At 62.3% G+C, this 56673-nt stretch carries 51 protein-coding genes and 6 pseudogenes (1 of these 57 only partly in view); 16 read left to right on the top strand and 41 right to left on the bottom strand.

What is annotated here, in order from left to right; all coding sequences use genetic code 11:
• The 7 genes from JKP78_RS18265 to JKP78_RS18235 form a co-directional block, all read right to left on the bottom strand.
• A protein-coding gene (locus JKP78_RS18265; RefSeq protein WP_186690030.1) for an acyl-CoA dehydrogenase crosses the window boundary here: on the bottom strand, positions 1 to 483 show its start. The gene continues 645 nt to the left of window position 1, outside the view; the window shows 483 of its 1128 coding nt (coding positions 1-483); its start codon is at positions 481 to 483; the stop codon falls past the left edge of the window.
• Positions 484 to 491: 8 nt separating this feature from the next.
• Positions 492 to 1685 carry an acetyl-CoA C-acyltransferase gene (locus JKP78_RS18260; protein ID WP_186690032.1) on the bottom strand — a complete coding sequence of 398 codons (1194 nt, stop codon included), beginning with the start codon at positions 1683 to 1685 and terminating at the stop codon, positions 492 to 494.
• An 11-nt stretch (positions 1686 to 1696) separates the two neighbouring features.
• Positions 1697 to 2464, bottom strand: a complete 768-nt coding sequence (locus JKP78_RS18255; RefSeq protein ID WP_200627138.1) for an SDR family NAD(P)-dependent oxidoreductase — start codon at positions 2462 to 2464, stop codon at positions 1697 to 1699.
• A gap of 13 nt (positions 2465 to 2477) precedes the next feature.
• Positions 2478 to 4124 (bottom strand): AMP-binding protein, encoded by a 1647-nt coding sequence (locus JKP78_RS18250; protein ID WP_186690036.1) that lies wholly within the window; start codon positions 4122 to 4124, stop codon positions 2478 to 2480.
• Between the two features lie 122 nt (positions 4125 to 4246).
• Entirely contained in the window at positions 4247 to 8674 is a 4428-nt protein-coding gene (locus tag JKP78_RS18245) for an NEL-type E3 ubiquitin ligase domain-containing protein (protein WP_200627137.1), read from the bottom strand.
• A 116-nt stretch (positions 8675 to 8790) separates the two neighbouring features.
• Entirely contained in the window at positions 8791 to 9813 is a 1023-nt protein-coding gene (locus tag JKP78_RS18240; protein ID WP_170029154.1) for an AraC family transcriptional regulator, read from the bottom strand.
• Positions 9814 to 9870: 57 nt separating this feature from the next.
• Positions 9871 to 10734, bottom strand: a complete 864-nt coding sequence (locus JKP78_RS18235; protein WP_186690040.1) for a LysR substrate-binding domain-containing protein — start codon at positions 10732 to 10734, stop codon at positions 9871 to 9873.
• Positions 10735 to 10846: 112 nt separating this feature from the next.
• Here JKP78_RS18235 and JKP78_RS18230 point away from each other — a divergent pair, with 112 nt between their 5' ends.
• Together JKP78_RS18230 and phnX are read left to right on the top strand one after the other, a co-directional pair.
• Complete coding sequence (locus JKP78_RS18230) at positions 10847 to 11953, top strand: 2-aminoethylphosphonate--pyruvate transaminase (RefSeq protein WP_186690042.1); 1107 nt, start codon at positions 10847 to 10849, stop codon at positions 11951 to 11953.
• 34 nt (positions 11954 to 11987) lie between these two features.
• Positions 11988 to 12815 (top strand): phosphonoacetaldehyde hydrolase, encoded by an 828-nt coding sequence (gene phnX, locus JKP78_RS18225; RefSeq protein ID WP_186690044.1) that lies wholly within the window; start codon positions 11988 to 11990, stop codon positions 12813 to 12815.
• 33 nt (positions 12816 to 12848) lie between these two features.
• Here phnX and JKP78_RS18220 read toward each other — a convergent pair whose 3' ends face one another.
• Complete coding sequence (locus JKP78_RS18220; RefSeq protein ID WP_186690046.1) at positions 12849 to 13913, bottom strand: AI-2E family transporter; 1065 nt, start codon at positions 13911 to 13913, stop codon at positions 12849 to 12851.
• Positions 13914 to 14046: 133 nt separating this feature from the next.
• On the opposite strand from JKP78_RS18220, the gene trhP reads away from it, so the two are divergent.
• The 3 genes from trhP to JKP78_RS18205 all read left to right on the top strand — a co-directional run bounded on the left by trhP (position 14047) and on the right by JKP78_RS18205 (position 17058).
• The gene (trhP, locus tag JKP78_RS18215) at positions 14047 to 15381 is read left to right on the top strand and encodes a prephenate-dependent tRNA uridine(34) hydroxylase TrhP (protein ID WP_200627136.1); all 1335 of its coding nucleotides are present in this window, start codon (positions 14047 to 14049) and stop codon (positions 15379 to 15381) included.
• 105 nt (positions 15382 to 15486) lie between these two features.
• Entirely contained in the window at positions 15487 to 15915 is a 429-nt protein-coding gene (locus tag JKP78_RS18210) for a DUF411 domain-containing protein (RefSeq protein WP_085625662.1), read from the top strand.
• A 144-nt stretch (positions 15916 to 16059) separates the two neighbouring features.
• Complete coding sequence (locus JKP78_RS18205) at positions 16060 to 17058, top strand: alpha/beta fold hydrolase (protein WP_200627135.1); 999 nt, start codon at positions 16060 to 16062, stop codon at positions 17056 to 17058.
• A gap of 54 nt (positions 17059 to 17112) precedes the next feature.
• On the opposite strand, the gene JKP78_RS18200 is transcribed toward JKP78_RS18205, so the two are convergent.
• The 6 genes and pseudogenes from JKP78_RS18200 to JKP78_RS18175 form a co-directional block, all read right to left on the bottom strand.
• Entirely contained in the window at positions 17113 to 17694 is a 582-nt protein-coding gene (locus tag JKP78_RS18200; RefSeq protein ID WP_186690052.1) for a DinB family protein, read from the bottom strand.
• Positions 17695 to 17708: 14 nt separating this feature from the next.
• Positions 17709 to 18815 carry a cell division protein ZapE gene (gene zapE / locus JKP78_RS18195; protein WP_200627134.1) on the bottom strand — a complete coding sequence of 369 codons (1107 nt, stop codon included), beginning with the start codon at positions 18813 to 18815 and terminating at the stop codon, positions 17709 to 17711.
• 189 nt (positions 18816 to 19004) lie between these two features.
• Complete coding sequence (locus JKP78_RS18190) at positions 19005 to 20153, bottom strand: PQQ-dependent sugar dehydrogenase (protein WP_200627133.1); 1149 nt, start codon at positions 20151 to 20153, stop codon at positions 19005 to 19007.
• Between the two features lie 24 nt (positions 20154 to 20177).
• Positions 20178 to 20495 (bottom strand): hypothetical protein, encoded by a 318-nt coding sequence (locus JKP78_RS18185; protein WP_200627132.1) that lies wholly within the window; start codon positions 20493 to 20495, stop codon positions 20178 to 20180.
• 189 nt (positions 20496 to 20684) lie between these two features.
• Positions 20685 to 21647, bottom strand: coding sequence for an agmatinase (gene speB / locus JKP78_RS18180; RefSeq protein ID WP_200627131.1), 963 nt, complete (start codon positions 21645 to 21647; stop codon positions 20685 to 20687).
• Positions 21648 to 21671: 24 nt separating this feature from the next.
• Positions 21672 to 22752 (bottom strand): annotated as a pseudogene (locus JKP78_RS18175) (polyamine ABC transporter substrate-binding protein).
• A gap of 102 nt (positions 22753 to 22854) precedes the next feature.
• Between JKP78_RS18175 and JKP78_RS18170 the strand changes: the two are divergent.
• A complete protein-coding gene (locus JKP78_RS18170; protein WP_200627130.1) occupies positions 22855 to 23745 on the top strand; it encodes a LysR family transcriptional regulator in 891 nt (296 codons plus the stop codon).
• Positions 23746 to 24056: 311 nt separating this feature from the next.
• Here the strand turns inward: JKP78_RS18170 and JKP78_RS18165 are convergent, their stop codons facing one another.
• Both JKP78_RS18165 and JKP78_RS18160 read right to left on the bottom strand, forming a co-directional pair.
• Complete coding sequence (locus JKP78_RS18165) at positions 24057 to 26483, bottom strand: TonB-dependent siderophore receptor (protein WP_200627142.1); 2427 nt, start codon at positions 26481 to 26483, stop codon at positions 24057 to 24059.
• Between the two features lie 233 nt (positions 26484 to 26716).
• Complete coding sequence (locus JKP78_RS18160; RefSeq protein ID WP_170029139.1) at positions 26717 to 27838, bottom strand: sigma-70 family RNA polymerase sigma factor; 1122 nt, start codon at positions 27836 to 27838, stop codon at positions 26717 to 26719.
• Between the two features lie 136 nt (positions 27839 to 27974).
• Here JKP78_RS18160 and JKP78_RS18155 point away from each other — a divergent pair, with 136 nt between their 5' ends.
• Positions 27975 to 28457, top strand: a complete 483-nt coding sequence (locus JKP78_RS18155) for an LEA type 2 family protein (protein ID WP_170029138.1) — start codon at positions 27975 to 27977, stop codon at positions 28455 to 28457.
• Between the two features lie 16 nt (positions 28458 to 28473).
• Here the strand turns inward: JKP78_RS18155 and JKP78_RS18150 are convergent, their stop codons facing one another.
• A complete protein-coding gene (locus tag JKP78_RS18150; RefSeq protein WP_025338356.1) occupies positions 28474 to 28737 on the bottom strand; it encodes a hypothetical protein in 264 nt (87 codons plus the stop codon).
• Positions 28738 to 28858: 121 nt separating this feature from the next.
• Here JKP78_RS18150 and JKP78_RS18145 point away from each other — a divergent pair, with 121 nt between their 5' ends.
• A complete protein-coding gene (locus tag JKP78_RS18145) occupies positions 28859 to 29179 on the top strand; it encodes a DUF883 family protein (RefSeq protein ID WP_170029137.1) in 321 nt (106 codons plus the stop codon).
• Positions 29180 to 29200: 21 nt separating this feature from the next.
• Here the strand turns inward: JKP78_RS18145 and JKP78_RS18140 are convergent, their stop codons facing one another.
• On the bottom strand, positions 29201 to 29818 hold the full coding sequence (locus JKP78_RS18140) for a tRNA-(ms[2]io[6]A)-hydroxylase (RefSeq protein ID WP_170029136.1): 618 nt from the start codon (positions 29816 to 29818) through the stop codon (positions 29201 to 29203).
• 153 nt (positions 29819 to 29971) lie between these two features.
• On the opposite strand from JKP78_RS18140, the gene JKP78_RS18135 reads away from it, so the two are divergent.
• A complete protein-coding gene (locus JKP78_RS18135; protein WP_186690062.1) occupies positions 29972 to 30835 on the top strand; it encodes a universal stress protein in 864 nt (287 codons plus the stop codon).
• Between the two features lie 125 nt (positions 30836 to 30960).
• Here JKP78_RS18135 and JKP78_RS18130 read toward each other — a convergent pair whose 3' ends face one another.
• The 6 genes from JKP78_RS18130 to JKP78_RS18105 all read right to left on the bottom strand — a co-directional run bounded on the left by JKP78_RS18130 (position 30961) and on the right by JKP78_RS18105 (position 37830).
• Positions 30961 to 31164 (bottom strand): formate dehydrogenase subunit delta, encoded by a 204-nt coding sequence (locus JKP78_RS18130; RefSeq protein WP_186690063.1) that lies wholly within the window; start codon positions 31162 to 31164, stop codon positions 30961 to 30963.
• On the bottom strand, positions 31161 to 34043 hold the full coding sequence (fdhF, locus tag JKP78_RS18125) for a formate dehydrogenase subunit alpha (RefSeq protein WP_186690065.1): 2883 nt from the start codon (positions 34041 to 34043) through the stop codon (positions 31161 to 31163). The genes JKP78_RS18130 and fdhF overlap by 4 nt, the downstream gene beginning before the upstream one ends.
• A complete protein-coding gene (locus JKP78_RS18120) occupies positions 34040 to 35599 on the bottom strand; it encodes a formate dehydrogenase beta subunit (protein ID WP_186690067.1) in 1560 nt (519 codons plus the stop codon). Before JKP78_RS18120 ends, fdhF begins: the two co-directional genes overlap by 4 nt.
• Positions 35593 to 36075 (bottom strand): formate dehydrogenase subunit gamma, encoded by a 483-nt coding sequence (locus tag JKP78_RS18115; RefSeq protein ID WP_186690069.1) that lies wholly within the window; start codon positions 36073 to 36075, stop codon positions 35593 to 35595. Before JKP78_RS18115 ends, JKP78_RS18120 begins: the two co-directional genes overlap by 7 nt.
• 392 nt (positions 36076 to 36467) lie before the next feature.
• Positions 36468 to 37043 (bottom strand): hypothetical protein, encoded by a 576-nt coding sequence (locus tag JKP78_RS18110; RefSeq protein ID WP_186690071.1) that lies wholly within the window; start codon positions 37041 to 37043, stop codon positions 36468 to 36470.
• A gap of 136 nt (positions 37044 to 37179) precedes the next feature.
• Entirely contained in the window at positions 37180 to 37830 is a 651-nt protein-coding gene (locus JKP78_RS18105; protein ID WP_186690073.1) for a DUF998 domain-containing protein, read from the bottom strand.
• 236 nt (positions 37831 to 38066) lie between these two features.
• Here JKP78_RS18105 and JKP78_RS18100 point away from each other — a divergent pair, with 236 nt between their 5' ends.
• Positions 38067 to 38693, top strand: a complete 627-nt coding sequence (locus JKP78_RS18100; protein ID WP_200627129.1) for a LysE family translocator — start codon at positions 38067 to 38069, stop codon at positions 38691 to 38693.
• Positions 38694 to 38726: 33 nt separating this feature from the next.
• On the opposite strand, the gene JKP78_RS18095 is transcribed toward JKP78_RS18100, so the two are convergent.
• From JKP78_RS18095 to JKP78_RS18065, 7 genes are all read right to left on the bottom strand, one after another.
• The gene (locus tag JKP78_RS18095; RefSeq protein ID WP_186690077.1) at positions 38727 to 39041 is read right to left on the bottom strand and encodes a chorismate mutase; all 315 of its coding nucleotides are present in this window, start codon (positions 39039 to 39041) and stop codon (positions 38727 to 38729) included.
• 2 nt (positions 39042 to 39043) lie between these two features.
• Positions 39044 to 39727, bottom strand: coding sequence for an HAD hydrolase-like protein (locus JKP78_RS18090; protein ID WP_186690079.1), 684 nt, complete (start codon positions 39725 to 39727; stop codon positions 39044 to 39046).
• Positions 39728 to 39834: 107 nt separating this feature from the next.
• Positions 39835 to 40389 (bottom strand): helix-turn-helix domain-containing protein, encoded by a 555-nt coding sequence (locus tag JKP78_RS18085; RefSeq protein WP_170029128.1) that lies wholly within the window; start codon positions 40387 to 40389, stop codon positions 39835 to 39837.
• 125 nt (positions 40390 to 40514) lie between these two features.
• Complete coding sequence (locus tag JKP78_RS18080; RefSeq protein WP_200627128.1) at positions 40515 to 41873, bottom strand: aspartate aminotransferase family protein; 1359 nt, start codon at positions 41871 to 41873, stop codon at positions 40515 to 40517.
• Between the two features lie 67 nt (positions 41874 to 41940).
• Positions 41941 to 42714 (bottom strand): gamma-glutamyl-gamma-aminobutyrate hydrolase family protein, encoded by a 774-nt coding sequence (locus JKP78_RS18075; RefSeq protein WP_200627127.1) that lies wholly within the window; start codon positions 42712 to 42714, stop codon positions 41941 to 41943.
• A 76-nt stretch (positions 42715 to 42790) separates the two neighbouring features.
• Entirely contained in the window at positions 42791 to 44137 is a 1347-nt protein-coding gene (locus JKP78_RS18070; protein WP_200627126.1) for a glutamine synthetase family protein, read from the bottom strand.
• 27 nt (positions 44138 to 44164) lie between these two features.
• Positions 44165 to 44719: a helix-turn-helix domain-containing protein gene (locus JKP78_RS18065; RefSeq protein ID WP_200627125.1), complete on the bottom strand. Its 555-nt coding sequence runs from the start codon at positions 44717 to 44719 to the stop codon at positions 44165 to 44167.
• 195 nt (positions 44720 to 44914) lie between these two features.
• Between JKP78_RS18065 and JKP78_RS18060 the strand changes: the two genes are divergently transcribed.
• From JKP78_RS18060 to JKP78_RS25165, 5 genes and pseudogenes are all read left to right on the top strand, one after another.
• Complete coding sequence (locus JKP78_RS18060; protein WP_200627124.1) at positions 44915 to 45262, top strand: metalloregulator ArsR/SmtB family transcription factor; 348 nt, start codon at positions 44915 to 44917, stop codon at positions 45260 to 45262.
• Between the two features lie 21 nt (positions 45263 to 45283).
• A complete protein-coding gene (locus JKP78_RS18055; protein WP_200627123.1) occupies positions 45284 to 46567 on the top strand; it encodes an arsenic transporter in 1284 nt (427 codons plus the stop codon).
• Positions 46568 to 46593: 26 nt separating this feature from the next.
• Positions 46594 to 47064, top strand: coding sequence for an arsenate reductase ArsC (locus JKP78_RS18050; protein ID WP_200627122.1), 471 nt, complete (start codon positions 46594 to 46596; stop codon positions 47062 to 47064).
• A gap of 98 nt (positions 47065 to 47162) precedes the next feature.
• Positions 47163 to 48032, top strand: coding sequence for an AraC family transcriptional regulator (locus JKP78_RS18045; protein ID WP_200627121.1), 870 nt, complete (start codon positions 47163 to 47165; stop codon positions 48030 to 48032).
• Positions 48033 to 48453: 421 nt separating this feature from the next.
• Positions 48454 to 48660: pseudogene (locus JKP78_RS25165) on the top strand (IS5/IS1182 family transposase); the annotation flags it as partial.
• Here JKP78_RS25165 and JKP78_RS18040 read toward each other — a convergent pair.
• The 4 genes and pseudogenes from JKP78_RS18040 to JKP78_RS18025 all read right to left on the bottom strand — a co-directional run bounded on the left by JKP78_RS18040 (position 48657) and on the right by JKP78_RS18025 (position 50657).
• On the bottom strand, positions 48657 to 49238 hold the full coding sequence (locus tag JKP78_RS18040; protein WP_200627120.1) for a hypothetical protein: 582 nt from the start codon (positions 49236 to 49238) through the stop codon (positions 48657 to 48659). The pseudogene JKP78_RS25165 and the gene JKP78_RS18040 overlap by 4 nt on opposite strands.
• Before the next feature lie 110 nt (positions 49239 to 49348).
• A pseudogene (locus JKP78_RS18035) lies at positions 49349 to 50017 on the bottom strand (IS3 family transposase); the annotation flags it as partial.
• A gap of 40 nt (positions 50018 to 50057) precedes the next feature.
• Positions 50058 to 50213: an RHS repeat-associated core domain-containing protein gene (locus JKP78_RS25505; RefSeq protein ID WP_186690094.1), complete on the bottom strand. Its 156-nt coding sequence runs from the start codon at positions 50211 to 50213 to the stop codon at positions 50058 to 50060.
• A gap of 36 nt (positions 50214 to 50249) precedes the next feature.
• On the bottom strand, positions 50250 to 50657 hold the full coding sequence (locus tag JKP78_RS18025) for a hypothetical protein (protein WP_186690096.1): 408 nt from the start codon (positions 50655 to 50657) through the stop codon (positions 50250 to 50252).
• Positions 50658 to 51099: 442 nt separating this feature from the next.
• On the opposite strand from JKP78_RS18025, the pseudogene JKP78_RS25295 reads away from it, so the two are divergent.
• Positions 51100 to 51264 (top strand): annotated as a pseudogene (locus JKP78_RS25295) (helicase-related protein); the annotation flags it as partial.
• Positions 51265 to 51667: 403 nt separating this feature from the next.
• Here JKP78_RS25295 and JKP78_RS18015 read toward each other — a convergent pair.
• From JKP78_RS18015 to JKP78_RS17990, 6 genes and pseudogenes are all read right to left on the bottom strand, one after another.
• The gene (locus tag JKP78_RS18015; RefSeq protein WP_186690098.1) at positions 51668 to 52000 is read right to left on the bottom strand and encodes a hypothetical protein; all 333 of its coding nucleotides are present in this window, start codon (positions 51998 to 52000) and stop codon (positions 51668 to 51670) included.
• A 365-nt stretch (positions 52001 to 52365) separates the two neighbouring features.
• Positions 52366 to 52743: a DUF2750 domain-containing protein gene (locus tag JKP78_RS18010; protein ID WP_200627118.1), complete on the bottom strand. Its 378-nt coding sequence runs from the start codon at positions 52741 to 52743 to the stop codon at positions 52366 to 52368.
• 372 nt (positions 52744 to 53115) lie between these two features.
• Entirely contained in the window at positions 53116 to 53520 is a 405-nt protein-coding gene (locus tag JKP78_RS18005; RefSeq protein ID WP_186690102.1) for a hypothetical protein, read from the bottom strand.
• Positions 53521 to 53706: 186 nt separating this feature from the next.
• Positions 53707 to 54159, bottom strand: a complete 453-nt coding sequence (gene comJ / locus JKP78_RS18000) for a competence protein ComJ (protein WP_186690104.1) — start codon at positions 54157 to 54159, stop codon at positions 53707 to 53709.
• A 10-nt stretch (positions 54160 to 54169) separates the two neighbouring features.
• A pseudogene (locus tag JKP78_RS25500) lies at positions 54170 to 54352 on the bottom strand (NucA/NucB deoxyribonuclease domain-containing protein); the annotation flags it as partial.
• A 156-nt stretch (positions 54353 to 54508) separates the two neighbouring features.
• Positions 54509 to 55755 (bottom strand): annotated as a pseudogene (locus JKP78_RS17990) (RHS repeat-associated core domain-containing protein); the annotation flags it as partial.
• Between the last annotated feature and the right edge of the window lie 918 nt (positions 55756 to 56673).

Genomic DNA, 56673 nt, shown 5'->3' with positions numbered 1-56673 from the left:
GGCGTTCTGGCCAGAGGTGATGAACTGCTTGCTGCCGTTGAGTACATAGTGATCGCCATCCAGGCGTGCACGGGTCTTCAGGCTGCTGGCATCGGAGCCAGCCTGCGGTTCGGTCAGGGCGAAGGCACCAAGCATCGCGCCGCTGGCCAGCGGGGCAAGGAACTGGACTTTCTGCTGCTCGCTGCCAAAGCGCAGGATCGGCACGCAGCCCACCGAGTTGTGCACGCTCATGATGGTCGAGCAGGCACCATCACCGGCGGCGATTTCTTCAAGGGCCATGGCATAGGCCACGTACCCGGTGTCGCTGCCCCCCCACTGCTCCGGCACCAGCATGCCGAACAGCCCCAGCTCGGCCATCTCCTCGATGGCCTCCTTGGGGAAGCGATGTTCCTTGTCCCACTGCTCGGCAAACGGCTTCAGGCGCTCCTGGGCAAAGGCGCGCACCGCGTCGGCGATCTGTTGTTGCTCGTCAGTTACCAGCATGGTTCACCTCAGTACAGGCATTCGACAGCCATGGCCGTGGCTTCGCCACCGCCGATGCAGATGGCCGCCACGCCACGGCGCAGGTTGTTCTGGCGCAGGGCCGACAGCAGGGTCACCAGGATGCGTGCGCCGGAAGCGCCGATCGGATGGCCGAGGGCGCAGGCACCGCCATGGATGTTGACCTTGTCATGTGGCAGGTCGAGGTGCTTCATGGCCGCCAGGGTGACCACGGCGAAGGCCTCGTTGATCTCGAACAGGTCGACATCGGCCAGGTTCCAGCCGGTGCGCTTCATCAGCTTGTCGATGGCGCCGATCGGGGCGGTCGGGAACAGCGCCGGGGTGTCGGCGAAGGCGGCGTGGCCGTGGATCACCGCCAGCGGCTTGAGGCCGCGCTTGTCGGCTTCGGAGCGGCGCATCAGCACCAGCGCCGCGGCACCGTCGGAAATCGAACTGGAGTTGGCGGCGGTCACCGTGCCACCTTCGCGGAACGCCGGCTTGAGCTGCGGGATCTTGTCCAGGCGCGCCTTGGGCGGCTGCTCGTCATCCTTGACAACGCGCTTTTCCTTGCCTTCGGTGACTTCCACCGGGACGATCTCGGCAGCGAAACGGCCGTTGCTGATCGCCGCCTGGGCACGGGTCAGCGAGGCAATGGCGAACTGGTCCTGGGCCTCTCGGCTGAAGGCATTGGCCTGGGCGCAGTCTTCAGCGAAGGTGCCCATCAGCCGGCCTTTGTCGTAGGCGTCTTCCAGGCCGTCCATGAACATATGGTCGATGATCCGGCCGTGGCCCATGCGATAGCCACCACGGGCCTTGTCCAGTAGGTAGGGGGCATTGGTCATGCTTTCCATGCCCCCGGCCACTACCACGTCGGCGGTGCCGGCCAGCAGCAGGTCATGGGCCATGATAGCCGCCTGCATGCCCGAGCCACACATCTTGTTCAGGGTGGTGCAGGTGGTGTGCTTGTCCAGCCCGGCCCCCAGCGCAGCCTGTCGGGCCGGCGCCTGGCCCTGGCCAGCCGGCAGCACGCAGCCGAACAGCACCTGCTCGACACTGGCGGCATCGATGCCGGCACGCTCGACAGCCGCACGAATGGCCGCGCTGCCCAGTTGTGGTGCCGTCAGGCTCTTGAGGTCGCCCTGCAGGCCGCCCATGGGCGTGCGCACGGCGCTGACAATTACGATCGGGTCGTTGGCGAGGGTCATGTTGGTTCTCCTTACTTGGCAGCCATGCGCAGTGCACCGTCGAGGCGGATCACCTCGCCGTTGAGCATGCTGTTCTCGATGATGTGGCGGGCAAGCGCGGCATATTCCTGCGGGCGGCCCAGGCGTGGCGGGAAGGGCACGCCGGCTGCCAGCGATGCCCGTACTTCCTCGCTCATGCCGGCCATCATCGGCGTTTCGAAGATGCCTGGGGCGATGGTCATCACCCGGATGCCGAAGCGCGCCAGTTCGCGGGCCGCCGGCAGGGTCAGGCTGGCGATGGCGCCCTTGGAGGCTGCGTAGGCGGCCTGGCCGATCTGCCCGTCGTAGGCGGCGATGGAAGCGGTGTTGATGATCACCCCGCGCTCGCCGCCCTCATCGGCAGCCCCTTCGGCCATGGCCGCCGCGGCCAGGCGCAGCAGGTTGAAGCTGCCGATGAGGTTGACGTTGACCACCTTGGCGAAGCTGGCCAGGCCGTGCGGGCCCTGCTTGCCGAGCACTTTTTCGGCGCCGACGATACCCGCGCAGTTGACCAGCCCGTGCAGGCTGCCGAAGGCACTGACAGCCGCGTCGACCGCCGCCTGCGCAGCCTGTTCGTCGCTGATGTCGGCCACTGCGAAGCGGGCGTTGCCGCCCAGTTCGCGGGCCTTGGCTTCGACAGCCTGGGCATTGAGGTCGACCAGCATGACCTTGGCGCCGGCCGCGACCAGCATCTGCGCGGTGGCAGCCCCCAGCCCGGAGGCGGCGCCGCTGACGATGAAGTGTTTGTTGGCTATTTGCATGATCGGTTTCCTTTCAGGCGCTGGCAGGGGTGGCCTGTTGCGCTTGTTGTTTGGCGACTTCCTGGTTACGCAGGATGAAGCGTTGCAGCTTGCCGCTCGGGGTCTTGGGCAGCTCGCTGACGAATTCGATTTCCCTGGGGTAGGCATGCGCATACAGGCGCAGGCGCACGTGCTGGCGCAGGGTTTCCTCCAGCTCGGCGCTGCCTGCGTGGCCGCTGGCCAGGACCACGAAGGCCTTGATCAGCTCGGTACGCTCGGGGTCCGGTTTGCCGATCACGGCGGCCTCGACCACTGCCGGGTGCTCGATCAGCGCGCTTTCCACATCGAACGGGCCAACCCGGTAGCCCGAGGTAGTGATCACGTCGTCGCTGCGGCCGACGAAGCTGATGCTGCCGTCCGGGTTCAGCTCGACGGTGTCGCCGCTGAGGTAATACTTGCCGACGAAGGCCTTGGTCGGCAGGCCGTGGTAGCCGCCAAACCAGCACAGCGGCGACTGCTCACGGTCGACCGCGAGAATTCCCGGCTGGCCGGCTGTCAGTTCCTGCCCCTGCTCGTCCACCACGACGATGCGATGGCCGGGGATGGCAAAGCCGGCCGAGCCCAGGTGCACCGGGTGCTGCAGGCCATGGTGGTTGCACAGCACCATGCCCAGTTCGGTCTGGCCATAGTGATCATGGATGGTCACGCCCAGCTCGTCGGCAAACCAGCGGATCACCTCCGGGTTGAGCGGTTCGCCGGCGCTGCTGACCACCCGCAGCCGGCCCTTGACCGGCTTGGCGAATGCGTCGCCGGCGGCTATCAGCAGGCGGTAAGCGGTGGGCGAGCCGGCCAGGTTGGTGATGCCCAGCGTGTCGATCACCTGGGCGCAGCTGTCGACGCTGAACGGGCCATCGTAGAAGGTGGTGGCATGGCCCAGCGACAGCGGGCCAGTGACGGCGTAATACAGGCCATAGGCCCAGCCCGGGTCGGCCAGGTTCCAGAAGTTGTCTTGCGGACGCAGGTCGATGGCATCGCGCATGTAACCCTGGAACGCGACGATCGCGCGCAGCGGCACCTCCAGCGGCTTGGCCGGGCCGGTGGTACCGGATGTGAACATCAGCAGGAACGGGTCATCGCCCGAACGCATCAGCGGTTCGCAGCGCTCCGTCGTGCTGGCCAGGCTCTGCTGGAAATCCAACTCGCCGCTGCGGGCGTTGACCGTGATGATGGTCGGGCAGCCGTGCACATCGTCCAGCTTGGCGCGGTTGTTGCTGTCGGTGACGACGACGCGGGCGTGGGATTGTTCCAGGCGGTGCTCGATGGCCTTGGGGCCGAAGGCGGTGAACAGTGGCTGGTACACAGCCCCCAGGCGCCAGGTGGCAAGAATCGTGATCAACAATTCGGGGGTACGTGGCATCAAGCCAGCGACGCGATCTCCCGCTTGCACCCCTTGGGCCTTGAGCACTGTGGCGAAACGGGCTGCCAGGTCGCTGAGCTGGTCGAAACTGTACCGCGCAATGTTGCCGTCGCGGTCCAGGCTGGTCAGTGCCAGCTTGCCGGCCCCGGCATGGCGGTCGCAGCATTCGACACAGGCGTTGAGGGCCGTGAGGTCGCCATGCAGTGCCGCCGCAGCAGCCTGGGCATGGTCGAAGGCACGAACGGCCTCGGCGTAATCACGCATCGTCGGACTCCTGGTTTGTTGTTTTTGGAGTTAACCATCGGTCCGACGATGTTCGCGCCGCTCAGGCACGGCGACAATGGCCAAAGCTGTCAATCTCGATGACCGGTTTGGCCGCCTCGGGCTCAGCCCTCGGCACGCTCGGTAGCACGCAGATAGGACTGCGTCAGCCCGCTGACCAGGCGCTCGATATCCGCGCCTTCCCGCTCTCGCAGCAGCTCCAGCTGTGCTTGGTATTCGGCCGGCGACAAGGCCGGCCTCTGCGCTTGAAGCCGGATTGCGCGCTGGCTGTAGTCCGCTGTGATGGCGTCGAACATCTGCTCATGCCGCTGGCGCAGATAACGGCGCCAGAATTCACGCTGGCTCAGGCTATCGGTGAGGGCGCTGAGCGTTTGCGCCTGGGTCACCCGCCGGAACGCATCCTCGACTTGGGTATCTGCGAGTTCCACCGCACCGGGGTAGCTCATGGCATGGGGCTGAGAGGGCAACGCCAGGCGAACACGCAGGCGCACTCGGTAGGCCAGTTGCAGGGCCAGCTCATCGGTATGCTCCCCAGCCGAAAGGCGCTGTCGACAATCCCGATAAGCGATCCCCTCCAACTGCTCCAGTCGGAACAGCTGACGGCCCAGCGCCAGCAAACTGCTTCTGCTCTCGGAGTTAAGCGCCTGGGTTGCCGCCTGGGCCTGCGTGACTTCCAACTGCAGTGCACTGAACTGGCTGGCGACCGCATCCGCGCAGGACAATGGCAGCTCGGCACGCGCGAAAACCCGTGTGCAGAGCACCGGGTCAGCGTCCAGCGCACCCAGCAGGTTCCACACGCCCTCGACCAACTCTGCTCGTGCCGCCCCCGCCTGGCGGTAATCGGCGGTGAATTCGAGGCGGGCCAACAGCCGGAGCAGCCGGTTGCTCCCTGGTTGCTGCAGCATTCGCCGCCACAGCTCCTGTCGTCGCTGCTGCTCCGCTGCGTCTGCATTGGCAACCAGAAGCGTGAGCGCCCGACGCAGGTCGACAGTCCATGACGTCTCGGGCAAGTGCCCGTGCTCGTTGATGACGTCAAGGGCATACAATCGTTGCAACGCCACGCCTGTCAATGGATTGCGATCTGTCAGGATGACACGGCGGAATGCGTACGGCATTTGCAGGATTTCATCCGGCACCGTGCGCAGCTGGTTGTCACGCAGGTCGGCGCGCTCGAGCAAACCACAGAGTTCCAGATACTGTGGCCAGGTGCCAAGCCGACAATGCCGCAGGTTCAGGCTGGTCAACCGGGACAGGTAGTGAAACCTCAGATCCAGCGCCTCCAGCCGGTTGTAGCTGAGGTCCAGATGGGTCAGATTGGGCCGGCCCTGGAGTATCGCGACAGTCTGAGCATCGAGCCGGATCTGATTGTGCGCCAGGCGCAACACCTGTACACCCGGTAGGTACGCGATGCCCACAGGCAGGCGCAGCAACTGGTTGTTGCTGAGGTTCAGGGCAGTCACGGCAGTGAACGGGCGGAGGAAATCGACTGGAATGTCACTTATCGGCGTATCGTTGATGTTCAGCATCGTAATACGATGAAAATCGATCTGCGGCGGTAATACTGGAAGTGTGCGCAAATGCGCGCCGGTCAGTGACAAGCGCTGCCCCTGCGCTCGGCCTTGCGCGCCAGGGACGACCTCACCCTGTAATCGCCAGGCCCGAAGGATGCTGTCTGCGGTCAGCCTGCGCTCAGCTTGGCGGCTTTCCTGCAGCTCGCTTGCAACCCAGCGGTCAAGGTGCTGGACCAGCTGGTCATGGCCGTCCTGCAATTCCACCAATCGTTCGAATACCGGGCGCTCGCCCTGCTGCAAGCGCGCCAGTTCCGTATCGAGCGCCTGTTCGTCCAGGCCTGGATACAGCGCACGCAGCTGGTCGCGAATGATTGCCTGCTCATCTCTGGGAGGGATGGAAGGATGGTCGCTGAGGGGGTAACCCAAACGTCCATCTTGCAGCCGGCGGCCCGGGCTGAACCATCTGCGCTGCTCAGGCCAGCCAAGCATGCGGGTGACACCCCAATGCGAAACAGGCAACTGTGCCAGCAACTGGTCGCGCAACTGCTGCGCTGAAGCAATGCCAGGCCGCTGCGCAGGTGGTAGCACTGCGAAGATGGCCTGATAGATGCAACCAGGGTCAGTCATCGTAACGGTTTGCTGCTCACCCAGGCCGTTGTAGACCTGGAACCCGCCATCGCTGTACACCAGTATGCGATCTGCCCGACCTTGCCCGCCGCCACCGAGAAGCTTGATCGAACGTCCGTCCAGCGTGCCCTCACGCAGGTCGATAGCGATGTTTTCGAGTTCGAGGTTTTCGAGCAACGTGAGCGCCAGTTCACCTGTTTCATTGCTGTAGCCAGTACTCAGGTACAAGCCTGCTAACGCCCGATTCAGCCGAGCCAGGCGCAACAGCGAACGCGCACCCTGCGCACAGGGCAACGGCAAGCGTTGCTCGACCCGCGCCATGCCATGCTCGAGTTCGCTGGCGTGGGCAACCACTTCCCGCACATAGGCCGAAGGCAAGCCTGGAAAGTCACGCCTGATCAACTGCGTCAGCGGGTCCTCGGCAAACGGTTGCTGTGTCAGGTGGGCAAACAATTGCGGTCGTAATTCAACCTCGTGTTCCAGTACCTGTGCCAGCCCCTGGCCAACCTGCGGCCGGCCCTCACACCAGGCCAGCAGCTCACTGTCGGACGGCATCAGGGTGTTCAGCCGAATTCGCGAAAAGAACGTTTCGATGCGGTCCTGTGCCTGGAAAGCACGCAGGGTCTGCCCAAGGCTTACCGGGGCGGGGCGGTTCTCCACCAGCACGCCGCGAAGTTCTTCCAGGTCGACACCTGCCACCTGCAATACCTGCTCCGCCTGCCGGGACTCCATGTGCGGATATTGTGGCCACAGCGCATCGAGCATACGCTCGGGCTCCTGCCAGGTCAGCGGTTGCTCACGCAGCAAACGCCAGCTGCGCTCGCCGTTATGCAGCACCACCGGGCCATAACCTCCGTCCATCGACGCATGGCGCAAGCGATAGGGGCCATCGGCATCCGGCTTATGCACTTCCAGGTAGTATCCATCGATGCGGATCCAGCGGCGTTCACCTCCGCCGAAGCGCCCGTCCTCATGCAAATGAATGGTGTCTGGCATGGATCGATACTGGTCGGGGTCGTAGCGCCACAGGCGGCTTATTCCATTACCGACGCTTACCGGTTCGAGGCCGTCGACGAATGCGCTGCGCACGAAGCTGACCCCTGCTACGGTAGCCGCCGTGGCTGCCAGGGTCTCGGCGACGCCAAGTAAATGGTCCAGCGCTTCGTGCTGGTGCCCCCTGTACCAATCCGTCACCCCTTCGAACACTTCGGAACACACCTGAACCACCAGTTGCCCCATGAACAGGGCGCCCACGACAGGAATGAAAAACCCGGCCAGGTTCATCATGTCTAGCCCCACGGCTTTCCACTCCGCGTGCCTGGCCTCTGCGGCGCGGCTATCGGCATCGGCGCTCGTTACCAGTAAAAGACGTGCATCATCCTTGACCCGTTGGGCTTGCAGCTCAGCCAGTTGGGTGAAGATGCCGCCTTCCTGCGGCATGCTTTCAAGCTGCAAGTCTGGCTGCTCGTCACTGAGGCGTTGGCCAAGCAAAGTAACGAAACCTGCGCGCTGTTGAAGGCTTATCAGCTGGGTGAAGTACTGTCGGTAGGCCGCCTTCTGCAGCTGCTGCGCCATGCCGTCGTTCATGCCCGCCGCATCGTCGAAGTAACGCAAGGCCTGGTGTGGATCGCTGGGCAGGTAAAGCACGGTGCCTCGTTCCAGGCCGGTGTTGTCATGTAACTGGATGAGCAAGCCGTCAGCCACCGGTTGCCCCAGGATCATCAGCAGCCTGGGCGTCGCCCTGAGCCCCTGCGGGCGGTGCAACTGGCTATCGACCACCTCACGCAGGGCAATCTGTACATCGGCGCTTATGTTGCCCTGTAACGCAGCCACTTCGATCGCAAGCTTGAACCCCGAGCGCTTGTCCTCGGCCAGGATCGCCCGGGTGGCCGGGCTGAAGACCCTTCGCAACTCATCCTGATAGCGCTGGCCGACATCCAGTCTGCGGCACGCGGCGATGAATGCATCCAGCGATGGGGTCAATGGCTGATCCCGACCTGGCAGCACCAGGCCTGTGCCGTTGAAATAACTGTTACCTGCAGCAAAGTTGCGCATCAGCCGCTGCAAGCCATTTTCACGGCTTTCGCTGTATTCGTAAGTCTGTTGCAATGTGCCAGTAAGCGTGCCAAACCGCGGGGCAACCTGCAGCCATTCGAGCTGGGCGAAGGCCACCCCGTCCGGCAAAGGCGCATCCAGCAGCGCCGTCAGGTGCTTTTCGGCAAACTGCGACGGCGACAGCAGATCAAGCATCAGTCCATGCAGGCGGGCCTGGCTCGCATGATGCGCGTTCAGGCTGCTACGCAGGGTATTGATCTGACCTCGTGAGGCGCGCTTGAGCCAGGCCGGTAACCTGGCTCCGATGAATTGATCGTGGCTATTGGTAACAGCGGGCATGAGTGGCTCCAGGGGATTGAGCAGAGCCTTTCATGTTGTACAAGCGCCGCGACACAACGCAGAGGGAAGTGTTCCAAAGCCTCCGGGCGCTACCGTCGGACAGCGATACTCGCCCCTCAGCGCCCCGGGGCGCGGGCCTGGATCAGTGCGCGGTAATGCCCGGGGTTGCAGCCGAACCACTTGCGAAATGCCTTGTAGAACGAACTGTTGTCTGCAAAACCCAGACGCTCGGCAATCTCGCCCAGCCCAGCCTCCTCTCCGCTCAGCCAGGCAATTGCCAGCTCCCGCCGCACACTGTCCTTGAGCCCCTGGTAGGTCTGCCCCTCTTCGGCAAGGCGCCGGCGCAGCGTCGACGGCGACAGGCACAGTTGCCGGGCCAGGCTGTCGCCATCGGGCCACTGCCCGGGCGCCTGGTGCAGCAAGTCATGACGCAGACGCCGAGCGAAGCTGGCCGGGTCGCGGTACTTGACCAGAATGTTGCCCGGGGCCTCGGCGAGAAAGCGTTGCAGCTCCTCGGGCGTGCGCCTGATCGGCAGGTCAAGACTGTCAGCGGCAATGATCATGCGCGTGCGCGGGCGCTGGAACTGCAGGTTTTCCGAGAACATCACCCGGTAATCATCACAAAAGGGCGGCTCGCTGCAGCGCAGGTCGATGGCCAGGATTGGAATGCGCCGCCCGGCCAGCCAGCAGGCCAGGCCATGCACGATCATCCAGAAGGTGAAATAGGTGAAGGCCCGGCGCGGCGCGTCACGCGGTTCGTTGATGACGATCTCGGCCAGGCTCTGCTGGCGCACCAGGCTGGGCTGCAGGTCTTCGAGCATCAGCGAGAGGAACGCCAGCGCCGTTTCCAGGCCAGCACCCAGTGTCGGCTGGGCCATGCTGGCCCGGCACATGAAGGCCAGGCTGCCGCTACGCAGGCCACGTGGGTCCATGGCGAAGAATTCGTCGTTGCAGCGCCGCGTCAGCAAGCGCCAGAGCCGGGCATAGGCTTCGGCGCTGACGCGGGCTTCTGGCAGGTGCAATTGCTCCACGGCGATGCCGGCCCTGGCCAGCAGGCCGCTGTCGGGCTCGCCAGCGGGGCAGGTCTGCAGCAGTGCTTCACGCACCAGTTGCATGGAAATGGTGTCTTTTTCGCTCATCGACCGTCGTGTCCGCTCAGTTCCAGCCATCTTAGGCCGCCCCATTCAAAACAGCCATCACAGCCCCGCAACCAGGCCGAGGAAGGCCTGGATCAGGCGCAACTCACGGCGGCGCTCCAGGCAACCGACCAAGTGCTGGTTGACCAGCCCGCGACCGGCCAGGGGCCGTGCCACTACCCGTGGGTCATTGGCCACCTCGGTCGACGACACCACGCCGATACCCAGTTCGCAGGCCACGGCCTCGGTCACCGCTTCGCGGCTGTCCAGCTCCAGCAATACCCGAGGCTGCACAGCCGCCTGGCTGCACGCCTTGTCGAAGGTACGCCGAGTGGTGGAATTCGGCTCGCGCAGCACCATGATCTGCTGATGCAGCGCCGCCAGCGGCAGGTCACCCTCGCCGCAGGCCCAGGCATGCCCGGCCGGCAGCAAGGCACACAGCCGCGACTCGCACAGGTTCTGCAGGTACAGGCCCTTGCGCGGCCCGATCTCGGTCAGCACCGCCACATCGGCGTGCTCGCCAAGCAGTGCTGCGAGGGTTTCCTGGGCGTTGCCCAGACGCAGGTTGACCGTAATACCCGGGTAGCGCTCGCGCAACAGTGCCAACATCGGCATGACCCGGTGCGGGCCGTCGGCCGCCACTTCCAGGCGCCCGGTCAGCAGCTGGCGGTTGGCCTCGAGCATGACCTGCGCCTCTTCGGCCAGGCTGAACATGGCGCGGGTGATAGCCGCCAGGCGGGTGCCCTCTTCGGTCAACTCCACCCGCCGCGCAGTACGCCGCAGCAAGGTGACCTGGTAGTGCTCCTCCAGTGCTTTCACGTGCCCGGTCACCGCCGGCTGGCTGATGAACAGGCGCGCCGCAGCACGGGTAAAACTGCCCTCACGGGCGACCGCATCGAACGCGCGCAACTGGAACAGGTTCATACGTATCGGCCTGACTTATAGCTCGGATAACAACAAACAATTTGATTGATAGAAGCCCGAATTGCAACCTAGGCCCACCAGTTTCAGCCCACCGCTTGCGAGGAATAACGGCATGAGCATCACCCCGATTCTGCTGACTCCCGGCCCCCTGACCACATCGATGCGCACCCGCCAAGCCATGCTGGTGGACTGGGGTTCATGGGACCGCGACTTCAACCAGCTGACCGCCAGCGTGTGCGAGCAGCTGCTGGCGATCATCGATGGCAGCGCCAGCCATCACTGTGTCCCCCTGCAGGGCAGCGGCACCTTCGCCGTGGAAGCCGCCATCGGTACCCTGGTGCCACGTGACGGCAAAGTCCTGGTACTGATCAACGGCGCCTATGGCCAGCGCCTGGCGAAGATCTGCCAAGTGCTCGGCCGCGCCTTCAGCACCTTCGAAACCGCAGAAGACCAACCGACCACCGCTGCCGATGTCGAGCGCCTGCTGGCCGCCGACCCGGCCATCAGCCATGTCGCGCTGATTCACTGCGAAACCAGCACCGGTATCCTCAACCCGCTGCGCGAGATCGCCGAGGTGGTCAAAGGCCACGGCAAACGCCTGATCATCGATGCCATGAGCTCGTTCGGCGCACTGCCGATCGATGCCCGCGAAATCCCCTTCGAGGCGCTGATCGCCGCCTCCGGCAAATGCCTGGAAGGCGTACCCGGCATGGGCTTCGTATTTGCCGAAAAAGCCGCCCTGGCCGCCGCCGAAGGCAATGCCCACTCGCTGGCCATGGACCTGCACGACCAGCATGCCTACATGGCCAGGACCGGCCAGTGGCGCTTCACCCCGCCAACCCATGTGGTGGCCGCGCTGCATGAAGCGCTGCAGCAGTACCACGAGGAAGGTGGCCTGCCAGCGCGTCATCGACGCTACGCCGACAACTGCAAGACCCTGCTCGACGGCATGGCCGCGATCGGCCTGCGCAGCTTCCTGCCAGCCGAGATCCAGGCGCCGATCATAGTCACCTTCCATGCGCCGAACGATGCTCGCTATCAGTTCAAGGACTTCTACGAGCGGGTCAAGGCCAAGGGCTTCATCCTTTACCCGGGCAAGCTGACCCAGGTGGAAACCTTCCGCGTCGGCTGCATTGGCGTGGTCGGCGCGGACGGTATGCAAGCCGCCGTGAATGCCGTGGCCGAAGTGCTGCGGGAAATGGAAGTACTGCACGTCTGACCCTTTGCCCACCCCAATCCAGGAATCAGCGCACATGAACTACAGCAACCCTACCCGGCTGCAGGCCGCCATTCTCGACTGGGCCGGTACCGTGGTCGATTTCGGCTCCTTCGCCCCGACCCAGATCTTTGTCGAAGCCTTCGCCGAATTCGATGTGCAGGTTTCCATCGAAGAAGCCCGCGGCCCGATGGGCATGGGCAAGTGGGACCACATCCGCACCCTGTGCGATGTGCCGGAAATCGCCGAGCGCTACCGCAAGGTGTTCGGTCGCACCCCGACCGACGATGATGTCACCGCCATCTACAACCGCTTCATGCCGCTGCAGATCGAGAAGATCGCCGTGCACTCGGCGCTGATCCCCGGCGCCCTGGAGACCCTCACCGGTCTGCGCAAGGTTGGCCTGAAGATCGGCTCGTGCTCGGGCTACCCGAAGGTGGTGATGGACAAGGTGGTGGAGTTGGCCGCGCAGAACGGCTACGTGGCCGACCATGTGGTGGCCACCGACGAAACCCCGAACGGCCGCCCCTGGCCGGCCCAGGCCCTGGCCAACGTGATCGCGCTGGGTATCGACGATGTGGCGGCCTGCGTGAAGGTCGACGACACCGTGCCGGGCATTCTCGAGGGCCGCCGGGCCGGCATGTGGACCGTGGCCCTGGTGTGCTCGGGCAATGCCCTGGGGCTGACCTGGGAAGGCTACCGCGCGCTGAGCGCCGAGAAGCTGGAAAGCGAACGCCAGCGCATCCACACGCTGTTCGCCGGCTCCCGTCCGCATTACCTGATCGACACGATCAACGAATTGCCCGAAGTGATCGCCGATATCAACCGGCGCCTGGCCAAGGGCGAGATGCCGCAGGCATCCTGAACCTTCATCGGGGCCGCGCTGCGGCCCCTCCCCCTACTCCGGCAATTGCACCTGTGGCTTGGTCGCGGCGAAGATCGCCCAGCTCGACACGAACAGCGCCGCGATCAACGGCCCGATGACAAAACCGTTGAGGCCGAACACGGCCAGCCCGCCCAGGGTCGACACCAGGATCAGGTAATCCGGCATGCGCGTATCCTTGCCCACCAGGATCGGTCGCAGCAGGTTGTCCACCAGGCCGATCACCAATACCCCGAACGCAGTCAGGATCACCCCCGGCAGTATCGCCCCGGTCAGCAGGAAATACGCCGCCACCGGCGCCCACACGATGCCCGCGCCCACTGCCGGCAGCAGTGACAGAAACGCCATCAGCACCGCCCACACCAGCGCACTGGGAATATCCAGCACCCAGAAAATGAAACCACCCAGCGCCCCCTGGGTAATGGCCACCAGCACATTGCCTTTCACCGTCGCCCGCACCACGCGGTTGAACTTCAACTGCAGGCGGCGCTTCTGCTGCTCGGGCAGTGGTACCGCCAGCCGTACCCGGCGAGCGACCTCCGCGCCTTCGCGCAGGAAGAAGAACAACAGGTACATCATGACGCCAAAGCTGACCACGAACTCGAACGTGCCCTGGCCAAAGCTGAACGCCCGGCTGGCCAGCACCTGGCTACCCTGGGTCGCCCACTTGCTGATCTTGTCGCGCAGCCCGTCCAGGTTACCCATGCCCATGCTGTCCAGGCCGCGCTGGGCGAAGGTCGGCAGCATGTCCTTGCCGCGCTCGACATAGCCGGCGATATCCAGTTGCCCGCTCTCGATGCGCTGGTACAGCACGGCGCCCTCCTGTACCAGCAGGGCACTGGTGATGATGACCGGCAGCACCGCCACCAGCAGGCAAACCAGCAGGGTCGTGGCCGCAGCCAGGTTGCGTCGACGCCCGAAGCGCATCAACAGGTGGCGCTGCAACGGGGCGAACAGGATGCCGAGTATTACCGCCCAGAACACCGCGCCATAGTAAGGCAGCAGGATCCACACGAAGGCAATGGTCACCAGCGCCAGGAGCACTGCCAGGGCTCGGTTCTGTAAAGCGGTTTCGTTCATCGCCTGTCCTCGCGTGGCTTCTGGGATATTAGTGCATACCGCGTGGGTAAAAGTGCCACGCTTTCCTTGATGCAAATCAATACCCGCAATGTCCGTGAGCACTAGCATCCGCGCCTTTTGCCCCGGTGCGCACATGAACCCTACCGCCAAGCCCGAACTGCTGGCCCCCGCCGGCACCCTCAAGACCATGCGCTATGCCTTTGCCTATGGCGCCGACGCGGTCTACGCCGGCCAGCCGCGCTACAGCTTGCGGGTGCGCAACAACGAGTTCGACCATGCCAACCTGGCACTGGGCATCCAGGAAGCGCACGCCCTGGGCAAGCGCTTCTACGTGGTGGTCAACATCGCCCCACACAATGCCAAGCTGAAGACTTTCCTCAAGGACCTGGCGCCGGTGATCGAGATGGCGCCGGACGCGCTGATCATGTCCGACCCGGGCCTGATCATGCTGGTGCGCCAGCATTTCCCGCAAATGCCGGTGCACCTGTCGGTGCAGGCCAATACGGTCAACTGGGCCAGCGTGCAGTTCTGGCAGCAGCTGGGCCTGAGCCGGGTAATCCTGTCGCGCGAGCTGTCGCTCGAAGAAATCGAGGAAATCCGCCAGCAAGTGCCGGACATGGAGCTGGAGGTGTTCGTCCATGGCGCCCTGTGCATGGCTTATTCCGGGCGTTGCCTGCTGTCGGGCTACCTCAACAAGCGCGATGCCAACCAGGGCACCTGCACCAACGCCTGCCGCTGGAAGTACGACGCCACGCCCGCCACCGAGAATGCGACCGGCGACATCGTGCGCGAAGTACAACCGACCCTGGGCCTGGGTGCACCGACCGACCAGCTGTTCCTGCTCCGGGAGAGCAACCGCCCCGGCAGCGAAATGCCTGCGTTCGAGGACGAACACGGCACCTACATCATGAATGCCAAGGACCTGCGCGCCATCCAGCATGTTGCTCGCCTGACCGGCATAGGGGTGCACTCGCTGAAGATCGAGGGTCGTACCAAGTCGCACTTCTACTGCGCGCGCGCCGTACAGGCATACCGCCAGGCTATCGACGACGCGGTGGCCGGGCGGCCGTTCGACCGCGCACTGATGGACAACCTCGAGTCGTTGGCACAACGTGGCTACACCGAGGGCTTCCTGCGCCGCCATGTGCACGACGAATACCAGAACTACCAGCGCGGCAACTCGGTATCCGAGCGCCAGCAGTTCGTGGGCGAGCTGACCGGGGCGCGTGTCGACGGCCTGGCCGAAGTCCGGGTGAAAAACCGCTTCGCGGTGGGCGACCACCTGGAGCTGATGACGCCGCGCGGCAACTACCACTTCGACCTGCACCGCTTGTGCGACCGACAGCAGCAGCCGATCGAGGTGGCGCCAGGTGACGGCCATGTGGTGTACCTGCCGATTCCCGAGCAGGTGGCCCTCGGCTACGCCCTGCTGATGCGCGACCTCGGCAGTGACGAGGTGGCCAGCTGACAATCCTGTAATGTGCGTCTCAGCTGCCTGACAGCTGCCAGGGGCGAACATCGTGCAGGCCGCTTACACTAAGCGGCTGACCTACCGCTGGAAGGAGTGCTTCCCATGCTGCGCAAACACCTGCTGACCCTGGGCCTGCTGGCCGTGACCGGCCTGGCACAGGCCGCCGAGACCATCGACGTGTACCGCGACCCCAATTGCGGCTGTTGCAAAGCCTGGATCAGCCACCTGCGTGACAACGGCTTCACCGTCAACGACCACGTCGAGCCCAACATGAGCGCGGTCAAGCAACGCCTGGGCGTGGCGCCACGCTTGGCGTCCTGCCACACCGGGGTGATCGACGGCAAGTTCGTCGAAGGCCACGTGCCGGCCGAGCAGGTACGCCTGCTGGCCAAGCGCAACGACCTCAAGGGCCTGGCCGTGCCGGGCATGCCGATGGGCTCGCCGGGCATGGAAATGGGTGACCACAAGGATGCCTACCAGGTCATCGGCGTGACCCAGGATGGCAAGGACACCGTGGTCGCCAACTACTGATGCCGGCTACCCGCGCCGGCACTGATACAACTGGCGAAAAACCAGCCTGACAGGTTTCATGCCTGGTAACACCTTTCGCGCTCCGTGTGGTCCATCGACTGTTACAGTCGCCTCTTCCTACCTGGCCCTACACGGAGTGCCCCCATGCTGCGCGCAACCGCCCTGGCCCTGGCCTGCCTTGCCGGCAGCCCGGCCATCGCCGCCGAGTCGCCCACCTACGGCCCCCAGCTCGAAGGCTTCAGCTACCCGTACCCACTCAGGCATTTCGATTTCCAGTCCCAGGGCCAGGCCCTGCAGATGGGATACATGGACGTGCCTGCCCAAGGCCAGGCCAACGGCCGCAGCGTGGTGCTGATGCACGGCAAGAACTTCTGCGCCGCCACATGGGAAACCACCATCGACGCCCTGAGCAAGGCCGGCTACCGGGTTATCGCCCCCGACCAGGTCGGCTTCTGCAGCGCCAGCAAGCCGGCGCATTACCAGTACAGCTTCCAGCAACTGGCGAGCAACACCCATGCCCTGCTCGAACAGTTGGGCGTGAAGCAGGCCGTGGTGCTTGGCCATTCCACCGGCGGCATGCTCGCCACCCGCTACGCGCTGATGTACCCGCAACAGGTGCAACGCCTGGCGCTGGTCAACCCTATCGGCCTGGAAGACTGGAAAGCGCTGGGCGTGCCCTACCGCACGGTTGACCAGTGGTATGCCCGTGAGCTCAAGCTGGATGCCGACGGCGTGCGCGAATATGAGCGCAAGACCTACTACGCCGGGCGCTGGAAGCCGGAGTACGAGCGCTGGGTACAGATGCTGGTCGGCCTCAACAAGGGGCCGGGACATGAAGCGGTGGCGTGGAACTCGGCACTGATCTACGACATGATCTTCACCCAGCCGGTGTATTACGAGTTCAAGGAACTGCAGATGCCGACCCTGCTGCTGATCGGCGACCAGGACAGCACGGCCATCGGCAGTGATATCGCGCCGCCGGAAGTGAAGGCCAGGCTGGGCAAGTACGCCGTGCTGGGGCCGCAGGTGGCCAAGCTGATGCCCAAGGGCGAGCTGATCACCTTCGAAGGCATGGGCCATGCGCCGCAGATCGAAGAGCCGGTGCGGTTCAACCGGACGCTGGTCGAGTGGCTGGACAAATGAGCCGGTAGTCGAGGGGCTGCTCTGCCAGCCCGCGAAGGGCCGCAAAGCGGCCCCCTAACCTTTCCAGATTTGCGCCTCGGTCCAGCCCAGTTCGGCAAAATCACTTGCCCGCAAGCCAGCCTCTTCCTCGCAGAAAAACTCGTCCAGCTGCGGCGGCCGGATGGCCGTGTCGCTGAGCATCGCGTGCACCTGCCCGCGGTGATGCACCTGGTGCTCGAACAGGTGTGCCAGCAGGCGCAAGCGTTGCTCGCGCTGCACCCGGTCGGGCCGCACGATGTTCACATAGCGCCCCAGTTCGTCATCTCGCAAGCCACGACAATAGGTGATCAGCCGGTGATCGGCCTGGGCCTGCTCGGCCTGCAGGTCGGTACAGGTGGCGAACGGCTGTTCCGGCGCGAAGAAGCGCTCGCCATCGGCGTCGGGCAACTCCCCACGTTGCTCGCATTCGAGCATGTGCAGGTAGAACCAGTCCACCGTCAGCAGGTGGTTGAGGGTGGCCTTGATCGACGGGAAAAAGCTGCAGCGCGGGGCGACGAATTCATCCTGGGTCAGTTGCAGGCAGGCCTTGTACAGGCGGTGGTTGGCCCAGCCATTGTTGTAGGCCTGGGTCAGCAGGTAATGCGACAACGGCTCCATGGCTACCCTCCTTTTCAGGCGAAGCGTTGCAGTTGCATCTCCCGTAGCCGGCTCAGGGTCCGTTGGTACGGGAACGCCAGATACCCTTGAGTGTAGAGGGCATCGAGAGGCACCTGCGCTTCCAGGTACAACGCCACCCGGCGGTCGTAGCATTCGTCGACCAGGGCAATGAAGCGGCGCACCGCATCATCCTTGGGTGAGAGCGCTGGCAGTTCGCGCTCGCCCGCCGCCACCCGCTGCGCGCCGTCCTCGGTGCCACGGGCGATGCGCCCGGCCCGCTGCTCACCGCCGAGCGCCGGAACGCCCGATACCAGGATGGCCGGGAAACGGTCGCACAGGGCCATGAACTCCATGGCCGCCAGCGGTTGTTCACACAAGTCGCTGAAGCGGCACCAGATAGCCTGCTGGCTGCGCCGCACCACCTGCACCTGCCTGCCCCCCAGGGCCAAGGGCTGGTCATCGCCCGCGTCGCTCGGGCTGAGCTGGCGGAACACTTCATCCAGCTGGCTGGCCTGCCCCGCCTGCGCCACCCAGTAACGCTGGCGGGCGGCGCCGGGGTGCAGGCGATGGTCCTGCTCGCCGGCTACCGGCAGTACCTGCATGTGCCGCTGGATGGCGGCGATGGCGGGCAGGAAACGCTCTCGGTTGAAGCCGTCGCGATACAGCTGTTCGGGTGGCTGGTTGGAGGTGGCGACGATGACCACGCCCTGTTCGAACAGCACCTGGAACAGGCGACCGAGGATGATCGCGTCACCGATGTCGTTGACGAACAGCTCGTCGAAGCACAGCACGCGGATCTGCCCGGCCAGCTCCCGGGCCAGCGCCAGCAGCGGGTCTGCGGTGCCGTTAAGCTGGAACAGGCGCTGGTGGACCCAGGCCATGAAATGGTGGAAGTGCTGGCGCCGACTGGGAACCTGCAGGCACCGGTGAAACTGGTCCATCAGCCAGGTCTTGCCACGGCCGACCGGGCCCCAGAGGTAGATGCCGAGGCTGGCGCGGCCTTGTTCGACAGCCTGGAAGCAGGCCTGCAAAGCCTCGACGGCACGGGCCTGGGCCGGGTCGGCGACATAGCCCTGGGTGGTCAGGGCCTGCTGGTAGAGGGAGTGGGGATCGATAGCCATGCGGCATTCTACACGGCTGCCATACCGCGGACCTTGTGGAAACAACGGTCTTATATGAATTCAAAAGGCTGCCGCGATCCCTGTGGGAGCGGGCGTGCCCGCGAACACGGACGAAGCCCGTGCCATCCACCGCGGCGCCTGCTTCGCGGGCACGCCCGCTCCCACAGGGGCCGCGTGCAGCAGTGGTGATCAAGCGTCGCCCAGGCCTACCTTGAGCAGCGCGCCATCCTTGTCATCGGTCAGTACATACAGGTAGCCGTCCGGCCCCACCCGTACATCGCGGATACGCGCCTTCAGCTCCCCCAGCAGCCGCTCTTCATGCACTACCTTGTCGCCATCCAGCTGCAGACGGATCAGCTCCTGGGTGGCCAGCGCGCCAATGAACAGGTTGTGGTCCCACGCCTTGAACGTCGGGCTGTCGTAGAACGCCATGCCGCTGACCCCCGGCGACTGCTCCCAGACATGCTGTGGGTCGACCATTCCGTCCACGTGCTTGCCCTCGGCCTCGGGAATAGGCAGCAGCGAGTAGTTGATGCCATGGGTCGCCAGCGGCCAACCGTAGTTCTTGCCAGGCTTGGGGATGTTGATCTCGTCGCCGCCACGCGGGCCGTGCTCGTGGGTCCAGAGCTTGCCGGTCCAGGGGTTGAGCGCGGCGCCTTGCGGATTGCGGTGGCCATACGACCAGATCTCCGGCCGCACATTGTCCCGGCCAACGAAGGGGTTGTCCCTGGGCACCTCACCGTCTGGCAGGATGCGCACGATCTTGCCTTGCAGCTTGTCCAGGTCCTGGGCGGTCGGGCGCTGGTTGTTCTCGCCGAGGGTGATGAACAGGTAGCCGTCGCGGTCGAACACCAGGCGCGAGCCGAAGTGGTTGCCGACCGACAGCTTGGGCTGCTGGCGGAAGATCACGGTGAAATTTTCCAGCCGGGCACGGTCGCTGGACAACTGGCCACGGCCCACTGCAGTACCAGCCTTGCCATCACTGCCTTCCTCGGCATAGGACAGGTAGACGGTGCGGTCCTTGGCGAAGTCCGGGGACAGCACCACATCCAGCAGGCCGCCCTGGCCCTCGGCCCAGACCTTGGGCACGCCGCTGATCGGTGCGCCGACCTTGCCTTCGGCGTTGACCAGCCGCAGGTTACCGGCACGCTCGGTGACCAGCATGTCCTTGCCGCCCGGCAGAAACGCCAGGGCCCAGGGGTGGCGCAGGCCATCGGCTACGGTATTGACGGTCAAGCTGCCTTCTTCACTGCGCAACTGCTGTTCGGCCGCCGCCTGCGCCAACAGCGGCAGCAGTGCGGCGGCAGTGACGGTGACAAGCCAGGTTGCTTGGCGCATGCAGGATTCCTTTGCGTACTTGGCTCACGGCGCGCGCGGGTTGTCGCGGGGCGGCCGGGTGGGTTCCAGGTTCGGGGGCTGTTGCTGGCGACGCAGGTTGTCGCCGTTGCCAATGCCACGATTATCCAGCGTGGGTGGGCGCGGGTAAGGCTCGGTGGACGGGCCACGCAGCGGCGGCGTGGCCGGCACGCTGCCCTGGCGGCTGTTGGGGTTGGCGCGCTGGACCGGGCTGTTGTAGGGGGTGTTGTTGCTGGCGGCGATTTGCACCGGTGGCTCGGCTGCGGCCTGCGCAGGCAGAGACAGCGCCAGGCCGAGTGCCAGGATGGGCAAGGTTGGGGTCATGCTTCACCTCCTGTACGAAAAAGCCGCGCCTGGTGGCTTTGATAGCCTACGGCGCGAAGGGTTCGCGGCAAAAGTGTGAATGCGGGTGGAGATGATTCCTGATGTTTCAGTATGGGCTTCGGGGGCTGCTGCGCAGCCCTTCGCGACACAAGGCCGCTCCTACAGGGGAACCGTTCGCCTCGGCGCTGATTACGGGGCCTGCACCTTGTGCCGTGCGGCATACAGGCACAGCATCTCCATCGCCAGGGTGGCCCCCGCCAGCGCGGTGATGTCGGCGTGGTCATAGGCCGGTGCCACCTCCACCAGGTCCATGCCGACCAGGTTGATACCGCGCAAGCCACCGAGGATCTCCAGCGCCTGCAGCGTGCTCAGCCCGCCGCACACCGGCGTGCCGGTACCGGGCGCGTAGGCCGGGTCGAGGCAGTCGATATCGAAGGTCAGGTACACCGGTCGTTCGCCCACCCGCTGGCGAATCGCCCCAATCACCGCCTCGCTGCCCTGGCGGTGCACCTGGCGGGCATCAAGGATGGCAAAGCCCTGGCTGTCGTCATTGGTGGTGCGCAGGCCAATCTGTACCGAACAGGCCGGGTCTACCAGGCCTTCGCGAGCGGCATGCCAGAACATGGTGCCATGGTCGATGCGCTGGCCCTCCTCGTCCGGCCAGGTGTCGCTGTGTGCATCGAAGTGGATCAGCGCCAGCGGGCCGTGGCGCCGCGCGTGGGCCTTGAGCAACGGGTAGCTGATGAAATGGTCGCCGCCCAGGGTGAGCATGGCGCAGCCCGCCTCCAGGATATGCGCCGCATGCGCCTCGATGCTGTCCGGTACCGATTGCGGCGTGCCACTGTCGAAGGCGCAATCGCCGTAATCGATCACCGCCAGGTGATCGAACGGATCGAACGCCCACGGCCAATGCCGGGCCCAGGCCTGCTGCACCGAGGCGGCGCGGATCGCCCGCGGGCCAAAGCGCGCGCCGGGGCGGTTGCTGGTAGCCGTATCGAACGGCACCCCGCTGACGACCACATCGACGCCACGCAGGTCACGGCTGTAACGGCGGCGGGAAAAACTGGTGATACCGGCGTAGGTACTTTCCGCGGCGGTGCCGTACAGGCTGTCGCGGGTCATGGCTTGGTCATTGTTTGCAGCGTGCTCCACGGTCGGGCTCCTGTTCATCATCGGTTACTGGCGGCTGCGGAAGGCGGTCCACAGGCGGTTGCGCTGGCGCAGGTCGGCCAGGGCCATGCTGCGGTCGGCATACAGCCGCTGGCGTACCGCCTGCGGCGGGTAGATGTCCGGGTCATTGCGCACCGCTTCGTCCACCAGCGGCGTGGCTGCCTGGTTGGCGTTGGCGAAGAACAGCGTATTGGTCAGCGCGGCGACCGACTCGGGCTTGAGCATGTAAGGCAATGAACGCCCGCGCCGCTTCGGGGTGCGGGGCGTCCCTGGGGATGACCAGGTTGTCCTGCCAGACCAGCGTCCCCTCGCGGGGGATGCGGTAGACCAGCTCGAACGGCTTGCCGGCGCGGCGCGCCTGGTCGGCGGCCATCGCTGCATCGCCGTTGTAGGTCAATGCCAGGCACACGCTGCCGTTCGCCAGGTCGCTGATCTGCCGGCCATTGGCAACGTAGCTGATCGAAGGCTGCAACTGGCTCAACAGCTGTTGCGCCGCCGCCAAGTCGCCCTTGCTTTGGCTGTAGGGGTCCTTGCCCAGATAGTTCAGGGCGACGCCGATCACTTCCTGCGGCGAGTCGGGCATGGCGATGCCACAGTCCTTGAGGCGGCTGGCGTACTCGGGCTTGAACAACAGGTCAAGGCTGTCCAGCGGCACATCGCCCAGGCGCTGGCGTACCGCTTCGACATTCACCCCCAGGCCCAGGGTGCCCCAGGTGTAGGGCACGGCATGGCGGTTGCCGGGGTCGGCTTCGGCGAGCTTGGCCAGCAGGTCCGGGTCGAGGTTGGCATAGCCGGGCATGGCCTGGGCGTCGAGCGGCTGCAAGGCATTGGCCTTCAGCGCCCGGGCCAGTACGCTGGAAGACGGCACCACCACGTCGTAGCCACTGCCACCGGTCAGCAGCTTGGTTTCCAGCACCTCGGTGGTGTCGAAGGTGTCGTAGCGCACCTTGTAGCCGGTTTCCTGCTCGAAGCGCTGCAGGGTTTGCGGGGCGACGTAGTCGGCCCAGCTGTACAGATTGACAACCTTTTCCTCGGCCTGCAGTGGCAAGGCCAGGAGCAGAGACAGCAGGCACAACGAGCGATGCATGGCGGACACCTCGGCAAGTGGGTGGATGCCGCGAGCATGCCAGCCGGGTTACATTGCAGGAATGGCAAGTTTGCAAAGCTGACATTCATCAGGAGCAATGTAATGCTCGGACAACTGCACGACCTCGACCTGCACCTGCTGCGGCTGTTCGTCACTGTAGTCGAGGCCGGTGGCTTCAGCGCTGCCCAGGGCGTGCTGGGCCTGAGCCAACCCACCATCAGCCAGCGCATGGCGCAGCTGGAAACGCGCTTGGGCTACCGCCTGTGCAGCCGGGGCAAGGGCGGTTTTGCCCTGACCGAAAAAGGTGCGTTACTGCTGGACGCCACGCGTGACCTGCTGCTGGACGTCGAGCGCTTCCGCCAGCAGGCCAATGGCGTTGCCGGGCGGCTGTTGGGGACGGTTCGGGTCGGCATGGCAGAGAATCAGGACAAGGCGGTGAACCTGCGCCTGGCAGCGGCCATCGCGGCGTTTCGCCGGCGTGCCGAGGCGGTGCAGCTGGAGCTGATCAGTGCGCCGCCGGCGGAGCTGGAGCGGCTGTTGCTGGAGCAGCGGCTGGACTACGCCATCAGCTATTTCTCCGGTAACCAGGCGGCGTTCGATTACCAGCCGCTGTTCGAGGAGCGGCAGCGGCTGTATTGCGGCGCCGGGCATGTGCTGTTCGGCGTAACGGGGGTGACGCACGAGCGCTTGCTGGAAATGGACCAGGTGCGCCATCCGTACCGGTTTCTCAAGGGCGGCGAGCCGTTCCAGAGCCGGCGCAGCATGGCGGTCGCGGAACAGATCGAGAGCGTGCTGACGTTTGTCCTGTCGGGGCGGCACATCGGTTACCTGCCCCGTCATTACGCGCAGACCTGGGAGGCCGAGGGGCTGTTATGGGCGTTGGATTCGCGGCTGGATTTCGTCGTGCCGTTTACCCTGGCCCGGCATCGGGCGCAGGGGGTTGGCGAGGCACAGCAGGCATTTGCGCAGGATTTGCTGACGGCGTTTGCCTGAACCGGCCGCATCGCGAGCTTGCCCCCAGGTACGGCCCTGGCGCGGAATCTGTTGGAGCGGCTTCGGCCGCGATCACCGGCGCAGCCGGTGCCATCCACCGCAGCGCCTGCATCGCGGATAAATCCGCTCCTACAGGTGTGAACCGCGCCGGCTTCGGGTTGACGCTGTACCGGTAGGAGCGGCCTTGTGTCGCGAAAGGGGTGCGAAGCACCCCCACGATTTCGGACGCCACAGCTGTGGCCGGGGCCGCTTTGTGGCCCATCGCGACACAAGGCCGCTCCTGCCAGGGGCAATTCCACCCTGGGACAGGGTTAGTAAGCCATGCTCCAGGTCAGGGTGTAGGTGCGCCCACGCCCCTGGTAGTCATACAGGTAGGCTGGCCCGTAGGTCGGCGAATAGAACAGCGTCGCGCGCTGCCCCCAGACCGTGCTGTACTGCTTGTCCAGCAGGTTCTGGATGCCGGCGCTGAAGGTGCCGAAGCCGGTGTCCTGGCTACCCAGCAGGTCGAAGGTGGTGTAGCCGTCGATCTCGTGGTCGGCATCGTCCTTCAAGCTGAACGCGTGGTTGGCCTGCAAGCGCGCCGTCCGGCCGTCACCCTTCCAGCCGACGAACGCGGTGGCCTTGGACAGCGAGGCATAGCGGGCATCCCGCTTGATCCAGTCGCCATCGGCATCCTCTTGTTCGGAACGGGTCAGGTGCAACGTGCCGCCGGTTTCCCAGCCACTCTGGAAGTGACGGGTCAGCGCACCTTCGAAACCGAAGTCACGGCTCTTCTGCTCTTCCACATCGATGGTCAGGGTCTGCGAATCGACGTTGATGATCTTGTCCGACCAGATGTAGTACAGCGCCGCCTGGGCATCCCAGTCCAGGTCGGCATAACGCCAGCCCAGCTCCACCTGGCGGCTCTTGATACCGGCCAGCGGGTTGTCGGCGACACTCAGGCCGGGCTTGCCGTAGTACTTGGCCGGGTCGGGCAGGTCGAAGCCTTCGCCGTAGTTGGTCCACACCTGGTGACCGTTCTTGAAGTCGTAGATGGCTCCAACGTTGAACAGGTTGACCTGGTAGTCGTTGCTGCCGCCCGGCACACCCTTGAAGTCGCTGACGTCCACGTCCATCTGCTGGCGCCGGGCGCCGCTGGACAGGGTCAGGTTGTCGCTGGCATGCCAGTCCAGCTGGGCGTAGATCGATACACCGTCGACCTGATAGCTGGGGTAGCGCGCGGCCTTGCTGTCCTTGTCCAGCTCCAGGCCGCCCGACTCGGAAGAAGTCTGGGCGTTGAAAGTGGTCTGCTGGGCATTGAAACGCTCATGGTCCAGATCGACACCATACGTCAGCTTCAGCGTGTCCCACTGCTTGGCGAACAGGCCCTTGAGGCTGGTGACCTCGAAGTTCTGCTGCGAGGCGGCAAAGTACACCCCGCGCGAGCCCGTGGGGGTGGCGCGGTTGTAGTACGGGAACGGGTAGAAGTTGTCGTTTTCCTTGCGGTACGAGGCCTGCAGGTAGAAATCCTGGCCCAGCACATCAGTGTGGTGGTAGTTGGCGTTGAGCAGCAGGCGCCGGGTACGCGGCTCCAGGCCCGACGAGTAGCCACTGCGCAACTCGGCGTCTTCGAGGTCGGACGGGGCGTTGTAGTTGAGGTTGGGGAAGTAGATACCGGTACTGCCATGGTTACCCGAGTCATAGTACTGGGCCAGCAGGTCGAGGCTCTGCTGGTCATTCAGTTGCAGCCCGAGGGTACCGAGCACGTCAACAGTGCGGTTGTACTGCAGGTCGGTCTGGGTGTTGTCGATGAAGATCTGCTCGCCCGCGCCGTCGTAGAAGGCTTCGTTCTGCTCGCCGGAGATACCCAGGCGGGCGTTGACCCGCTCGTTGCCGCCACTGATCGACTGGGCGATACGGGTGGACAGGTCGTCGCTGTTGTTGAAGCCGCTGCTGGCGCCAAGCTGGGTCTCGAAGCGTGCCGGGCCCGGTTCACCCTTCTTGGTCACGATGTTGATGATGCCGCCAGTGGCGCCGCCGCCGTAGATGGCGCTGGCTCCGGACAACACCTCGACCCGCTCGACGTTGAACGGCGAAATGCTGTCGAACTGGCGCGACAGGCCGCGCGAGCTGTTCTGGCTGACCCCGTCGATCATTACCAGTACGTTGCGCCCGCGCATGTTCTGGCCATAGTTGGTGCGCCCTTCTGGCGCCAGGTCGAGGCCTGGCACCAGTTTGCCGATGGCTTCCTTCAAGCTGACGCCGCTGTCGATCTGCTCGCGCAGTTGCTGCTGGTCGACGACCCAGACGGTGCCGGGGATTTCGCTGATCGCGGTGCTGGTGCGCGAGGCCACGCTGACTTCGATCGGCTTGAGGTTGACGGCCTGCGGTGCACTTTCGGCCTTGTGCAGGGTGACCGTGCGGGCGTCGCTGAAGTGCCAGCGCATGCCGCTGGCGGCCAGCAGTTGCTGCAGGGCCTGCTCGACGCTGTAACGCCCCTGCAAGGCTGGGCTGGCTCGCCCGGCGACGTCGCTGGTGGTGTACAACAGGTGCAGATCGGCCTGGTCGGCGAAGGTGGTCAGGGCCTGATCCAAAGGTTGCGCTGGCAAGTCCAGCTGGACCTGGCGCGCCTGGACCTGGGCCTGTTCGGCAGCGCTCGCGGCGCCAGCCTGCAGTGGGCCGAGCAGCATGGCCAGGGCACTGCAGGAGACCAGGGCATGGTGAAGAGGGACGCGGCGGCGGAACATGGGCTTGAACATCAGAGGCACGGGTGAGCTTCCAGACAAGTCGTAAATGAGAATGAGTTGCTGATCAGTCCCCCTACGACGATCTGGCCTCCCGGAACTTGCAGTGGCAAATGAAAAAAATTTTCATTCTGCCCGTGCCGAGCGCTTCGCGGCTGAACCCGCTCCCACCAGTACCGCACAGGTCCGCAAGGCCATGCAGCCCCTGCAGGAGCGGCTGCAGCCGCGAAAAGGCCGGTATCGACGGATCAATAAACCACGGCCAGCCAGGGCAAGTAGGTGACCCGCAAGCCATAGCGCTGCTCTAGGGTCTGCAACAGCGCTTGCGGCTCATCCAGGTCGAACACCCCACTGACCTCCAGCGCCGCCAGCTTGCTGTCCGACAACACGATCCGCCCATGCCGGTAGCGCTCCAGCTCCGCCAGCACCTGCCCCAGCGGCCTGCCGTTGAAGATCAGCTTGCCGCGCTGCCAGGCCATCTGCGCGCCGGCATCGGCTGCGACGGGCAGTGCATGCTCGCCGACCTTGGCTGCGCCTCGCGCCAGCACCACATGGCCATCACGGCGCACGCTGAAGGTGGCCGCGCTGCCCTGCACGCGCTCGCCTGCGCTATCGACCACAAACGGCCGTGCATCGTCCGTGGTCTCGAACAAGGCCTCCCCGGCCTCCAGCACCACGCGCCGCTCATGCTCATTGAACACCACGCGCAGGGCACTGGCGCTGTTCAGCGTCACCCGCGAGCCGTCGGCCAGGCTGATGACCTGCCGCTGCCCTACCCCGGTGTGGTAATCCGCCAGCAGCACCGGTGCCTGCTGCCAACCCGCCACGGCAACGGCCAGCACCAGCGCCGCAGCCAGCCCCGCCTGCTTGAGGCGGTCGCGGCAATGGCGCAGGGCCTGGCCGATATACTTGGCCACCATGCTTTCGGAAACGCCCAGCCGTTGTGCCACCTGCGCCTGGGTCAGGCCCTCGATGCGGTTGAGCAACAGCGCCTGACGAGCGTTGTCGGACAGCTGCAGCAGCGCCTGGTCGAGGATCTGCAAACGCTCCCGGGCCAGCAATGCCGCCTCCGGCGCTGGCCCCGGGCAGGCCACCTCGTCGGCGCCCTCGCTGTGCTCGTGGCTGGCGGCAATGCGCTGTTCGCGCCGCAAGGCATCGATTGCCAGGTTGCCGGCCACACGGAAGATGAAACGCCGCGCGTGCAGCACCGGTACAGCCTGCTGATCGATATTCACCAGCTTGAGGTAGGTTTCCTGCGCCACGTCGGCCGCGCGTTGGCGGTCGCTCATGCGCCGGGTCAAGAACTGCAGCAGGTCGTCGTAGTGTTCCTGGAAACTCGTCAACAGGCCCGACACGGGTGAGGTCAGCATGGGATCAGTTACGGCCAGTAGGAGGAATTAGCGGACGTTAATGAGAAACAGTATCTTTCATCTGCACCGCCACTTTCAACGCCGTCGCGCATTTGCCACACTGACCCACCGCTCACTCCGGCAAGGTCGTCCGCCCATGACTGCCCGTCTTTATCGCTACACCCGCCTGTTGCTGATCCTGCTGCTGGCCTGCGGCCCAGGGGCTTGTGCCCTGTTCCAGCCACGCGACCCGGTCAATATCAGCGTGATCGGCATCGAGCCGCTGCCCGGGCAGGAACTGGAGCTGCGCATGGCCGTGAAAATGCGCGTGCAAAACCCTAATGAAACGCCGATCGATTACAACGGCATTGCCCTGAACCTTGAGGTGAACGGCCAACCGCTGGCCGCTGGCGTCAGTGACCAGCAAGGGCACATTGGCCGCTATGCCGAAGCGGTGATCGTGGTGCCGGTGAGCATCACGGCATTCGCGTTCCTGCGCCAGGCCTATGGGTTGGGCCAGGTGAACGCGCTGCAGGGCCTGCCTTACAGATTACGCGGCAAGCTGGCCGGTGGGCCGCTGGGGACCGTGCGCTTTACCGACGAGGGCAAGCTGGACCTGCCCAGCGGCGGCTACTGGTAGCCGCCAGGCAAGGGGCTCAACGGTTGGCGCTGGCGGCGGCCATCAGTTTGTTGACTTCGCTGCGCACCATGTTGGCGTATTCCGGCGGCGACATGCCATCCAGCTCGGCACGCACCCACTCGGCCCACTTACCCTTGCGCCGCGGCTTTTCGGCGATCAGCCGCGCCGCTTCGCCCTTGGCCTTGCCCAGGTTGTTCTGCCACAGCTCGAACAACCGTGCCTTCTCTGCCTCGATCTGTGCCCGTTCCTCGAAGCTCATGTTGGCCAGATTGAAACTCATGAATCACCCGCTTGCTGGTAAATGGCGGCTATCTTACACCAACACCCAGACCGCACGCCGAAGCAACTTTTCTGGCGCAGCGGTATCCATTGCTCCAACAACCATCGACGAGGACGAGTTCATGGCCCGCAAACCTGCCGCACCGGCCGACAGCGATCAGATCAAGGACCAGGTATTCAGCGAACTGCAGGCGCTGATCGAGGAATCGGAACGGCTGCTGAACGACAGCGCTGCCCTGGTAGGTGACGAGGCGGAAACCTTGCGTGCGCAGGTGCAGTTGAAACTGCGTCAGGCGCGCCAGGCTGCCAACAGGATGCGCGACAGGGCGCAACCGGTGGTAGAGGCCACCGAGGACTACATCGGTGGCCACCCGTGGCAGACCGTGGCGGTTTCCGCAGGCCTGGGCCTGCTGGTCGGCCTGCTGCTGGGCCGGCGTCACTGACGCCGTGGCCGCCTGGTTCGATCAGGCGGCCTGCGCCAGCGGGATACCACTGTGGAAGCGCAGTTCCTGATCCGGTGACTGGATCAGCTCGACTTCCGCTGCACGGACCAGTTCTACCCGGCGGGCGATGTCCGCCGCATCGCCGTAGTGATGCGCCAGTTTCAGGTAACCCTGGTAGTGGCGCGCTTCGCTTTTCAGCAGGCCGTGGTAGAAACGGCCCAGTTCCTCGTCCAGGTGCGGCACCAGCGCGGCAAAACGCTCGCAGCTGCGCGCCTCGATGAACGCCCCCACCACCAGCGTATCCACCAGCTTGACCGGCTCGTGGGCACGCACCAGCCGCCGCAGCCCCGACGCATAGCGCCCCGCCGACACCGGGCGCAGTGGCACGCCACGACGTTTCATCAGGCGCAGCACCTGCTCGTGGTGCACCAGCTCCTCGCGGGCTAGGCGCGACATCATGTTGATCAGGTCGAGGTGCGTGTTGTACTTGGCGATCAGGCTCAACGCGGTGCTGGCGGCCTTGAATTCGCAATTCTTGTGGTCGATCAGCAGGGTTTCCTGGTCGGCCAGCGCCGCTGCGATCCAGGCATCTGGCGTCGGGCAACCAAGAAAGGCGTCGATTTCGGGGATCAGGGACATGAGCGTGCAACCACAAGGCCAGGCAGGGTTGGCGATTATACCGGCGGCGACGGGCGACGCCAGTGACTATGCTTGATGTGTATCAAGCGCCTGTGGGGGAAGCGCCGACTATAGTCAGGCATTGGTCGCCACCTTTGAACGGAGCTAACGCCCATGCAAGCCGTCCGCAGCATCCTCGTCGTCCTCGACCCCGCGCATGCCCACAGCCGGGCCCTGACCCGGGCCAAGCTGATTGCCAGCCTCACTGGCGCGCGCCTGCACCTGCTGATGTGCGACAAGAAGCATGACCACAGCGCACTGCTGAGCCTGCTGAGCAGCCAGCTGCACGATGACGGCTACGACAAGGTCACCCATGAGCAGGCTTGGCATGACACCTTGCACGAGTCGATCATCGATGTGCAGCAGGCCGAAGGCTGTGAGCTGGTGATCAAGGAACACCGCCCGGACAACCCGCTGAAAAAGGCCCTGCTCACCCCCAGCGACTGGAAGCTGCTGCGCCAGTGCCCGAGCGCCGTGCTGATGGTCAAGAGCGAACGGCCGTGGACCGGCGGCAAGATCCTCGCCGCCGTCGACGTGGGCAACCAGGATGAAGACCACCGGCGCCTGCATGCAAGCATCATCGACCATGGCTTCGGGATTGCCGAGCTGGCCAAGGGCGAGCTGCATGTGATCAGCGCCCATCCATCGCCGATGCTGTCGGCATCGGACCCGGTGTACCAGTTGAGCGAGACCATCGAAAAGCGTTATCGCGAGGCGTGCAAGGCGTTCCAGGCCGAGTACGACATCAGCGAGGAGCGCCTGCACGTGGCCGAAGGGCCGGCCGATGTGCTGATCCCGCACACCGAGCAGAAGCTCGATGCGGTGGTGACGGTGATCGGTACGGTGTGCCGCACGGGGATTTCCGGGGCGCTGATCGGCAATACCTCGGAGGTGGTGCTGGATGCGCTGGTGGGGGATGTACTGGTGCTCAAGAGCGAAGAGGCCATTGCCCACCTGGCGGAACTGGCCCGCGGTTGAATCCGGCCTGTCGGGGCCCTATCGCCGGCAAGCCAGCTCCCACAGCGACTGCGCTGACCTCGCGTCATTCGCAGCACCTGTGGGAGCTGGCTTGCCGGCGACGGGCTGCAGAGCAGCCCCGGTGGCTAGCTCAACGCCTCCCGCACCTTCGGGTCAAGCCCCTCCCCCGGGTGGGCCTCACTCCATTCCGTCAATTGCCGGCGCATCGCCGGCGTCCAGAAGCTTTGCAGGTGGTTGCGGATCCCTTGCACCGCCAGCGTGTGGTCCGGCTCGCTGTCGAAGTAGTGGGCAATCTGGTTAGCCATCTTGACCAGGTTGTCGGCACTCATCGGCGCACCTCGGCCTTCTCTGCGCTACGGCGCTCCTGCAGCAACCGCTGCTGTTCCTCACTGAAGTCCTGGTAACGCTTCTGCCACTGCGAAGGCTGGAACACTTTCACCACCTCCACTGCCGTCACCTTGTACTCGGGGCAGTTGGTGGCCCAGTCGGAGTTGTCGGTGGTGATCACGTTGGCCCCAGACTCGGGGAAGTGGAACGTGGTGTACACCACGCCCGGCGCCACTCGCGTGCTGACTTTGGCACGCAGCACGGTCTGCCCGGCACGGCTGCCGATACCGACCCAGTCACCGTCGTGGATACCCCGGCTTTCGGCGTCGGTCGGGTGGATTTCCAGGCGGTCGGCGTCATGCCAGGCGACGTTGGCGGTGCGTCGGGTCTGGGCGCCGACGTTGTACTGGCTGAGGATACGCCCGGTGGTCAGCAACAACGGATAGCGGTTGTTGACCTTCTCGTCGGTGGCGACGTAGCCGGTGAGCATGAAGCGGCCCTTGCCGCGCACGAACTGGTCGATGTGCATGGTCGGCGTGCCGTCAGGCGCGGCGTCGTTGCACGGCCACTGCAGGCTGCCGTGGCGGTCGATCTCGGCATAGCTGACGCGGTGGAAGGTCGGCGTCAGGCGGGCGATCTCGTCCATGATCTCGGACGGGTGACGGTAGTTCATCGGGTAGCCCAGGGCGTTGGCCAGGGCAATGGTCGCCTCCCAGTCGGCCTTGCCGGCCAGCGGCTCCATGACCTTGCGCACCCGTGAAATGCGCCGCTCGGCGTTGGTAAAGGTGCCGTCCTTTTCCAGGAACGAGCTGCCCGGCAGGAACACATGGGCAAACTTGGCGGTTTCGTTGAGGAAGATGTCCTGCACCACCACGCACTCCATGGCCAGCAAGGCCGCAGTGACGTGCTGGGTGTTGGGGTCGCTCTGGGCAATGTCCTCGCCCTGGCAGTACAGCGCCTTGAAACTGCCGTCCAGCGCCGCCTCGAACATGTTGGGAATACGCAGGCCCGGGTCAGGCTGCAGGGTCACACCCCAGGCACGCTCGAACTCGGCGCGTACGCCCTCGTTGGAAATGTGCCGGTAACCGGGCAGTTCGTGGGGGAACGAGCCCATGTCGCAGGACCCCTGCACGTTGTTCTGCCCGCGCAGCGGGTTCACCCCTACCCCTTCACGGCCGATGTTGCCGGTGGCCATGGCCAGGTTGGCGATGCCCATCACTGCGGTACTGCCCTGGCTGTGCTCGGTCACGCCCAGGCCGTAGTAGATGGCTGCGTTGCCGCCGGTGGCGTAGAGCCGGGCGGCAGCGCGGATCTGGTCGGCCGGCACGCCACAGACCGGGCCGAGCACTTCGGGGGCGTTGTCCGCCAGGCTGACAAAGTCGCGCCAGCGGTTGAATTCCGCAGTCTCGCAGCGCGCGTCGATGAAGTCCTGAGCCAGCAGGCCTTCAGTGACGATCACGTGGGCCAGGGCATTGAGCATGGCCACGTTGGTGCCCGGGCGCAGTTGCAGGTGCAGCTCGGCGCGGGCATGCGGCGAATCGACCAGGTCGATGCGGCGTGGGTCGATGACGATCAGCCGTGCGCCCTGGCGCAGGCGCCGCTTGAGCTGCGAACCGAACACCGGGTGCGCGTCGGTGGGGTTGGCACCGATCACCAGCACCACGTCGGCCTGCATCACCGAATCGAAGCTTTGCGTACCGGCAGACTCACCCAGGGTTTGCTTGAGGCCATAGCCGGTGGGCGAATGGCACACCCGCGCGCAGGTGTCGACGTTGTTGTTGCCGAACGCGGTGCGCACCAGTTTCTGTACCAGGTAGGCTTCTTCGTTGGTGCAACGGCTGGAGGTGATGCCGCCAATCGAGTCGCGCCCGTACTTGAGCTGGATGCGGCGGAACTCGCTGGCTGCATAGTTGACCGCCTCGTCCCAGCTGACTTCCTGCCAAGGGTCTTCCAGGCGCTTGCGGATCATCGGCTTGGTGATGCGGTCCGGGTGGGTGGCGTAGCCCCAGGCGAAACGGCCCTTGACGCAGGCATGGCCGTGGTTGGCGCCGCCGTTCTTGTCCGGGACCATGCGCACCAGCTGGTCACCTTTCATTTCGGCGCGGAACGAGCAGCCAACGCCACAGTAGGCGCAGGTGGTGATGACTGCGCGCTCGGGCTGGCCCAGCTGCACCAGGCTCTTTTCGGTCAGGGTCGCGGTCGGGCAGGCCTGCACACAGGCACCGCACGAGACGCATTCGGAGGCGAGGAAGTTGTCCCCTCCCGCCGCCGCTACCCGCGATTCGAAGCCGCGGCCGGTGATGGTCAGGGCGAAGGTACCCTGGATGTCCTCGCAGGCGCGCACGCAGCGGCTGCAGACGATGCACTTGCTCGGCTCGTAGTCGAAATACGGGTTGGATACGTCTTTCTTCTCGGCCAAGTGGTTGGCCCCGTCGTAGCCATAGCGCACCTCGCGCAGGCCGACCTGGCCGGCCACGGTCTGCAGCTCGCAGTTGCCGTTGGCGGAACAGGTCAGGCAGTCCAGCGGGTGGTCGGAGATGTACAGTTCCATGACGTTGCGGCGCAAACCGGCCAGGCGCGGGGTTTCGGTGCGCACCACCATGCCTTCGCTGACCGGCGTGGTGCAGGACGCCGGGTAGCCGCGCATGCCTTCGATTTCCACCATGCACATGCGGCACGAACCAAAGGCTTCGAGGCTGTCGGTGGCGCACAGTCTGGGGATGCTGGTGCCAAGCATGGCGGCGGCACGCATCACCGAGGTGCCGGCGGGCACGGTGACGGAGCGGCCATCGATACTCAGGCTGACCTGCACCTCGCTGTCACGCGCTGGGGTGCCGAGGTCGCTGCTTTTATCAGAAGCGGGGTCGAAGAAATTGATCACTGCGCGGCCTCCGTGTGGGTCAGCCCGAAATCGGCGGGGAAGTACTTCAGGGCGCTGGCCACCGGGTAGGCGGTCATGCCGCCCATGGCGCACAGCGAGCCGTACTGCATGGTGTCGCACAGGTCGCGCAGCAACAGGGCCTGGTCATGGCGCTCGGTCAGGTCGCTGGTGGCGATCAGCCGGTCGACCACTTCCATGCCGCGGGTCGAGCCGATGCGGCACGGGGTGCATTTGCCGCAGGATTCCTCGGCGCAGAATTGCAGGGCAAAGCGCGCCATGCTGGCCATGTTCAGGGTGTCGTCGGCCACGACCACACCACCATGGCCGAGCATCGCGCCCATGGCCGCGAAGGCTTCATAGTCCAGCGGCGTATCGAAATGGCTGGGCGGCACCCAGGCGCCGAGCGGCCCACCCACTTGGGCCGCCTTCAGCGGCCGCCCACTGGCCGTGCCGCCGCCGTAGCCTTCCACCAGCTCGCGCAGGGTCAGGCCGAAGGCGCGCTCGACCAGGCCGCCGTGGCGGATGTTGCCGGCCAGCTGGAACGGCATGGTGCCCAAGGAGCGGCCCATGCCGAAATCACGGTAGAACCCCGCGCCCTTGGCCAGGATGACCGGCACCGAGGCCAGGGTCAGTACGTTGTGCACCAGCGTCGGCAGGCCGAACAGGCCTTGCAGCGCGGGCAGCGGTGGCTTGGCCCGGACGATGCCGCGCTTGCCTTCGATAGACTCGAGCAGTGCGGTTTCTTCACCGCAGATATAGGCACCGGCGCCGACCCGCACTTCCAGGTCGAAAGCCTGGCCGCTGCCGGCCACGTCGCTGCCGAGGTAGCCGGCATCCCGGGCGATGGCGAAGGCCTGGTCGAGCACGCGGATCGCGTCGGGGTATTCCGAGCGCACGTAGATGTAGCCCTTGTCGGCGCCCACGGCGAGGCCGGCGATGATCATCCCTTCGATCAGCAGGAACGGGTCGCCTTCCATCAGCATGCGGTCGGCGAAGGTCCCCGAGTCGCCTTCGTCGGCATTGCACACCACGTACTTCTGCCCTGCCCCGGCGTCACGCACGGTGCGCCACTTGATGCCCGCCGGGAAGGCCGCGCCACCGCGGCCACGCAAGCCGGAATCGAGCACGGCGGCGACCACATCGGCACCGCCCAGCGCCACAGCCGCTTCAAGGCCGGCGAAACCGCCATGGGCACGGTAATCGTCCAGCGACAAGGGCCGGGTGATGCCGGCACGGGCGAACAGCAGGCGCTGCTGGGTCTGGAGATAAGGGATTTGTTCGACCGGCCCCAGCGCCAGCGCGTGGCCTGCGGGTTCGGCAGCCAGGGCATCGAGCAAGGCCGGCACGTCTTCAGGGGTGAGCGGGCCGAAACCCAGGCGCCCTTGCGCGCTGTCGCACTCCAGCAGCGGCTCCAGCCAGTAGAGCCCGCGTGAGCTGGTGCGCTGGATATCCAAGGCCAATTGGCGGCGTTCGGCCTCGCGCTGCAAGGCATCGACGACCTGGTCGGCACCCACCGCACGGGCTACCGAATCGCAGGGGATATAGAGCTTCAGCATGCGGCGTCCTCCCGGCAGGCGTCGACCAACGCCCGCAGGCGTTCAGGGGTGAGGCGCGCATGTACCTGGCCATCCAGCTCCAGCGCCGGCGAGCAGGCGCAGGCGCCCAGGCAATAGACCGGGCGCAGGCTGATGGCGCCGTCGGCGCTGGTGCCATGGTCGTCCAGCGCCAGCTGCTCGCGCAGCTGCGCGGCCAGCGCCTCGGCGCCACGGCTCTGGCACGACTCGGCGCGACACAGGCGCAGGGTATGGCGTGCCGGCGGCGTGGTACGGAAATCGTGGTAGAAGCTGATCACCCCGCGGACCTCGGCCAGGCTGAGGTTCAGGGCATGAGCAATTTCGGGGACAGCGGCATCGGGGACGTAGCCGATGGCGTGCTGGATGGCGTGCAGGATCGGCAACAGGGCGCCGGGGGTATCCTTGTCGCGGGCCAGGATGTCGTGGATCGCGGGCAGGTGGAGCAAATCTTCAGGCATACAGCGGACCTCGGCATCACGGACCCGCCTGAAGGTTTGTATGGGCAGGTATCCGGCGTGTTCTGCTGCGGCACGCTGGCCACGTCACGGTTGCGTGGTACCAGCGGCCTCCTTGCCTGCGGCCGCACGTCTGCGCGTACTGGTCCGAGGCATCCTGCAAGCATGGCACTTGTGGCGCCGGAGGGTTGCGTGCGAACGACCAGGCGCATCCTGAAACCGACGCGGGGTTCGCACTGCTGTCAGGGCTGCACTGGCGGTCTTGTCGGCGCGGCCTGGTGTCGCGATCGGGCTGCGGCGCTGCCCCGGGACAATTGCATCAGGACAAATAGTGCTGGGGCCGCTTCGCGCCCCGTTCGCGACACAAGGCCGCTCCTACACGACCTGCCTGGTGATCAGTGCTTCCCTTGTGCCGCCTCGGCCGTCTCGATCAGCTTGTCGAACTTGCGGTTCGGCTGGGCGAAGCGTTCATCGCTCTTGGCCCGCGCCTTGATGTTCTGTTCCGAGCTGGCCTGGTCGGCGATGGTCACCACCGTCCAGCCCCGATCCTTGGACACCCAGTACACCAGTTCACCGTCGGCAGAAAACGCCTCGAGCCGGCCGCCGCTGTTGGGCACCGGCTTGGCCTGCCGGGCCATCGGCAACAGTTGCTGCACCTGCGCCTCGTCGGTGCTGGCCAGGCGCAGCTCCACCTGACGAAGCTGGTCGGTCTCGTTGAAGGTTGCCTTTACCTGCGTGATGGGAATACCGCCAAGGTTGAAATCACCCTTCGGGTTACGCCCCTGAACGAACTCGGTGGGTACCTGATAGTGATAGCCCGTCACCTGCTCGACCTCGCTGAACTGCTGTTGCAGGATGGCCATGGTCTGGGGCTTGGGCATGCCCAGGGTGAACTGGCCGACTTCCAGTGCCGACCAGGCTTGCAGGGGGAAAAGAGCGCAGGCGAATAACAGCGGCAGGGTCCGTTTCATTGGCAAATCTTCCTTGAAATGAGCCCTGCAAGCTAAACCCTGTGCACTGATCAGACAATACTGGCAGGGTGCCAAACCGCCCGGCCCCGGCGTCAGCCCACTGCCTTGTCCATGCAGGGCCGGCAGGCGCTCACAGCTACCGCTGGAGCAGCGCTGCGGACTGTGTCTGGTTGCCACGCAGCGCAGCCCATGCCAGCGCAGCGACCCAGACCACGGACACGCCGTAATTGAGTCGCTGATACAAGCCAAACCCGTGCCCGTCTGCCATGGCTTTGCCCATCATCGCCACAGTGGCGATTGCCAGGACCAGACAAAGCGCAGAGAAGCCTGCGAACACCGACGAGCAGAGCAATCGCTTGCCCAGCCAACACCACAGCGCGCTCGCCAGCGTCAACGACAGGAACATGACCAGGCCTGCCGCATTGTGGATGTGCTGGGAAATGGAAGGCTGTGCCGGTACGCAGCCCTCGTCACAGGCGAACAGGCCCGTGGCGAAACTGGCCAGGCCGTGAAGCAATATCAACGCAGCGCTGAACAGGGCCAGGCGCGAACCGGCGAAACGGCGCGCCACACCCAACGCGAAAAGCGCGAACAGCAGCCCCAGAGGGAAATTGTTCACCCACGCGGAATACGCATGAGTCGGGGCGCCTGTCGCCCCTAACTGGCTCATCGCCTGATCGAGGTGGCTGTAGCCCGGATAGCCAAGCGAGGTCAGTGATACGCCAAGCAGGAGCCAGATTGGAATCAATAGCCCTGAGCCCAGCAGGGCGCGGTTGGTGTTGTTCATGGTGCTGCATTCCTTTGCCAGTGATCGATTTCGCTTCGTGCGAAAGCGCTTCATATTAGGGGACACGTCGGCCATTGCGTTACCACTTTTTGCATGGATGCCCAGGCCTGGCTGCGGCTCGGCGCCTGGCCTGCCAGTGCCCCCCAAGGCTCGGTCATGCTGTTGCTCGTTGCGCCCTTGCCATCGGCATCGGTCACCGTCAGGATGGCAACTCCATGAGGCTTAAGGAGAGAGCCATGTTTCCCATGAGTGTCTGGTTTGCCTATACCGCCGCCTGTGTGTTGCTGGTTCTGGCGCCTGGCCCCGACAACCTGCTGGCCATCGGCCGTGGCCTGAGCCAGGGCAAGACCGCCGCGGCCGTGTCCGGCCTGGCGTCAGGCGCAGGCATTCTGTTCCACGTCGCAGCCGCTGCGTTAGGGTTGACCCTGCTGATGCAAACCTCAGTGGTCGCATTCTGGGTCATCAAACTCATCGGTGCCGGCTATCTGCTCTGGCTCGGCATCAAGGTCTTGCGTACTCGCAGCCTGATCAGCTTCCAGCCGGCATCCCGACAGTCACTGCCGAACATCTTCCTGACTGGCCTGCTTTCGGCAGCACTGAACCCGAAGCCAGGCTTGTTCGTGTTGGCGTTCATTCCGCAGTTCGTCGACCCGGCACGCGGCTCGGTCAGCGTGCAGATGGTGGTTTACGGCGTGTGGTTTGCAGTACTCACAGCCTTGGGGTTTGCCTTGATGGGCGTTTTCGCCACGGTGCTTTCCCGCTATCTGTACCAACGGCCGCGGCTGGTGAATGGTCTGAACGTGGGCGCAGGGCTCACCTTCGTCGCCTCCGGCGCTTCGATTGCGGCCTTGAGCCAGCGATAAACCGCGAGGCTCCGGATGAGCCCCGCATTGTCTTCAAGACGCTGAAGGCTGCTTGGCCAGCTGCGCATGGGTGGCCAGCTCTTCAGCGACGAAAGCCGAGATCATCGCCCGGTAGACCTGCTCCACGACTTCAGCCGAGGCACCGGTTTCGTCAGCCAGGTCACGCACCTTGCGGATGACCTGTTCGACCCGCGCAGGTGCGCGCACATCGTCGGTGGTTTTCTTGAAGCGGGCCGCTTGGGTCACAAGCTGCCCGCGTTTGGCGAGAAGCGTAACGAGACTGCGATCGATCTCATCGATACGCTGACGGACTTCGTCCAGCGAAGTACAACGTACATCCGTTTGCATTTTCAGACTTCCTTTTCATGTGCCTGAGGTGGCGTGAAACAGCCAGTTGCTGAAGAGACAGGGCTTGCTGCCAGGCGGCGTAATTCGCCTACCTCGGCAAACCACTCATGGTCGTGAAGCGTGCCGAATGCTTCATGGGTTCCATAGCCCCAGGCAACCGCGCCGAAGGCGATACCGGCCGTTGCGGCGGCTTCACCATCGGTAGGTTGGTCACCGATATAGATGACCTGCTCTGGTGCCACGCCGAACTTGCGCATGACCCGACGCAAGCGCGACGCCTTGCCGAAAATGGAAACCCCGCACTCGAAGGCGCGGATATGGCGACAGCTGGGGCCCAGCACTTGCGTGACATTGTCCCTGGAATTGGAAGATACCACCGCCAGGATCAACCCCTGCTCATCAAGATGGCGCAACGTATCGGCGATGTCCTGGAACAGCGCGATCGAGCCACGATGTTTCTTCATCAGGCCCATGAAGGTTCGCGCTACCAACGGCAATTTCCAGCGCGGCATGCCGATATGCGACATGATTTCCCGGGCCCCCAGCTTGCGTAACCCGTCCAGTTCTTCCGGGTGAATGCGATTGAAGGCATGCTTGTCGGCAAGCTGGTCGAACACCGCAACGAAGAATGGAAATGAATCAGCGAGCGTGCCGTCAAAATCGAAAATGACAAGTCGGTATGGCATGTGAGGGATCCTTCCTGGCGTGCTGGCAGTCTTCCTGACAGCCGCATGATCCTGCGCCTGATGACCAGGCGCGTTAATAACTGTTACAGGCCTTGAGTGCTATCGACTCAGCTGAACACCCAGAGCACCCGGGTGGGCTTGTCGGTCAGGTTGGCGTAACGAAAACTGGCATGCGGTTGCAGCTGAAAGCTGTCACTGGCGCGCAGCGTTACCGGCTCACCGCCATCCAGCCAGACGGTCAGTTCGCCTTCCAGCACGAAGCAGCCCTGTTCCGAGCTGTCGTCGAGGTACTCCTCGCCGCTGCTGGCGCCCGGCTCCAGGTGGCTGTCGAGCATGGAGAACGCCCCCGATATGGTGGGCGATGCCAGCACATCGGTGATGCCGCCGGCCAGGTGTAGCGTACGGCGCTCGTGTGGCCGGGTGACCCAGTCGAGTTCGCGCGGCTTGTCCAGCTTGTAGAAATAGGCGGTGGAGACACCGAGTTCTTCGCTGATGGCCGTGAGGTCGGCCACGGTTGGCCGCGAGACGCCGCGCTCGACCTGGGAAAGAAAACCCACCGAACGGCCGATGCGCTGGGCCAGTTCACCCAGGGTCAGGCCCTTGAACTTGCGCAGGTCGCGAATCAGTACGGCCAGGCCTTCGATCTCTTCGTGCACTTTCATGTTGAATCGCGACTATCGGACAGGGAAATTGATGCCCTGAAAAGTACAGGATTCATTGCACAAAGCAAGGTTTCAAGTGGGCAGATCGGGGCCGCCTTGCGGCCCCGGATGACACTGGCTGGCGCTTAACGAACAGCCTCGTAGGTCAGGTCCAGGCACTTGCGGGCCTTTTCCACCAGTTCGTCGATTTCCGCGATGCTGATCACCAGCGGTGGCGCGATGATCATGGTATCGCCGACGGCACGCATGATCAGGCCATTGTCGAAACAGTGCTGGCGACAGATCATGCCGACCCCTTTGCCCTGGTAACGGGCGCGGGTGGCCTTGTCCTGCACCAGCTCGATCGCACCGAGCATGCCCAGGCCGCGCACCTCGCCCACCAGCGGGTGGTCGGCCAGCTCGCGCAAGCGCTGCTGCAGGTAAGGCGCGGTCTGCTTGCGCACCTGCTCGATGATCTGCTCATCGCGCAGGATGCGCAGGTTCTCCAGGGCTACCGCGGCCGCCACCGGGTGGCCGGAATAGGTGAAGCCGTGGTTGAAGTCGCCGCCTTCGCTGATCACCTTGGCCACTTCATCACGCACGATCACACCGCCCATGGGGATGTAGCCGGAGGTGAGGCCCTTGGCGATGGTCATCAGGTCGGGCTTGAGGCCGTAATAGTCGCTGCCGAACCACTCACCGGTTCGGCCGAAGCCGCAGATCACCTCGTCGGCGACGAACAGGATGTCGTACCGGGTGAGGATTTCCTTGACCTTCGGCCAGTAGGTCTGCGGCGGAATGATCACGCCACCGGCGCCCTGGATCGGTTCGGCGATGAAGGCAGCGACGTTGTCGACGCCAACCTCGAGGATCTTCTTCTCCAGCTGCTCGGCCGCCCACACGCCAAACTCGGCCTCGGTCATGTCGCCGCCTTCGCCATACCAGTACGGCTGCGGGATATGCACGATATCCGGGATCAGCCCACCCTGCTGGTGCATGCCGCTCATGCCCCCCAGGCCTGCGCCGGCCACGGTGGAGCCGTGGTAGCCGTTGATGCGGCCGATGATCACCTTCTTCTGCTTCTGGCCCTTGATCGCCCAGTAATGACGGACCATGCGCAGCACGGTGTCGTTGCCTTCAGAGCCGGAGCCGGTGAAGAACACGTGGTTCATACCGGCTGGGGCGACATCGGCGATCGCCTTGGCCAGTTCCAGCGCTGGCGGGTGCGCGGTCTGGAAGAACAGGTTGTAATACGGCAACTGCTTCATCTGCCGGCTGGCGACTTCGGCCAGCTCATCACGGCCATAGCCGACCGCCACGCACCACAGGCCGGCCATGCCATCGAGTATCTGGTTGCCTTCGCTGTCCCACAGGTACACACCCTTGGCCGAGGTGATGATGCGCGGGCCCTTCTCGGCCAGTTGCTTCACATCGCTGAACGGCGCCAGGTGATGGTCGCGGCTCATCGCCTGCCAGGCCAGGGTTTGGGGATTCTGTTCACTCATTGCTTTCACTCCATCTGCTTGCGCAGCCGGGCCGCGCCGTATTTTTGTAAGTTGCGAACGGTGGTGTTCAGGCGGACAGCATCAGCTTCTGGCGCAGTACCGAACGTTGCCGGCAGGCCTTGCCGAAGGTCTGGAAGATGGTCAGGTAGTGCGGGTTGTGCATGACCTGGAACTCCGGGTGCCATTGCACGGCTAGGGCAAACCCCTTGCTGTGCTCCACCGATATCGCTTCGACCAGGCCATCGGGTGCCAGCGCTTCCACCCGCAGCCCTGGAGCCAGCACATCGATGCCCTGGCCGTGGATGGAGTTGACCTCGATGAGCGCCGGCAACCCCATGCGCTCGAGCATGCCGCCGGGTTCGATATGCAGCGCGTGGCGCGGGCCATACTGCTGCTCGATGGGCTCGCCCTTGCCTTCGCGGTGGTCCATGAACAGCCCGGTCTCGTGAACGTTCTGGTGCAGGCTGCCGCCCAGCGCCACGTTCATTTCCTGAAAGCCGCGGCAGATGCCGAGCACCGGCACACCAGCAGCAATGGCCGCACGCATCAGCGGCAAGGTGGTGGCATCCCGCAGCGGATCATGGTGAGTGCCGGCAGCACTGGCCGGGCCGTGATAGTGGAACGGTTCGATGTTGGACGGCGAACCAGTGAAAATCAGCCCATCCACCACGTCGAGGATATCGGCGCTGTCCATCAGCTCGGCGAGGCTGGGAATCACGATCGGCAACCCGCATGCCGCCTGGGCCGCCGCGCGTGCGTACTTCTCGCTGATGGTCTGGGTGGCATGCTGCTCGATCACGCGGGTGCATGCAGTAATGCCGATCACGGGCACACGTGGCATATCTTCCTCCGGCAAATCCATGTTGCGCGTTGTATTGCAACGCTAGAAAGAGAAGGCTCGGGGGGAGCCCAGGTCGCTACAGGAACCAGCGGTATTCGCGGGCATCGATGTGGCGCATGAAGTCCTGTTGCTCCTGGTACTTGTTTTCGCAATAGACCATCACGAACTCACTGCCCAGGCCTTGGTTGACCACCGGGTGGTGGCGCATGGCGGCCAGGGCACTGAACGCCTCCTTGGGGAAATCAATGCCGCTCTGGCGGTTGTCGTTCAGCGGGGCGATGGGCTCGAGGCCCTGGTCCAGGCCATGCTCCATGCCGGTCAGAATGGCGGCCAGCACCAGGTACGGGTTGGCGTCGGCGCCGGCAAGGCGGTGTTCGATGCGCAGGTTGCGCGGGTCGGACTCGGGGATGCGAATGCACGCATCGCGATCTTCGAAACCCCAGCTGGCCTTGCTCGCCGCATTGACCATCGCGCCGTAGCGGCGGTAGGCATTGTGGTTGGGGGCGAAGATCGGCATGCAGTGCGGCAGCAGCTCCAGGCAGCCTGCCACGGCGTGGCGCAGCTTGCGCTGCTCGGCGCCCGCCAGGATGTTGTTGCCGGCGCCGTCGTACAGGCTGACGTGCACATGCATGCCGCTACCCGGCGCGTCCAGGTACGGCTTGCTCATGAAGCTGGCCCGATAGCCATGTTTCATTGCCACACCACGCGTGCTGCGGCAGAACAGTGCCGACCAGTCGGCTGCGCTCAGGGCATCGTCGCTGTGGGAGAAGTTGATCTCGAACTGGCCCGGGCCCAACTCGGCGGTAATCACGTTCGCCGGCACGCCTTGCTCGTTGGCAACGTCGACCATCTCGTGCAGCACCGAGGCAAAGCGCGACAGCCGCTCGATGTGCATGTTCGGCTGGTCGTCCGGGTCGCCGCTTGCCGTGTCGCGCGGGTACTGCGGCAGGCCGTTGGCCAGCTGGCGGTCGAACAGGTAGAACTCCAGCTCGAAGGCCACCACCGGATGAATGCCGCGCCCGGCCAGACGCTGCAGCACGCGGGCCAGCACCTCACGGGGCTCGAATTCGATCGGCTGGGCGGTGCCATCGGAGGTGATCAGCATCTGCGCGATCACTTGCTGCTCCCAACGCACCGGCTTCAGGGTACCCGGCACCAGGCGCCGGACGGCATCCGGGTCGCCATCGGCGAAGCAGTAGTCACCGATCGGGTACAGGCCACCCTGGGTGCCCAGCAACACGCAGTTCTGCGGCAGTTTCAACGGCATGCCGGCGGCCACCTTCTCCAACATGTCCATGGGGTAGCGCTTGCCGTAGAAGTGCCCGGGGATATCCAGCGCAATCAGGTCGACATAACGTATTTCTGGATACTTGGCGCGGAACGCGCGCACTTCTGCCAGCAGATCCGGAAAGATGACACTCATCTTCTTGTCCTTGTGAGGTGAACGAATTCAGTTGAAGACCCAGAGCACACGGGTGGTGGTTTCCGTCAGGTTGGCGTAACGGAATTGCGCATGGGGTTGCAGCTGGAAGCAGTCGTTGGCCTGCAGGGTCACGGCATCGCCGTCGTCCAGCCATACCGTGAGTTCGCCTTCGAGCACGAAACAGCCCTGCTCGGAACGGTCGGTCAGGTACGGCTCGCCACTGCAGGCGCCTGGCTCGAGACAGCTGTCGAGCATGGCAAAGGCACCGGTGATGCTCGGCGAAGCCAATACATCGGTGATGCCCGATTCCAGGTACAGCGTGCGCCGTTCGTGAGGGCGCGTGACCCAGCTGATGCCACGGGGCTTGCTCAGGTTGTAGAAGTACGCGGTGGAGACGCCGAGCGCTTCGCTGATAGCGGTGAGGTCGGCCACGCTCGGGCGCGAAACCCCACGCTCGACCTGGGACAGGAAGCCCACCGAGCGGTTGATGCGCGCGGCCAGTTCGCCCAGGGTCAGGTTCTTGAATTTGCGCAGGTCGTGAATAAGGATCGCGAGGGCTTCAACCTCTTCGTGCATCTTCATCGATTCGGACTGTCGTGAAATTTTCAGTGTTATTTTTCATGAAAAAATACAGCAAAAATTTCACGAGTCAAGCCCACTCGCTTTCATGACGCTGGTGTCGTGCTGGCAAGCCGTCTGGCTCGCTGGCTATGCGGTACTTGCTCATAACATATGGAAATTCGTATATTCGCCTATCCATATGTAACGAGCCCCAGCATGATCAGTCCCCCAGAACTCTTCAAAAGCCTGGCCGACGAAACCCGCGCACGTGCCACCCTGCTGATCGCCAGCCTCGGCGAGCTCTGCGTGTGCGAGTTGATGTGCGCCCTGGGCGACAGCCAGCCGAAGATCAGCCGGCACCTGGCGCAGTTGCGCAGCAGTGGCTTGCTGCTGGACCGCCGCCAAGGCCAATGGGTGTATTACCGCCTCAACCCGGCCCTGCCCGACTGGGCCGTCGAGCTGCTGCAGCTGACCCTGAAAGCCAATGCCCAATGGCTGCAAGCCAACACCGAGCGCCTGCAGAACATGGACGGTCGCCCTGTCCGAACCACCTCCTGCTGCTGAACCACTTTCTTCGAGCGTGCCATGCTAGTCGCATCTTCCGTTTTCCTGTTCACCCTGATCCTGGTCATCTGGCAACCCAAGGGCCTTGGCGTCGGCTGGAGCGCCGCGCTCGGTGCGCTGATCGCGCTGGCGGCCGGCGCGGTATCGCTGAGCGACATCCCGACCGTGTGGGCCATCGTCTGGAACGCCACCGCCACCTTCATCGCCGTCATCATCATCAGCCTGCTGCTGGACGAAGCCGGTTTCTTCGAGTGGGCGGCGCTGCACGTGGCGCGCTGGGCCAACGGCAGCGGCTACCGGTTGTTCGCCTTCTGCGTGCTGCTGGGCGCCGCGGTATCGGCACTGTTCGCCAACGATGGCGCGGCGCTGATCCTCACCCCCATCGTCATGTCGATGCTGATGGCCTTGCGCTTCTCGCCGGCAGCCACGCTGGCATTCGTCATGGCTGCGGGCTTCATCGCCGACACCGCCAGCCTGCCGCTGGTGGTGTCCAACTTGGTGAACATCGTCTCCGCCGACTACTTCGGGCTGGGGTTCGCCGAGTACGCCTCGGTGATGGTGCCAGTGAACCTGGCAAGCGTGGCCGCCACCTTGCTGGTGCTGTTCCTGTACTTCCGTCGCGACCTGCCGAAGCAGTACACCGTCGAGGCCTTGCAGGTGCCGCGCGCGGCGATTCGCGACCAGGCGACGTTCGTGGTGGGCTGGTGGACGCTGCTGGTCTTGCTGGTCGGCCTGTTCGCCCTGGAGCCGCTCGGTATCCCGATCAGCGCGGTCGCGGCCGTGTGCGCGGCGTTGCTGTTCGCGGTCGCCGCCCGCGGCCACCGGATCTCCACCCGCCGCGTGCTGCGCGAAGCGCCGTGGCAGGTAGTGATCTTTTCCCTTGGCATGTACCTGGTGGTCTACGGCCTGAAGAATGCTGGCCTGACCGACTTCCTCAGCCATCTGCTCGAGCGCTTTGCCGAGCAGGGCGTATGGGGCGCGGCCATCGGCACCGGCCTGCTGTCGGCACTGCTGTCATCGGTGATGAACAACATGCCCAGCGTGCTGGTCGGCGCCCTGTCGATCCAGGGCAGTGGCGCCGAGGGGCTGGTGCGCGAAGCGATGGTCTACGCGAACGTGATCGGCTGTGACCTGGGGCCGAAGATCACCCCGATCGGCAGCCTCGCCACGCTGTTGTGGTTGCATGTGCTGGAACGCAAGGGCGTGCGTATCACCTGGGGGTATTACTTCAAGGTCGGCATTTTGCTGACCCTGCCCGTGCTGCTGATCACCCTGTCGGCGCTGGCATTGCGCCTGAGCCTCTGATATTTCGCCCCACGCGAGGAGTTTCCATGCGAGTTCTGTTCATGTGCACCGCCAATAGTTGCCGCAGCATCCTTTCCGAAGCCCTGTTCAACCATATGGCGCCTGCAGGGTTCGAGGCGATCAGTGCCGGCAGTTTCCCCAGGGGGCAGGTATTGCCACGCAGCCTCACCACCCTGCAGCGCGCCGGTATAGCCACCGAGGGCCTCAGCAGCAAGGGCAACGATGCCTTCGCAGGCAACCCGCCGGACATCGTCATCACCGTCTGCGACAAGGCCGCCGGCGAAGCCTGCCCGGTATACTTCGGCGCTGCGCTGAAAGCCCATTGGGGGCTGGAAGACCCGTCCGAGGTCCAGGGTGACGAAACGCTGGTCGACGCCGCCTTCCGCGCTACCCTGGGGCATATCCGCAAGCGTTGCGAAGCATTCTTCAGCTTGCCGTTTGCCTCACTGGATCGCGACGGCTTGCAAAGAGAGCTGGATCGCATCGGCGCATTGTGAACTCCCGAGGGTGTTAAAAAAGAGCAACCACGGCTAGGCACGATGCTGGCGAAACGGCGGATGCTAGCACCCACCGCACTTCCCGGAGACATCCTGCGTTGACTGACCAACCGTACGGCCATGCTTATGCCAAACGGTTCGAGGCCGTGCTTGCCTATATCGACCGCCATCTTGAGGGTGACCTGTCGGTAGCTGCCTTGAGCCGGATCGCCCACTTTTCGGCGTTCCACTTTCATCGGCAGTTTTCGGCGTACATGGGCGTGCCGGTCTCGCGCTATGTGCAACTGATGCGGCTGCGGCGCGCGGCCCATCAGCTGGCCGCCTCGCCTGCCGCTTCGGTACTGGAGGCCGCGTCGGCGGCCGGGTTCGAAAGCCCCGAGGCCTTTGCCAGGGCGTTCCGGCGAGCCTTCGGCATGACGCCGAGCGCATTCGCCAAGGCCCCTAACTGGCACACCTGGAGTGCGGTATTCGTTGTTCCCCAGTTATCCAGGAGTATTACCGTGCAGATACGTATCGTGGACTTTGCCGAAACCCGTGTAGCCGCGCTCGAACACCGCGGCGCGCCGGCCAGCCTCGGCGACAGCGTCGCGCGTTTTCAGCAGTGGCGTCTGCAGAGTGGCCAGTCACCGGTGGCCAGCAGCCGTACCTTCGGCATTCCGTACGACAACCCGGACACCACCCCGGCGCAGGATTTTCGCTTCGCGATTTGCGGGGAGATAGACGGGGCCGTGTTGCCCAATGATTTTGGTGTGCAAGAGCTGACCCTACCGGCGGGGCGCTGTGCGGTGGTTCGCCATCGTGGCTCGCCGGACTACATCGGTGAGACGATCTATCCGCTGTATCGGGACTGGTTGCCGTCGAGTAATGAAGAGCTGCGTGACCATCCGCTGTTCTTTCATTACTTGAGCGCGTACCCGGATACACCGGTGGAGCAGTGGGAGACGGATGTTTACGTTCCGCTGAAGTAGGTTGGGGGGTTGAGGCGTTTGCGGACTGCCCATCAGTCGTCCATGCTTGGCAAATGGTTAGACTATGCCACTCCCCCTAATCCACCCTGCTCGGGCTACCGGGTGGGGTAGCAGATGTGTGCAGTTAAGCGGCCTTCAGCAGACCAAGGAATGTCTTCTTCACTTAACCCGTCCCAACCTAAAAGTTTCAGAAACGTATCGATTCACTCGGCAGACCAACCACAACCGTCAAAGTTCAGGTTATACAGCCATGCCTAACAGGCACATTAAAGAGTTGGCGCTAGAGTATTTCCTTTCCTCCACGCCACCACAATATGCGCTGCTCCTACAGGCTTAATTCGTTTCTGCCATTGAGGATGAGTTCTACAGAAAGCTTCACCCAGTCCCCTCCAGCAGAGGAATTGCTTGTCCCAGTAGTAGCAAGCGCAAACCCAAGCCTGGCTTACCCAAGCTGCTTTATAAATCCAAGTACCGGCAACGCAACATCATCGAGCCATGTTTGGCGGCCTGAAAGGAAGTCACCGTATCGGGACACGCTTCGACAAACGCGCGAAAAGCTATACGACCAAAATCTCGCCGGCATTGTTTCATGCGGTGTTTGCGACATCTCTTTTCGCACAGAAACTAATCCAGGACAACTTTAAAGCTATCACTCTCTGAGCAATGTATCAGAAATTCACGACACACTGTCTCGTTTCCATTCAAGGCAATACAACCATAACCCACATCGTCATGAGGATAAATTGCAACACTTAAAAATGGATCAATATAGAAACACTGATATCCAATTACACCCGAATAACACATCATCAATCTTGAAAGATCAATGAAGTCAGCATAATCAAGACTTAAGCTCAGAGAACTTGCGGCCAAGGGGGCTTCCCCAAACCTAAAACTTTCATACTCGTTAGTCATAGGCAAAAGCAATCGCCTAGATTTCATTTTCTCATAAATATGCCGATACCTTCTGATTACTTCCTTATCTTTCTCTCTTTCGTCGTCGAACGAAAGCGCCGTAAGAATCACAACTCTTTCATTGCTTGACCCAAAAAAGCCCTCAAACAGTGAAACAGCCTCATCTACCAGCGAAAGCGAGAAACCATGTTTTTTTCCAAAATACCCTACCCAATTAACCGAAGCACTTAATCCGCCGAAGTTGATATCGCTTAACGAAAAGCTATTTTTCAATTTTGATAACTTTTGCATCACTCATCCCTACTGTTATTTTTCTCTTTCGTTCTGGCTCAGATTTTCCTATACCAACCTTCCACTCGCCTTGTTTGTCGCTATGAGACGTATGAATCGCCCCTGGTTTCCTAGACACTCTCCAAGCTCAGAAAATAGCGTTTCTCATATTCTACGGGAGACAGCTGCATAGCGCTGCTGTGTCGACGTTTTGGGTTATAGAACATCTCGATGTAATCGAAAATATCACTTCGGGCTTCGTCACACGTTGCGTAGATCTTTCGTCGTATTCGCTCCCGCTTCAAAAGCTGGAAAAAGCTCTCGGCTACGGCATTGTCGTGGCAGTTTCCTCGCCGACTCATACTGCTAATGACGTTGTTGGCCTTCAAGAAGCTTTGCCAATCTGAGCTACTGAATTGACTGCCTTGGTCTGAATGAATCATCACTTGTTGCTGTGGCTTGCGTCGCCACACGGCCATCAGCATTGCGTCGATAGCAAGGTCGCTGCACATCCTTGGCTTCATTGACCAACCAATTACCTGGCGTGAGAAGAGATCCAGCACTACCGCCAGATAAAGCCATCCTTCATAGGTGCGAATGTAAGTGATATCTGTCACCCAGACCTTGTTCGGCTCGCTGACCTTGAACTGCCGAGCAAGGTGGTTGGGCGAGGCCACGGTTGGTTTTCCGCCATAAAACCCAGGTCGACGGCGATAGCCTGTTTGCGAACGCAACCCCTCTGCCTGCATCAAACGACCGACTCGATTTCGCCCGCATGTCTCTCCCAGCTCAAGTAGGTCAGGCAAATAGGCTCAAGCCACCGTTGAAATTGATCGACTTCTAATTGATGAATCGCCCACCCTTCGGATCAAAGTCTCGATTATGGTTGTAGTGCAGCTTAGCCTCAGGGTCGTGATACTGCCCCTGAAAGCGGATTGAATTGCTCGGGCCAACTTGCTCAGCTTGTCTGCTAATAAGTGCCGCCTCTGGGAGCAAGCAATCACGCCCCTAGGAGACCAATATAATTCTGCCCTATACTTTTAGCTCCAACCGGGCCTTCTCAACGATTGTTTTAAGCATGGAATATTCTTCACCGGTCAGCTTCAAACTTTTTATCTCCTTCATCAGGTCGACCGAGCGCATTAATGCATCAAGCACCAAGCCAATCTGCTGGGAGCTATCTGCCTCTTTAAACTTATAGAAAGGCAGTTGCACACGAAGCTCAACAACTTGCCTTGCCTTGTGGTAACGCTTAACTTCCGGATAATCACCAATCCGCTCGTCGGGCATAACTATAGTTATGACACTCCATTTTTTTGCACCACATGAGAGCTCGATACCTTCGAGCAACTCAGAGACAACAGGCTCGACTGTATTACGCGCAACTCTCTCTGAATCACCTACTAGAATGTGCTTTTCGCTCGACATCCAAAAATCCATCAGTGACTCCTAGTAATCACTTTTATTTAATGGCGGCCTCTTGCCACCATTTGCGGCCTTATACTCAAGGATTTTTTATGCTGCCAAGAGTGCATTTCCTTCTTGCTCCCAGATACTTCCTCTTGCATTTCCACACCATTATCGTCCAGGTATTTTTGCGTGTACCGCTTTTTACCCATTGTAGTTTCGCCATACTTCATAACCTCACCCGACTTTCGATGTCTCAGTGTGTAGCCAATCGCAGGTTTGGTCGAATTGTGGCTATTCCCATGGGTACCATCCGATTCACACGGACATGGCTTGGATGGATCTTTCCCCGCCCCAAACCTACCACCCGCCTGCCGCGGCTGCCCTTTCCACAACCCTAACGGGTCGACCCACTCGATAGGGTTCGGCGCATACGCAGACAGGTTCAAACCACCGGTGTAACTGATCGGGTCCTGGGACTGGAAATAACCTCACGGCCGCCAACTACGTGTTCTTCCTGGGCCTTCCCTGGACACCTGGGCAGCAAGATCAAGCCGAAGACCGTGCGTACAGGAACGGCCAGCTCAGGACGTTGATCGTGAAAATCCCGCTGGTAGAAAACAGCATTGACCAGCAGCTGTAGCAGATGCTCTCAGCAAAGCGTCAGGTCAGCTTGGAGCTCATTGAACCGAAGAGCAACAGGACGCCTTGGCCAAGGCTATGCTTGCCACGACTATCAGCCGTTGATTCGTACGGGAGATCGGCGGTTGAGCTTCTGTAAGGCCTTTTGGCTCAATAGCCAAACTCTCTAGAGTTGTGTCCAATGACTGACCACTTCAGTGCAATCAGTGTCGAAAACTGAAAAAGGCGTCCAGCAGCAAAGCTCAGGGCACGATCGTTCTTGGAAATTTCTGATCTTTGAGTTCAAACGGGACTTTTGGCAGTAATCTGTTGCCTTGCTCCAATGCGCCATTTTCTGTTTTCCATGTATGGCCCAATGAGCTCTGACACCGATTGGTTAGCCAGTTCAAGAAGTAGTGCAACTAGGACCTCTTAGCGCGAATATCTGCCAAAGCCTTTTCAAGAGACTTCAAATCATCTGGATCTTTTAGTCTCGCTTTTGAACGTAGCCATTTATCAACCGCATTGTTACGACCATTTGATAGCAAGTCGCCCTCTGCAGCAATCTCACTACTCATAATGATGCGTTTTACCACCTTGCCGTTTTCATCACTTACCCGGCAATTCAGTAGCCCATTACTCTCCATAAAGAGGAATAAATTCTCAAGGGCTCTACCAATGCTAGCATGCCATTCTGGAATATTAGCATATGCTTCAAGCACGCCATCTATATCCCATACCAGATAATCGCTCATTTAATCCCTCCTAACCACCTCTGATACACCTATCACAAGGACTAGTGGAGCGACCTATAAAGCCTCAACCATTAAATTTCTTTTCCAACCATTTATTTGCTTTGCCAAATTTGCCTTCGCAACCTTGAATCGCACATCTACGACCGCCACCGCGAACAGCCCGAAGAATCAGGCTGGATGTGCTTCCATATCGAACTTAATACAGCCAGATATCTCCTCATCAGCAAGAACGGCCAACGGCCGGATCGCAACGGTATCGATTGTAGTGCAGACTTGTTTCATAACCATTGGCCTCCGGAATACGAGCCGAACACATAGCAGTCATGTTAGTCCTGGCGAAGGTACTCGTGTCCCAAAGAGAATATTTACTCGTATGTTTCAAGCTCTTCTCGCAAAGCAACTTCAAGAGCAGATGGAGAAATTACCACTCCCGCATCTCCTGGCACAGGAAATACTTGACACAATCGAGAGTCGGAATGCATACCTGGAAGCCACTTATATAAAAAGTCATCAATAGAAATTTTTCGCGGCGAGAAATCACTCCATACATCCGTCGCACAGCGCTTAGCAAATTCCTCCTCAGGCCAAAACGGCACCACAACGCTTCCTTCTAGGGCAGCAGTGGCCCAGCCCTCATCATACAACCCCCAAACAACCTCAAAATCCGCAACTTTTCTGATAAAAAATTCAAACCTCTCCTCTGGGCTTAGAGAGGATACATTTAAAACTTTTTTATCGTGCATTCTCAATACCCTCCTATCTTGTGCTGAGTTTTTGTGAAGGTCTGCACCTTGCAGTCTAGAGTGACGACAGCAGAAGCGATCTTTCGCCGCTGCATTACATATGCTAAACCTCTATCCCGCTTCGGCTCGCCCTCATAACTGTTTCCTCATACTTCACTGCAACATAGTACGATGTGGAGATGGCAGAACACTGAGCCTGATCAGCTATTTCATCAGATCATAAAGTTTCGAAATAACAGCAGCATTAACATCCAACAATCCGTATTTTTGTGCAAATGAAGTGTATGCAGAAGCGATTCGCTCCGCACCTAGCAGCAAAATAATGAAATGGCATTCCGCGGCAAATTTTTAACTGCGCATAATCGATCTTCATCATTTTCTACTCTTACTTCTTTTGCCTGTGAATTGCGTATCTGTTGAAACAGAGCTCTCACGTATCATGGCTTCGCAAGCTAAGCAACCCCCTCGACTAGCGTCAACATGTGTTACCCCGGCATTAATCAGACTTTTTTCTGCATGACCAATTCCATTCACAACCGTCAGCCAATCTGTCGCCTTGCTCCAATGCGCCATTTTCTGTTTGCCATGCATGGCCAGTGAATACCCTGTCACATAGTCATAATCCGCCAGGATCTTAGCTGCCCACTCCTCCAGTCTGGCAGAAAGGAATGAGAATTTTACCGTCTCGGGGTCGAAACTTAGCACCTCGTTCCCGTGTAGGCAGAATTGGATACCGAACAGATCTTCGGCAAAGAACACGATGTCATCGCCATTCAAACCGTATCCGGAACGCCACAAAGCGGCGAGTTCCAGGCCTCCAACGTGACGCCCGTCTCTATGTGTCTGTTGCCAGCCGGCAAGATATGCTAATTCCTCCCAACCACCTCTGATACACCATCCTAAGTTTGCTTTCGCATCCTTGAATCGTACATCTACGACCGCCACCGCGAACAGCCCGAAGGATCAAGCGGGATGTGCTTTCATATCGAACTCAATACAGTCAGATATTTCCTCATCAGCAAGAATTATTTCTGGGACTGGATCAGAAGCCACGCAGAACGTTAGGCGACACCATGGTTGCCCTTTTTTTCGCCCGAGCTCATAGATTAACTTGTAAACACCCGCTGGAATTTCCACATCATGTTCATCGCCAATACTCCCAACAGTGATCATCCCGCTTTCAGGAACTACAAACGGGACTGCGAGCGCACGAAACGAGGCAGAATCGATCGCTGGATTTAAGCTACTTACCACCACCTCCAAGTCAGTATCGTCATTTTCAACCGCTCCGAAAGAAACGCTCCCCTCTCTCCAACTAAAACCCTGTTTGACATGGTTATCTGACCAGTCATTGAACGGCTCATCTAAATTTGAGTCAAACACACAGATTTGATTGTACGAAACCAAAATATTCATAATTTTTATCTCATTCCTTAATCACGTTAACTTTAAATTTTTCTCCAGGCTTCAGATTCCTACACTTATTACCTAGGAACGCCCCTGCCCCTCGGTTGTCGGAAGACGAAATCGCTCTAATACTTGCCCCTTTCCCCCCTTCGCGCGTTGATGCCGGAGGATATTCATCTAGATCCATTTCTGGGACTTTCGGCTTATTGCCCTGGGATTCTCTTCTTCGCTTAGGTGCATCCTTAGGGTCCCATGTCAAGATACTCGGATGCCCTTGAGCCTGAGCGTCCAGTATATGCTGGGATGCTTCCGGGTATCGTTCATATGGCATATTCACCTCTAACGCCCAATCAGAGGTCAAACCCAAAGGGTCGGTCCAATTGACCGGGCTAGGCGCGTAAGCGAAAAGATTTAATCCACCAGCGTAGCTAATCGGGTCCTGGTTTACGAACCGTCCAACCCTGGGATCATAGTACCGATACCGGTTGTAATGCAGCCCGGTCTCATGATCATGGTACTGCCCCTGGAACCGCATCGGGTTGCTCAGGCCGACTTGCTTGGCCCACTCCGAGCGGGTTTCCTTGACCTCACCCCATGCCTTGTACTGTGCCGTCCATGCCATCTCACCGTTATGGTCGGTCAGCTCCATCGGCGTACCCAGATGGTCACACTGATACCAGAGAATCGCATCGAATGCCTGCGGCTTGACCTCGGTGTGCCACAGCGGGTCCTGATCGAAATCGTATTCCCGATCGCTCCAGTCCGGCTGGCGCAGCAGGCGGATCGGGCTGTTTCGTTGTGCCTGGACCACCGGCACAAAGCTGCCCGGCTCATACAGGTAATGCACGGTGCGCCCGGTCTCGCCCTCACCCTGCGGCGGTGAGCTTTCCCAAGCCAGGTTATCGCCATCCCAGCCATACAAGGTGTAACCACAACCCAGTTCGCGCTGGCGCTTGGCCCGCTGCATCTGGTTCCAGCCGCTGCCCGCTCGCGGATCATCCTGGTGGTGCGCGGTGGAGTGCTTGTGCAGACGGCGGCCCAGAGCGTCGTAGCTGTACACCACGCTGAGCTTGTCATCGTCGAAGCGCACCAAACGGTCGAACAGGTCCCAGCTGAGGCGCGCCTTTTCGCCGTTGTGCAGGCGATGGATCAGGTTGCCGCGTTCGTCGTACCGGTAGTGGGTCCCAGCGTATTCACGCAGCAGGTTGTCCATCAGTTTGTTGCGCCGCGGGTCGCTTTCCAGCGGGCGATTGAGCTCCTGAGCCTTGTCGTCCAGCAGGTTGCCGGCCGGGTCGAAGGCGAAGGTTTCGACGCCGAGACGGCTGGTGGCTTGCAGCAGGCGGCCAACCGGGTCGTACTGATAGGCCAGGTGGCCACGGCGGGTGACGTGGATATCGGTCAACTGGCCCACGGCGTCGTACTGGTACTGGCACTTGAGCAACGTGGACTTGCCGTCGTGGCTACCCAGCAACTGCTCTTGCAGGCGGCCAGCCGGGTCCCAGCTCTGGGCCTGCATCAGCTCCGCACAATCTCGCGGTGCAGGTCATCGCGCTCGCAGGCCAGCAGCTCGTGCTGGTCGAGGGTCATGCCCAGCACGAGGCCACTGCGTATGTCAGCACGCTACCTTGTGACCAACCGGATTTTGCTCACCTCCGGCAAGGCTCCGGCCACAGTCTGATGCGTTCGAGGATGACGTAGCAGCGACATATGTTCTTGCCGTTAAAGAGGGGCGACGAACTACGTTAGAACCGCATATTTAAGCATGCAGATATCATGCATAACTATACTCCCGCCTTATTCAATATTGCCTTAACCTCCGGGTACTCCGCCAAAAAATCATCACTCCGTAAGAAATTTCGTAGGACTGGATTTGATTGCGCAGCATCAATTATTGGCGCGACCCAATTGGCATCCCCGGTATTAAAAACCCGCCCAAGCAAAATCAACGGCCATTCTTTCTCACTCGATCTAGCCAGAAACCTTTCAAAACATTTCGAAAGTTCGCTAGCAAACTCTATAGGATCTGCCCCATCCAAGACTACTAACACCCTCTCCTGCACCCCATAATCATCAGCATTAGTGAATGTATCTAGTAGAACACCAACAGCCTCTTTATTGGTACGCCCTTGCACTTCATCGAGAAGTTCGAAAAAAATCCTTCAGTCTACCTCAGACTCATAAGGATCAAGTGACTGTAGTTTCTGCTTCCACCTAGAAAGCTCTTGGTCATTCATTATCTTTTTTCACCAAACACCCTTGACACTTGGAGTAATCCAGCATTTCTTGCATAGCCACATTGTATTTTCTAGACTGCCCTATTCCGAAGCCACTCGGCGAGCATCTCGGATCTCCATTGCCATAGCTCCTCGCATGTTTTCAGAATTAATCATCTGCTGTACTCCGTTCAGCCTTCAACAAAACGCTTAAATCTGCTTCGCTCGCTTTAAGGCTTTCTACTTCTCGCTAACGGCAACATCGACCAGACATAGAAACTTCATATACGACCCTTAATAAACGCTTTCA

Origin of the sequence: Pseudomonas sp. LAM2023 (genome assembly GCF_016620375.1) — a bacterium.
In the GTDB taxonomy this organism is placed as follows: Bacteria; Pseudomonadota; Gammaproteobacteria; order Pseudomonadales; family Pseudomonadaceae; genus Aquipseudomonas; species Aquipseudomonas anuradhapurensis.
The sequence above is the reverse complement of the archived record's forward strand: the minus strand, read 5'-3'. Positions and strand labels throughout refer to the sequence as shown.

Coding starts and splice junctions, on each gene's coding strand:
- JKP78_RS18260 (WP_186690032.1), bottom strand. CDS start 1,685: ATGACCCTCGCCAACGACCCGATCGTAATTGTCAGCGCCGTGCGCACG.
- JKP78_RS18255 (WP_200627138.1), bottom strand. CDS start 2,464: ATGCAAATAGCCAACAAACACTTCATCGTCAGCGGCGCCGCCTCCGGG.
- JKP78_RS18250 (WP_186690036.1), bottom strand. CDS start 4,124: ATGCGTGATTACGCCGAGGCCGTTCGTGCCTTCGACCATGCCCAGGCT.
- JKP78_RS18245 (WP_200627137.1), bottom strand. CDS start 8,674: ATGCCCGCTGTTACCAATAGCCACGATCAATTCATCGGAGCCAGGTTA.
- JKP78_RS18240 (WP_170029154.1), bottom strand. CDS start 9,813: ATGAGCGAAAAAGACACCATTTCCATGCAACTGGTGCGTGAAGCACTG.
- JKP78_RS18235 (WP_186690040.1), bottom strand. CDS start 10,734: ATGAACCTGTTCCAGTTGCGCGCGTTCGATGCGGTCGCCCGTGAGGGC.
- JKP78_RS18230 (WP_186690042.1), top strand. CDS start 10,847: ATGAGCATCACCCCGATTCTGCTGACTCCCGGCCCCCTGACCACATCG.
- phnX (WP_186690044.1), top strand. CDS start 11,988: ATGAACTACAGCAACCCTACCCGGCTGCAGGCCGCCATTCTCGACTGG.
- JKP78_RS18220 (WP_186690046.1), bottom strand. CDS start 13,913: ATGAACGAAACCGCTTTACAGAACCGAGCCCTGGCAGTGCTCCTGGCG.
- trhP (WP_200627136.1), top strand. CDS start 14,047: ATGAACCCTACCGCCAAGCCCGAACTGCTGGCCCCCGCCGGCACCCTC.
- JKP78_RS18210 (WP_085625662.1), top strand. CDS start 15,487: ATGCTGCGCAAACACCTGCTGACCCTGGGCCTGCTGGCCGTGACCGGC.
- JKP78_RS18205 (WP_200627135.1), top strand. CDS start 16,060: ATGCTGCGCGCAACCGCCCTGGCCCTGGCCTGCCTTGCCGGCAGCCCG.
- JKP78_RS18200 (WP_186690052.1), bottom strand. CDS start 17,694: ATGGAGCCGTTGTCGCATTACCTGCTGACCCAGGCCTACAACAATGGC.
- zapE (WP_200627134.1), bottom strand. CDS start 18,815: ATGGCTATCGATCCCCACTCCCTCTACCAGCAGGCCCTGACCACCCAG.
- JKP78_RS18190 (WP_200627133.1), bottom strand. CDS start 20,153: ATGCGCCAAGCAACCTGGCTTGTCACCGTCACTGCCGCCGCACTGCTG.
- JKP78_RS18185 (WP_200627132.1), bottom strand. CDS start 20,495: ATGACCCCAACCTTGCCCATCCTGGCACTCGGCCTGGCGCTGTCTCTG.
- JKP78_RS18170 (WP_200627130.1), top strand. CDS start 22,855: ATGCTCGGACAACTGCACGACCTCGACCTGCACCTGCTGCGGCTGTTC.
- JKP78_RS18165 (WP_200627142.1), bottom strand. CDS start 26,483: ATGTTCAAGCCCATGTTCCGCCGCCGCGTCCCTCTTCACCATGCCCTG.
- JKP78_RS18160 (WP_170029139.1), bottom strand. CDS start 27,838: ATGCTGACCTCACCCGTGTCGGGCCTGTTGACGAGTTTCCAGGAACAC.
- JKP78_RS18155 (WP_170029138.1), top strand. CDS start 27,975: ATGACTGCCCGTCTTTATCGCTACACCCGCCTGTTGCTGATCCTGCTG.
- JKP78_RS18150 (WP_025338356.1), bottom strand. CDS start 28,737: ATGAGTTTCAATCTGGCCAACATGAGCTTCGAGGAACGGGCACAGATC.
- JKP78_RS18145 (WP_170029137.1), top strand. CDS start 28,859: ATGGCCCGCAAACCTGCCGCACCGGCCGACAGCGATCAGATCAAGGAC.
- JKP78_RS18140 (WP_170029136.1), bottom strand. CDS start 29,818: ATGTCCCTGATCCCCGAAATCGACGCCTTTCTTGGTTGCCCGACGCCA.
- JKP78_RS18135 (WP_186690062.1), top strand. CDS start 29,972: ATGCAAGCCGTCCGCAGCATCCTCGTCGTCCTCGACCCCGCGCATGCC.
- JKP78_RS18130 (WP_186690063.1), bottom strand. CDS start 31,164: ATGAGTGCCGACAACCTGGTCAAGATGGCTAACCAGATTGCCCACTAC.
- JKP78_RS18120 (WP_186690067.1), bottom strand. CDS start 35,599: ATGCTGAAGCTCTATATCCCCTGCGATTCGGTAGCCCGTGCGGTGGGT.
- JKP78_RS18115 (WP_186690069.1), bottom strand. CDS start 36,075: ATGCCTGAAGATTTGCTCCACCTGCCCGCGATCCACGACATCCTGGCC.
- JKP78_RS18110 (WP_186690071.1), bottom strand. CDS start 37,043: ATGAAACGGACCCTGCCGCTGTTATTCGCCTGCGCTCTTTTCCCCCTG.
- JKP78_RS18105 (WP_186690073.1), bottom strand. CDS start 37,830: ATGAACAACACCAACCGCGCCCTGCTGGGCTCAGGGCTATTGATTCCA.
- JKP78_RS18100 (WP_200627129.1), top strand. CDS start 38,067: ATGTTTCCCATGAGTGTCTGGTTTGCCTATACCGCCGCCTGTGTGTTG.
- JKP78_RS18095 (WP_186690077.1), bottom strand. CDS start 39,041: ATGCAAACGGATGTACGTTGTACTTCGCTGGACGAAGTCCGTCAGCGT.
- JKP78_RS18090 (WP_186690079.1), bottom strand. CDS start 39,727: ATGCCATACCGACTTGTCATTTTCGATTTTGACGGCACGCTCGCTGAT.
- JKP78_RS18085 (WP_170029128.1), bottom strand. CDS start 40,389: ATGAAAGTGCACGAAGAGATCGAAGGCCTGGCCGTACTGATTCGCGAC.
- JKP78_RS18080 (WP_200627128.1), bottom strand. CDS start 41,873: ATGAGTGAACAGAATCCCCAAACCCTGGCCTGGCAGGCGATGAGCCGC.
- JKP78_RS18075 (WP_200627127.1), bottom strand. CDS start 42,714: ATGCCACGTGTGCCCGTGATCGGCATTACTGCATGCACCCGCGTGATC.
- JKP78_RS18070 (WP_200627126.1), bottom strand. CDS start 44,137: ATGAGTGTCATCTTTCCGGATCTGCTGGCAGAAGTGCGCGCGTTCCGC.
- JKP78_RS18065 (WP_200627125.1), bottom strand. CDS start 44,719: ATGAAGATGCACGAAGAGGTTGAAGCCCTCGCGATCCTTATTCACGAC.
- JKP78_RS18060 (WP_200627124.1), top strand. CDS start 44,915: ATGATCAGTCCCCCAGAACTCTTCAAAAGCCTGGCCGACGAAACCCGC.
- JKP78_RS18055 (WP_200627123.1), top strand. CDS start 45,284: ATGCTAGTCGCATCTTCCGTTTTCCTGTTCACCCTGATCCTGGTCATC.
- JKP78_RS18050 (WP_200627122.1), top strand. CDS start 46,594: ATGCGAGTTCTGTTCATGTGCACCGCCAATAGTTGCCGCAGCATCCTT.
- JKP78_RS18040 (WP_200627120.1), bottom strand. CDS start 49,238: ATGCAAAAGTTATCAAAATTGAAAAATAGCTTTTCGTTAAGCGATATC.
- JKP78_RS18025 (WP_186690096.1), bottom strand. CDS start 50,657: ATGGATTTTTGGATGTCGAGCGAAAAGCACATTCTAGTAGGTGATTCA.
- JKP78_RS18015 (WP_186690098.1), bottom strand. CDS start 52,000: ATGAGCGATTATCTGGTATGGGATATAGATGGCGTGCTTGAAGCATAT.
- JKP78_RS18010 (WP_200627118.1), bottom strand. CDS start 52,743: ATGCACGATAAAAAAGTTTTAAATGTATCCTCTCTAAGCCCAGAGGAG.
- comJ (WP_186690104.1), bottom strand. CDS start 54,159: ATGAATATTTTGGTTTCGTACAATCAAATCTGTGTGTTTGACTCAAAT.